The sequence below is a fragment of the Mycobacterium sp. ITM-2016-00316 genome, from assembly GCF_002968335.2.
Lineage (GTDB): Bacteria > Actinomycetota > Actinomycetes > Mycobacteriales > Mycobacteriaceae > Mycobacterium.
In genome coordinates this window covers 1,194,012-1,250,610 of the sequence record NZ_CP134398.1, presented here as the reverse complement: position 1 = coordinate 1,250,610, position 56,599 = coordinate 1,194,012, and the positions used below count along the sequence as shown (strand labels likewise).

The following is a 56,599-nucleotide window of genomic DNA, read 5'->3' as shown; positions in this document are numbered from 1 at the left end:
GACGTCCTGGAAGCCAAGCTGCCCGACATCACCGAGTTCGCCCGGACATACCTGGGCGTGGACCCCGTCACCGAGCTGGTGCCGGTCTACCCGACCTGCCACTACGTGATGGGTGGTATCCCGACCAACGTCAACGGTCAGGTGCTGCGCGACAACAACAACATCATCCCGGGCCTGTACGCCGCCGGTGAGTGTGCGTGCGTGTCCGTGCACGGCTCCAACCGGCTGGGCACCAACTCGCTACTGGACATCAACGTCTTCGGCCGCCGCGCCGGGATCGCCGCCGCGGAGTACGCGCTGAACCACAACCACGTCGACCTTCCGGAGAACCCGGCCGGCATGGTGGTCGAGTGGGTCGGCGACATCCTCTCCGAGCACGGCAACGAGCGCGTCGCCGACATCCGTACCTCGCTGCAGCAGTCGATGGACAACAACGCCGCGGTGTTCCGCACCGAGGAGACCCTCAAGCAGGCGCTCACCGACATCCACGCCCTCAAGGAGCGGTACGCACGGATCACCGTGCAGGACAAGGGCAAGCGGTACAACAGTGATCTGCTGGAGGCCATCGAGCTCGGCTTCCTGCTGGAGCTGGCCGAGGTCACCGTGGTCGGCGCACTGAACCGCAAGGAATCCCGCGGCGGGCACGCCCGCGAGGACTACCCCAACCGCGACGACACCAACTACATGCGCCACACCATGGCCTACAAGGATGGACCGGATCTGATCTCGGACATCCGGCTGGACTACAAGCCGGTGGTGCAGACCCGCTACGAGCCGATGGAACGGAAGTACTGACATGACGTCTTCGGTCATCGACAAGCCAGAGACCGGCGGTCCGGACCTTCCTCCGGTGCCCGACGGCGCGGTCATGGTCACCCTCAAGATCGCCCGGTTCAACCCGGACAGCCCCGACGACGCCGGTTACCAGAGCTACCGGGTGCCGTGTCTGCCCTCGGATCGTCTGCTCAACCTGCTGCACTACGCGAAGTGGTACCTGGACGGCACCCTGACGTTCCGCCGGTCCTGCGCGCACGGGGTGTGTGGGTCTGACGCCATGCGTATCAACGGGGTGAACCGGCTGGCGTGCAAGGTGCTGATGCGTGACCTGCTGCCCAAGAAGGCCTCCAAGCAGCTGACCATCACCATCGAGCCGATCCGCGGGCTGCCCGTGGAAAAGGACCTCGTGGTGAACATGGAGCCGTTCTTCGACGCGTACCGCGCGGTGAAGCCGTTCCTGATCGCCAGCGGCAACGCCCCCACCAAGGAGCGCATCCAGAGCGCCACCGACCGGGCCCGCTACGACGACACCACAAAGTGCATCCTGTGCGCCTGCTGCACCACCAGCTGCCCGGTGTACTGGAGCGAGGGGTCCTACTTCGGCCCGGCCGCGATCGTCAACGCGCACCGGTTCATCTTCGATTCGCGCGACGAGGGCGCCGCCGAGCGCCTGGACATCCTCAACGAGGTCGACGGTGTGTGGCGCTGCCGCACCACCTTCAACTGCACCGAGGCTTGCCCGCGTGGCATCCAGGTGACCCAGGCGATCCAAGAGGTCAAGCGCGCCCTGATGTTCGCGCGCTAGTTATTCCTTCTGCCGAACGTGAACTAGATCGCGAGTTTTCGTAGATTTCTCGCGATCTTGTTCACGTCGGGCAGGGGATGCGGTGCGCCTGCCGCGTCGAGTTCTGCCCGAACCCGCTGGATGACCGTTGGCTGTCGGTACCTCAACAGGTCGGCGCCGACCCGGACAATCCGCCAGCCCAGTTCCCGATAGATCGCGTCCTGTTCGATATCGAGGGTGCGCTGTCGAGGATCGGTCCAGTGCTGGAAGCCGTCATACTGCACCCCGACCTTCCACCGCGGCCAGCCCATATCGAGCCGCCCGACGATGCACTCCTCGTCGAAGACCCTGATCTGGGTGTGCGACGGCCGCATATCCGCCTTGGTCAGCACCAGGCAAAGCCGTGTCTCCTGCGGCGATTCGGCGCCGTACTCGGCCAGGTCCAGCACATGACGCAACTGCACCAGTCCCCGCAGTCCGCGATGACCAGCGGCAAGCTCCCGCACATCGGCAATCTTCAGATCCGTTGCCTCCAGCAGCGCGTCGACCCGTATCACCGCTCGTACAATTCCGCGCCGGCGTCCGAGGTCGAATGCGGTCCGCGCCGGCGTAGTTGTCCGGATCCCGTCGACAGTGCAGATTTCGGCGTCGAGCAGCGAGTCACTGTGCAGCAGAATTCCCGGGGCCTTGTGTCGACTGGCTTGGTTGATCTCGGCGGGCAGTGCCGGGTCGATCCATTTCGCCCCGTGCAACGCGGCGGCCGAAAGTCCGGCCACGACACCACGCCCGCCTGACCACAGCCATGCGGCTTTCGCTTTGTCGGTCGGGGTCAGCACGGCCCCCCGCAGGACGTAGACATCGCGGTGCAGCATGTCGTAGCGGGTGGTCAGTTGATAACGGGTCACAGTGCCGGCGGCCAGCGCCGCGCTTCCCAACAAAAGCATGTGAACTTGGACGCAGCCCAGCGGCGTCGGGTTCCATCCGCGTCGAACGTGAAGTCGATAGCGAGATCTCGGCGAAAGCGCGAGATCTACTTCACGTTCGGTGCATCCTGAGCGTCCGGAGCGTTTTCGGGATCGGGATCAAGGTTGAGTTCGAGTTGATCGGGCTGGTTCTCCCCGGTCCGCTCGGCGACCTGCTCGTCGTAGTACCGGATGATGACCGCCAGCGCCGCGGCCACCGGGACCGCCAGGAAAGCCCCGATGACGCCGAAGGTCGACGCGCCCAGCGTCACGGCCAGCAGCACGATCACCGCGTGCAGCTTCATCGACTTGGACTGCAGCCAGGGCTGCAGCACGTTGCCCTCCAGCTGCTGCACAGCGACGATGATGCCCAGCACGATCAGCGCCACGATGGGACCGTTGGCCACCAGCGCGATCAACACGGCCAGGCCGCCCGCGACGAACGCACCGACGATCGGTACGAAGCCACCGATGAAGGTGACGATGGCCAGCGCGTAGGCCAGCGGCACCCCGAGGATCACCAGACCGATCCCGATCAGCACGGCGTCGACGAAACTGACCAGCGCCTGGGTCCGGATGAACCCGCCGAGCGTCGACCAGATGCGTTGCAGCACCTCGGCAAGGTGTGGCGCGGAGGGATGCCCGACCGAGCGCCGCAGCCACGGGATGAACTGCGGCCCGTCCTTGAGCAGAAAAAACACCACGACGACGGTCGTGAAGACCGTCACCAGTGCCGACGTCGCCGCGCCCACCCCGGTGAACACTCCCGAGGCGATCTGGGAGCTGCTGAGTTCAGCTGGTCGTTGATCCCGGTGACCGCCGAATCGAGTTGCGCCTGGCTGATGTTCAGCGGCGGCCCGCCGAGCCAGTCGCGCACCTGCACCACGCCGGCACTCGCCTGCTCGGCCAGTTCGGTGGACTGCTCCACGATGGCGGGCGCCACCGCGGCGATCAGGCCGCCGATCACGGCCAGCGCCACCAGCAGCATGCTCAAGGCCGCCGCGGCCGGCGGAACACCCTTGGCCCGCATCCACCGCACGGGTGGCCACAGCACCGTGCACAGCACCACCGCCAGCGCGACGGGCAGGATGATCACCCACATCTCGCCGACGACCCAGGCGAGAATCCACAGCAGCGCCGACACCGCGACGATCTGCACGGACACCACGGCCGCCGATCGAAGATGCGTCCCGAATACCGAGCCCCGGCTCGGCAATATGTCCTTCACGCTTCTTCTCTACCCCCCGACGGCCGGTTCAGACGACTTCTGATGTCACAATCTCGCATGCTGCCTCGTCTGACCCATATGACGACGAGAATCGCTGCACTGAGCCCCCAACAAGCCGGCCCACTGACCCGGATGATGTACCGCTACGCCAAGCGGCGGTTCGGTGAGGTACCCGAGCCGTTCGCGGTCGCGGCACACCACCCACGCCTGCTGATCGCCAACGGTGTGCACGAGGCGCTGCTGCAGGCCGGGTCGAAGACACTACCGACCAACGTCCGCGAGCTCGCGGTGTTCTGGACCGCGCGCACGGTGGGCTGCTCCTGGTGCGTGGACTTCGGTTCGATGTTGCAGCGCCTGGAAGGCCTGGACGTCGACCGGCTGAAATCCATCGACGACTACGCGACATCGCCGTCGTTCAATGATGACGAGCGCGCCGCGATCGCCTACGCCGACGCCATGACCACCGACCCGCACACCGTGACCGACGAGCAGGTGGCCGATCTGCGGCGGCGATTCGGCGCAGACGGTGTCATCGAGCTGACCTATCAGATCGGCGTGGAGAACATGCGGGCCCGGATGTATGCGGCGCTGGGTATCACCGAACAGGGCTTCAGCTCGGGTGACGCCTGTCGGGTGCCCTGGGCTCCCGCTGAGCGCTCGCGCGAGGATCGGTGAGCCGAAGCGGAGACGCGGTGAACTTGTCCGGGTTCGCGATATCCCATAGCGCACAGACCTTTCCGTCCCGGATCGTCATCGCGGTGATTCGCGGCATCAGTTCGGGGTATCCGTCGACGGCGGCCGCACCCGGCGTGTAGGCACCGAGTTGGCCGTTGATCAGGGCCAGCTGATTGCCCGCGAGCCAGTTCGGCCCGTACCGCTCGGCCAGACCGAACAGGAACCGTGCCACCTTGTCCGGTCCGTGGATGACACGCGCCGCCGTCGGGGCCCGGCGGTTGGAGTCCCCGGTGAAGGTCACCTCCGGGTGCAGCAACCGGACGACGGCCTCCATGTTCCCCGCGGCCAGTGCGGCCATCAGCAGGCCGGCCGTCTCGTCGTGGGTGTCATCAGAGGCCGATGGTGCGGCGTGCTGCACGGCACGGCGCGCCCGCGAGGCCAGCTGACGGGCGGCAGCGGCGCTGACGGCGAGCACGTCGGCGATGTCGGCGAACGGGACGCCGAAGCCGTCGTGCAGCACGAAGGCTACCCGCTGATCCGGGGTGAGGCGCTCCAGCACCACCATCGCCGCGAACCGGGCGTCCTCGTCAGCGACGACGGCGGCCAGCGGATCGTCACGGTCGACACCGGTCACGACCGGCTCGGGCAGCCATTGCCCGACATAGGTCTCGCGCCGGTGGCTGGCCGAACGCAGCCGGTCCAGACCCAGTCGGCTCACCACCGTGGTCAGCCAGGCCCGTAGATCGGCGATATCATCGCCGGAACCGCGCCACCGTAGCCAGGCGTCCTGCACGATGTCCTCGGCATCGGCGTACGTCCCGGTGAGCCGGTAGCCGACGGCGAGCAGATGCGGTCGCAGCTCCTCGAATTCCGCGGCCCGGGCGCGTGCGGTCATACGCCGAGTTTAGGACCACCGCAAACACCGCCCAAAGAAGCGAATCCGTCGTCGTGTTACCTCAAAGAAAACCTTTTCGTCGTATCTACACGCGACAACAACGGAAACCGTATATTCCTGCGAATGGCAATCGCGGAACAGCCGGCACCCATGACCACCGACAAGGGTCTGCAAGCCGGCGCGCTCGGTCTGGTCGGCAATGTGGTGATCGGACTCGCCGCGGTGGCTCCCGCGTACAGCCTGGCCGCCACGTTGGGGTACGTGGTCCTCAACGTCGGAGACAAGGCACCGGCGATGTTCGTGCTGGCCTTCATCCCGATGCTGCTGGTCGCCTTCGCGTACAAGGAGTTGTCGCAGGACACCCCGGACTGCGGGACGACATTCACCTGGGGCACGAAGGCTTTCGGCCCGTGGGTGGGCTGGATCGGCGGCTGGGGTCTGGCGGTGTCGGCGATCATCGTGCTGGCCAACGTCGCCGAGGTGGCGGCCATCTACCTGTTCAAGTTCCTCGGCCAGGACGCGCTCGCGGAGAATCTGTTCGCCAAGGTGGCGCTCGGTTCGTTCTTCATCATCTCCATGACGCTGGTGAGCGCGCGCGGCGTCGTGGTGTCGGAGCGCATGCAGAACGTCCTGATCACCATCCAATTCGGCGTGTTGATCATCGCCAGCATCTGGGCGTTGATCCGGGTGTTCAGCGGCACCGCGGGCGCCCAGGCCGTCAGCCCGCAACTGTCCTGGCTCTGGCCGTCCGGTCTCGACGTGTCCTCCATTGCGGCGGCGATCATCCTCTGCATCTTCATCTACTGGGGCTGGGACGCCTGCCTGGCGGTCGGCGAGGAGACCAAGAATCCCGGCAAGACCCCCGGTATCGCCGCGGTCATCACCACCTTGATCCTGGTCTGCACCTACGTGCTGGTGGCCTACGCGGTGCAGTCGTTCTCCGGCTTCGGAGTCGTCGGAATCGGTCTCAACAACCCCAACAACACCGATGACGTGCTGACCGTGCTCGGGGGGCCGGTGGGCGGCTCCATCCTGGCGTCGCTGCTGCTGCTCACCGTGTCGGTGTCGGCGCTGTCGTCCACCCAGACCACCATCCTGCCGACCGCGCGCGGCACCCTGTCGATGGCGGTGTACGAGGCGCTGCCCAAGCGCTTCGCCAGCGTCCACCCCAAGTACATGACACCCGCCTTCGGCACCATCGTGATGGGCTGCATGGCTCTGTTCTTCTACCTCGTGCTGACGTTCCTGTCCGAGAACGCGCTGGCCGACTCGGTGGCCTCACTCGGCCTGGCGGTGGCCTTCTACTACGGCATCACCGCGTTCGCCTGCGTCTGGTATTTCCGCAGGACGCTGTTCACCTCGGCCCGAAACCTGTTCTTCCGCGGCATCTTCCCGCTGGTGGGTGGTTCTGCGATGGCGGTGGCCTTCGGGATCAGCGCGAAGGACATGGTCGCGCCGGACTACGGTTACACCGCCTTTGGGCCCATCGGCGGTGTGTTCGTGCTCGGCGTCGGCATGCTGGTCCTCGGCGTTCCGCTGATGCTGGCGTGCTTCGCCTTCGGCACCAAACGCTTCTTCCGCGGCGAGACACTCAATGCCGGCACCGAAGTCAAAGTCCCCGATGTGTACTGACAAGAAAGAACAGGCAGCACAATGCATCTGACTGTCGGATATCTCGCGACACCGACCGGCGACGACGGTGTCGCACTGGCGGCCGCGCTGGCCCGCACCTTCGGGGCAGACGTGGACGTCGTGCTGGTGGTGCGTGAAGAGTTCCCGGACGGCCATCCCGGACGGGGTCAGTACCAGGAGTTCCTGCTCGAGCGCGGACAGGAGTGGATCGCCAAGGCGGTGTCTCACCTGACCGGTGTGGCGAATTCGGTCAACGCCAACGTCCTGGTGGGTGAGTCGTTCGCCGAGACATTGCTGCAGTTCGCCGAGGAACACGAATCGGACCTCATCGTGGTCGGCGGCGCGCGCGACGGCTTCTTCGGCGGGCATGTCATCGGGCCGGTGTCGAGCGCGCTCCTGCACAGTTCGACGATCCCCGTCGCGCTGGCGCCGCGTGGCTACTCCGACGATGCGCCCGACCGCATCGAAGCCATCACCGCCGCGGTGCCCAGCAGGGCCGGTGACGACAATCCGCTGCCCTTTGCCATCACCTTGGCCAGTGCGGCCAACCTTTCGATCCGGATGGTGTCCCTGGTATCGGCCGAGAACTTGGCCGAGGCCGCCGATCTCAAGGAACTGCGGCAGATTCAGATCGATGCCGCGCAGGAGAACCTGGCTGTGGCCGCCCGTGCACTCCCCGAGTCTCCGGATATCGAATCACTGGTGGCCGAGGGCATGACGCTGGAGTCCGCGCTCAAGAAGCTCAACTGGGACGACACCGACGTGCTGGTGGTCGGCTCCAGCAGGTTCGCCGCACCCAAGCGGATATTCCTGGGCTCCACCGCATCACGGATTCTGGCCGGCACCGATGCGCCGGTGATCGTCATCCCGCGCGCGGAATAGCGACAGTTCGGCCGTTCCCACCCCCGCCGAACAGACGGCCTCCATAATTGACGCTGTCGTAATCTCGGTGGTGCAGGCCCGCGCCTGCCTTCGAACAGGGGCACACGATGTCGTCATCAGGCACGTACTCGACATTCATCGGCCGGGTGGGCATGTTGGCAGTCGCCCTCGGGGTCGGCAGCGCGATCGCGGCACCGCAGGTCGCCTGGGCCGACCAAGGGGTGTCGAGCGATGCCACATCGGCATCGCCGCACTCGACGACGGGTCCACCAGACACCGACTCCGCCGCCGACACTGCGGATCACCACCCGAAGCCCGAGCCCGCTCTCGACGACGGCGGCAGGCCCGCCGATGACGCCGAATCGCTGACAGCGGCCCCCGATGAGCTCGCGGACGAGGACACCCCCGAACCGACGCCGACCGGGCTCAGGAAGGTCGACCTCGGCAGTCCCACCGCGCGGTCGGCGCGGACCGCGAACGGCATTGCGCTGACGATCACCCGCGCTGGGCGGCCCGAAAGTCGCGAAGCAGCAGATAAGCCGGTCGTAGCGCAGCGGCCCATCGTCATCACGCCCGCCGCCGAGCCGACCGCGGTCCAGACATCGGCCGTTTCGGTGACGCCGACTCAGGGTCCCGCTGCGTCAGGGATTCGCGGCGTCGTGCTGAACGTGTTGGCCGCCATCGGATTCAGCCCGGAGCCGGGCAGGACCGACAACCGCGTCCTTTCGGAGGCCGTCTGGGGCGCCTACCGTCGCGTCGAATCGGCCTCCGCCGGCACAGCTCCCGGCGATTCCGCCGCCCCGGCGGCCGCTGCGTCGGCAACGATGGCCGCCACCGCACTGCCCTCGGTCACCGCCGCGATCACCAATCGCAGTCCGGCGGCAACTCGGCCGTCGTCACTGATCCGGACGGTCGTCCTCGGTGTGCTGGGCATCTTCGGGTTCAACCCGAATCGCACCAACAATCCGGTGCTGCAGGGCATCTGGAACACCTACCGTAGAGCCGAGTCGTACATCTCCAACATCCCTCCCGACATCACGGCGGTGCACGTACTGGGCACCAGCATCGCCGACGACGGCCGGGTCGCCGTGCGACTCGGTTTCGACGTCAGCGATTACGACGGCGATCCGTTCACTGTCTTCGAGTCGGGCATCCCCGACTTCGAACAGAACCCGGACGGCACCTTCACCTACTTTGCAGACGCCGGATTCAGCGGGACGGGGCGAGCTTGGGTGACCGCCGTGGACAGCGGGGATCACTTCCACAATTTCGCACTGTGGGACTACTCCGGAGGGCACTACCGAACCGCGGCGATCACCCTGACATTCGCCGCTGCGCAGCCCGCCGTCGTCTAGCGCTTCGTGCCGATTCCGATGCTTCAGCTCCGCTAGCGGTTCGTGCCGATTCCGATGCTTCAGCTCCGCTAGCGCTTCGTGCCGATTCCGATGCTTCAGCTCCGCTAGCGCTTCGTGAAGATGGTCCGGTGCCAATCCTTTTCGGCCACACCGGTGATATCGCTCATCACGTGCTTGATGGTGAGGTACTCCTCGAAGGAGTAGTCGCTCATGTCCTTGCCGAATCCGGACGCCCCGACACCGCCGTGCGGCATCTCGGAGATGATCGGGATGTGGTCGTTGATCCACACGCAACCGGCGTTGATCTCGCGCGACGCCCGCTGCGCGCGGTAGACATCGCGGGTCCACGCCGAGGCGGCCAGTCCGTAGACGGTGTCATTGGCTTGGCGAAGCGCGTCGTCATCGTCGGTGAACGCGCGCACCGTGAGCACCGGACCGAACACCTCGTCGCGGTAGATCTCGGAATCCTCTGCCACATCGGCGATCAGCGTTGGCCGGTAGAACGCACCCGGCAGGTCCGGGCTGACGCCACCGGTCACGATGCGACCGCCCTGTCCGGGAGCGCGGGACACCATGGCCGCCACCTTCTCCCGGTGCGCGAACGAGATCAGGGGCCCGAGATCGGTATCCGGATCGTTCGGGTCGCCCACGACGATCTTGCCCATCACCTCGCCGACCCCAGCGACGAAATCGTCGTACAGATCCCGCGACACGATCGCCCGGGTCGCCGCCGTGCAGTCCTGACCGGAGTTGATCAACGCACCCGCGACGGCACCCTGGATGGCCGCGTCGAGATCGGCGTCATCGAAGACCACGAAGGGCGCCTTGCCGCCGAGTTCGAGCTGGGTGCGGTGACCGTGCACGGCGGCCGCGGCCATCACCTTGCGTCCCACCCCGGTCGATCCGGTGAACGTGACCACGTCGACATCGCGATGCCCGGCAAGCGCGGTACCGACATCGGTGCCCGAGCCGGTCACCACGTTGAGCACGCCGTCGGGCAGCCCGGCCGCCGTGGCCACCCTCGCCAGGGTCAGCGTGGTCAGTGGGGTGATCTCGGCCGGTTTGATGACGACGGCGCAGCCGGCGGCCAGCGCCGGGATGACCTTCCACACCGCCATCTGCAGCGGATAGTTCCACGGCGTGATGGTCGCGACGACACCGACGGCTTCGCGCCGGATGCTCGAGGTGTGATCGGCCGAGTATTCGGCGGTGGCCTTGCCCTCCAGATGCCGTGCCGCACCGGCGAAGAACGACACGTTGTCGATGCTGCCGGGCACGTCGAACTCGGTGGCCAGGCGCACCGGCTTACCGCACTGGGCCACTTCCTCGGCGATGAAGGTGGCCGCCTCTGCGTCCATCAGCTCGGCGAGCTTGAACAGCACGGCGGCGCGGTCGGCCGGCGTCGCGGCGGCCCATCCGGGCTGAGCGGCGCGTGCCGCGGCCACGGCGGCGTCGACATCGGCGGGGGTCGCCAGCGCGTAGGTCGCGGCCACCGCACCGGTCGCGGGGTTGATGATCTCGAAGGGCGCACCACTGGTTCGCGCCGCTGCTCCGTTGATCCAGCTGCCGGGGATTTGCGTTGCACTCACAGAGCTCTAGCCTACGCATTACCGCAATATGCGGCACATCGAACGGCTGATTTCATGGAATTAGTTGCTTGTAACGACGGATTCCGTGCACAATCGTGACATGTCGAACCCGGATTCCCAGCCCGGCGCGTCCGCCGTGTCACTGCGAATCAACCATTCTCGCCCCGGCGCCGCGTTCCAGCTGGACGAGCTCTCGAAGGCCATCATCGAGAAGCTGCAGCAGGACGGTCGACGTTCCTACGCCGGGATCGGCAAGGCCGTCGGCCTCTCCGAGGCCGCGGTGCGCCAACGGGTCCAGCGGATGGTCGATGCCGGTGTCATGCAGATCGTGGCCGTCACCGACCCCATGCAACTCGGTTTCGCCCGTCAGGCCATGATCGGCATCCGGTGCACCGGTGACACCACCAAGGTCGCCGAGAAGCTGGCCGCACTGGAGTCCGTCGACTACGTGGTGCTCACCGCCGGAACGTTCGACGCGATCGTCGAGGTCGTCTGCGAGGACGACGGCGACCTGCTCGACCTGCTCAACACCAAGATCCGCGCCGTCCCAGGAGTGATAGCCACCGAAACGTTGGTTTACCTGAAACTAGTCAAACAGCAATACAACTGGGGCACGAGATGACAATTACCGAAGTAAGCACAAGCGCGACAAGCGATCTGGCAGCCAAGGCCAACCGGCATCTGTGGGGGCATTTCGCCCGCCACGGTGAAGGCATCACCCCGCCGATCATCACCCGCGGCGAGGGCACCCGGATCTTCGACGACAAGGGCAACAGCTACATCGACGGCCTGAGTGGGCTGTTCGTGGTCCAGGTCGGGCACGGCCGTGAGGAACTCGCCGCCGCTGCCGCCAAACAGGCCGAGCAGCTGGCGTTCTTCCCACTGTGGTCCTACGCCACCCCGTCGGCCATCGAACTGGCCGAGCGGGTGGCCAATTACGCGCCGGGAGACCTGAACCGGGTCTTCTTCACCACCGGTGGCGGCGAGGCGGTGGAGAGTGCCTGGAAGCTGGCCAAGCAGTTCTTCAAGCTGACCGGCAAACCGGGCAAATACAAGGTGATCTCGCGGTCCATCGCCTATCACGGCACCCCGCAGGGAGCGCTGGCGATCACCGGCATCCCGGCGTTCAAGGCGCCCTTCGATCCGCCGACCCCCGGCGGTTTCCGGGTGCCCAACACCAACTTCTACCGCGCTCCCGAGCAGTTCAGCAGCGACCCCAAGGCATGGGGCCGCTACTGCGCCGACCGCATCGCCGAGGCCATCGAGTTCGAGGGCCCCGACACCGTCGCCGCGGTCTTCCTGGAGCCCGTGCAGAACGCCGGCGGCTGCTTCCCGCCGCCGCCCGGATACTTCGAGCGGGTCCGCGAGATCTGCGATGAGTACGACGTACTGCTCGTCTCCGACGAGGTGATCTGCGCCTACGGCCGGATCGGCTCGATGTTCGCCTGTGACGATTTCGGATACGTTCCCGACATCATCACCAGCGCAAAGGGTTTGACGTCGGGCTACTCCCCTCTCGGCGCGATGATCGCCAGCGACCGGCTCTTCGAACCGTTCAACGACGGACAGACCGTGTTCGGGCACGGCTACACCTTCGGTGGGCACCCGGTGTCCTCCGCCGTCGCGCTGGCCAACCTCGACATCTTCGAACGCGAGGGCATCAACGCCCACGTCAAGGAGAACGCCCCCGCCTTCCGCGCCACCCTGGAGAAGCTCTACGACCTGCCGATCGTCGGCGACGTCCGCGGTGAGGGCTTCTTCTACGGCATCGAACTGGTCAAGGACAAGGCGACCAAGGAGACCTTCGACGACGACGAATCCGAGCGGCTGCTGCGCGGATACCTCACGCCGGCACTGTGGGAGGCCGGGCTGTACTGCCGCGCCGACGACCGTGGCGACCCGGTGGTGCAGCTGGCTCCCCCGCTGATCAGTGGGCAGGCCGAATTCGACGCGATCTACGACATCCTGCACAACGTGCTGTCGGAGGCCTCTCGCCGGATGTGATCCGGTTCGCCACATAAACCACACAAGTCACATCAGCCACAGCGTGGCGGCCCAGAAATCTGGCGTGAATCTCCTAGTCTGCACAGACGATGGCTTCCAAAGTTTCGCTGCGCCGAGTGGCTTGTGCGGTCACCGCGACCTTGATGCTGACCGGCTCCGCGCTGGTCGGAGCGCCGCTGGCCGGCGCAGACCCGGGCCCGGATCCCTGCCCGTACAAGGTGACCACACCGCCCGCGGTCGACGACTCGGAGGTGCCCAAGGCCGGTCCGCCCCCACAGCCGCTACCGGTGCCCGCCACCCCGCTCGGTGGTGACGCACTCGGCGGTTGCGGGCTGATCACCGCGCCCGACACCCCACCGGTGCCCGGTGACGTGTCGGCCGAGGCGTGGCTGGTCGCCGACCTGGACACCGGCGACATCATCGCCGCCAAGGATCCACACGGACGGCACCGCCCCGCCAGCGTGATCAAGGTGCTCACCGCGATGGCGTCGATCCAGGAACTGCCGATCAACCGTGTGGTCACCGGCAGCGAGGCCGACGAGAACGCCGAGGGCAGCAGCGTCGGCGTGAAGAACGGTGAGCGCTACACCGTCAGCGACCTGCTGCACGGCCTGCTGATGGTCTCCGGCAACGACGCCGCGCACGCGCTGGCCGCCCAGCTCGGCGGGATGGACACCGCGCTGCAGAAGATCAACAACCTGGCCCGCCGGCTCGGCGCCCGCGACACCCGTGCGGCGACACCGTCGGGCCTGGACGGCCCGGGGATGAGCACCTCGGCCTACGACATCGGCCTGTTCTACCGGTACGCCTGGCAGAACGACACTTTCGCGAAGATCGTGGCCACCCAGAAGTATCAGTGGCCGACCTACGAGCTGGAGAACGACGTCAAGCTGCTGTCGAACTACCCGGGCGCACTCGGCGGCAAGACCGGCTATACCGACGACGCCGGGCAGACGTTCGTCGGTGCCGCCGAGCGGGACGGCCGACGGCTGGTGGCGGTCCTGCTCAAGGGCACCCGGGTGCCGATCGCCCCGTGGGAGCAGGCGGCCCGCCTGCTCGACTACGGCTTCGCGACGGCGCCGGGCACCAAGATCGGTTCCCTGATCGAACCCGATCCCTCGTTGAGCACTCCGGAGCCGGAGAAGGCACCCGACCCCACGGCGGTGGCCGCGACCGCACTGCCGAGTGCCGACGCGCTGCCGGTGCGGGTCGGTGTCGGGTTCGTCGGCGTCATTATCGTCTTCGCGCTCATCATGGCGGCGCGTTCGATGAACCGTCAGCGCGCCTGAGAACCCCAGCGCCCCAACAACGCTGCTGCGCCCGCACCGAGCTGGACGACGAGGTCACCGGCGTCGGCGTGACCACGCAGCTGCCCCACGCCTTGGCCGGCGTTGACCGGCGACCCGCGCAGCACCCGCTCCGGAATGCCGGCCGGCCAACGGTATCCGGCCGCGATGTCGTGCTCGGAGGTCAGCTCGGTCTGCGATCCGGCCAGCAGTTCGGCGCGGGCATCGTCGGAGGTCAGCGCCTCGGTACACGCGGCGAACGCGGTCCCGATCCAGGCCCCGGCGGCTCCGGCTGCCAGCACTGCGGCCACCCCGCGTGGCGAGGCGATCCCACCGGCGGCCAGCACCGGCACGTCGACAGTGTCGAGCACCGCGGTCAGCAGCGGCAGGGTGCCCATCACGGGTTTGCCGTGCCCGCCACCCTCGCCGCCGCGGCCCACCAGCACGTCCACCCCGGACTCCACCGCACGGACGGCGTCCTCGACCGTGGCGACCTGCGTCGCGGTGATCACCCCAGCGGCATGCGCGTCCTGCACCCAGGCCGGGCCATTTCCCGTCGCTGTGCTCGCCCCGGTGTCGTCGCCGAAGCTGACGCTCAGCAGCGCAGGCCGGGCGGACAGGGCCACCTCCAGCAGGTCTGGCTGCTCGCTGAGCACCCAGTGCACCAGTCCGATACCGAACGGACCGGCGTATCCATCCAGCGCGGCGAGTTCGCGACGCAACACCTCCGGGGTCGCCGCGCTGCCCATGCCGATCATGCCCAGCCCGCCGGCCCGCGACACCGCGGCGGCCAGCCGTCCACCGGCCGCACCTCCCATCGGCGCGTTCACCACCGGGTAGGTGAGACCCATTGCGGCAGACCATGTGGTGAGCAATGACACCACCGGGACGCTACCGGAGTTTGCTACCGTGGAAATGTCACCATGTGACACCGGACGAGGCGGCACCGTACCCGGCCAGCGACAAGACGGAGCCACGGAGGGTGTGCCATGGCTTGGCTGATTCTGGTGATCTCGGGTGTGCTGGAGGCCGTGTGGGCCACCGCACTCGGTAGGTCCGCGGGCTTCACCAAAATGGGCCCATCGGTGGTTTTCGGTGTGGCGCTGGTGTTTTCGATGGCCGGCCTGGCCTTCGCCATGCGCTCGCTGCCCATCGGCACCAGCTACGCGATCTGGGTGGGTATCGGCGCCGCGCTCACCGTGGGCTACGCGATGTTCACCGGCTCCGAGGGCGCCTCAGTCATCAAGGTGGCGCTGATCCTCGGCATCGTCGGCTGCGTCGTCGGCCTCAAACTGATCGGACACTAGCGACGTGAGCGCAGCAGTCGGGACAGTCCGAGCGCGCCGATCGCGCCCACCGCGAAACTTGCGACGGCACCGGACATCCCGACCCCCTCCCGCACTTCGATCCGCGGACTGATCCGGACCGGGCCGGGCGGCTCGATCGGCACCGCCTCCAGATTCTCCGGGGCGGTCGCCGCCCAGGCCGTGGCGAACAGGATCAGTCGCGCGGTGATGTAGGCGAACACCATCAGGCCCAGCACCGGACCGAAGGTGGCGCCGGCCGGCCCGGTCACCACCGAGCGCAGATAGATCGAGGCCACCTGCTTGAACACCTCGAATGCCACGGCCGCGATCAGGCCGGCCCGCAGCGAACTTCGGAAGCTCACCGACTCGCGCGGCAACCGCGCAATGATCCAGGTGAACAACAACCACGAGATCCCCAGCGAGAACACCCAGGACACCACCTGCAGTCCGACGCTGAGACCCGGGACATCCTGCAGCCCGAACCAGCTCAGCACCGTCGTCATCGGTGACTCTTTGCTCAGTGCGGTCAGGCCGATGGTCAGCGCCAACGCCACGAAGGCCGAGACGAGTGCCAGCAGATCCGACAGCTTGGTCGCCACGAATCCGCCGGGCTCGTGCCGCTGCTCCCACATCTGGCTCAGCGCTTCACGCAGGTTGGCCATCCAGCCGAGGCCGGCCCACGCCGCGGTGAACAGCCCGATGACACCGACCGTGCCGCGCGAGTCGATCGCCGAATCCATCAACTCCACCAGTTGCGACCCGAGATCGCCCGAGACGCTGGACCTGATGCGCTCCTCGACCTCCGTCATCAGATCGGGCTGGTTGGCCAGCACGAACCCGCCGATGGAGAACCCGACCATGAGCAGCGGGAACAACGCGAAGATGGTGAAGTACGTGATGCCGGCGGCGTAGAAGTCGCCCTTGCAGTCGTTGTACCGGTCCTGCGCCACCATGATGCGGTTGAACCAGGCGAAACGGTTGCGCAACCGGTCCATCACACCCGGTTTGTCCGGCTCGGACGGGGCTGTCGGTACCGCTTCGCGGTCGGCCATCGGTGCTCCCTTTCCGGGCTGTCAACGTGTCGGCGACAAGAATCCCATTCGGTCATATACCCGCTGCAACGTCGCTGAAGCGACCCGGTCGGCGCGCGCGGCCCCGGTGGCCAGCACCGCCTGCAGTTCGGCCGGGTCATCGAGCAGTTCGTCGACGCGTGCCTTGATCGGCGTGACGAATTCGACCACGGCATCCGCGGTTTCGGTCTTCAGATCGCCGTACCCGCGTCCGGCGTAGCCGGCCACCAGCGTGTCGATATCGGTGCCGGTCACCGCGGACTGAATGGTGAGCAGGTTGGACACCCCGGGCTTGGCCTCGCGGTCGAATCGGATCTCCCGCTCGCTGTCGGTCACCGCCGACCGGATCTTCTTGGCGGTCTTCTTCGGATCGTCGAGCAGGCTGATCAGGCCGGCGTCGGTGGCTGCGGACTTGCTCATCTTGGCCGTCGGGTCCTGCAGGTCATAGATCTTGGCGGTGGCCTTGGGGATGATCGCCTCGGGAATGACGAAGGTGCCCGGGAGGCGGACGTTGATGCGTTCGGCGATATCGCGGGCCAGTTCCAGGTGCTGGCGCTGGTCCTCCCCGACCGGCACCAGCGCGGTGTCGTAGAGCAGCACATCGGCCGCCATCAGCACCGGATAGGTGAACAACCCGACCGTGGTCGCCTCGGCCCCCTGCTTCTGTGACTTGTCCTTGAACTGCGTCATCCGCGAGGCTTGCCCGAAACCGGTGAAACACCCCAGCACCCAAGCCAGTTGGGTGTGGGCGGGTACGTGGCTCTGGACGAACACCGTCGCCTTCGCCGGGTCGACGCCCAGTGCGAGATACTGTGCAGCGGTCACCAGGGTGCGCTTGCGCAGCACCTCGGGATCCTGCGGGACGGTGATGGCGTGCAGGTCCACGACACAGAAGTACGCGTCGTAGTCGCTCTGCAGGCTGACCCACTGGTTGACCGCACCGAGGGCGTTACCGAGGTGCAGGGAATCCGAGGTGGGCTGTGCGCCGGAGAACACGACCTGGCGACCGGCGCTGCTGGAGTCACTCATGATGACTCGATTTTGTCATGCGCGCATTTCACACCGCGCCCGCTATGGTTTACGCATTCGTCAATTAATCGGAGGCGTCGTGCGCCGCTTTGCCCCAGCCCTGCTGACCCTTATCGTTGTCGCCATGCCCAGCTTCGGAACTGCCACTGCCGCAGCGGAATCCGATGGGCGCGCGATCGTCATCGTGTCCGGCGGCGACGCCACGAGTCCGTTCACCACCCCGTCGGCGGCCTGCGCGTCGGGTTTGGCGGCCGGCAACACCGATACCGCGCTGCGCCAGTACCTGCTCGACCAGGGCCACAGCGTCTACACCTCACCCGCGATGGCCGGCCGCGGCCCGGTCGTGGACCAAGACGGGTTCGGCGCCTTCGGTGACTGCCCGATCACGCTGCCCGAGAACATGACCGTCAACTCCACCGGCAGTATCGATACCGCCGGTGAGCACCTGGCCCGCTTCTTCGACCACCTGCACACCGCATACGGTGTCGACGAAATCGACATCGTCGGCCATTCGATGGGCGGGCTGTACTCGCGCGCGGCGATCAGGGTGCTGCAGGGCCTCGGCTCCCCGATCCGGATCCGGTCGCTGACCACCATCGGCACCCCGTGGCAGGGGTCGTATCTCTCCGACTATGCCAACGGCATCATCCCGAGATCGGACTGCCTCGGTGACGCCTTCTGCGAGGCGGCGATGGACGGAATGAAGGCAGAGGTCGAGCGGCTGATGGCCGGTTCAGGGCGCGAGGTCAACCAGGCCTATCTGATGGGTCCCGACGGCTGGAACGAATACCAGGCCGGGGTGCTCGACCAGATCCCGGTCACCCTGATCGGCGGCAACCGCTTCACCGCGCCGACGGGCTCCGCAACGCCGAATCCGGCCGTGTGGCCCAACGACGGCCTCGTCGCGACCTCCAGCGCGCTGGCGACCGACATCAGCGACCGGGTGCTACCGCACCGCCGGACAGTCACCTTCGACGACACCCACAGCATCTTCGTCTCCGACGCCAACGGGCTGCCCTGGGAGACCGGGTTGACCTGGGATCCCCGGGCGCTGGAGGCGGTGAACGCCGCCATCAAGGACTCCTGAGGTCAACCGTCTCCCGCGCGGGTCCACAGGTCGAGCACCCGGAGGAAGATGCGGCGCTCGTCGGCGCTCAGGACTCCCAGCCACCGTTCCTCGCCACGTTGGATCTCCGACTGGGCGGCATCCTTGACCTTCTGCCCCTTCGCGGTGATCGCCAGCAGGCGAACCCGCCGGTCCTCGGGATCGACCTGACGCTCGATATGGCCGCGGTCCTGCAGGTCATCGAGGGTGCGGATGATGCGCGTCTTGTCCGCGCCGATCGCCTCGGCCAGGGCGGCCTGGGAGCGTACCGGCCCGCCGTCCAATGCGCACAGCACGACGTAGCCCCACATGGTGAGGTCGTGCGCCTCCAGCACGGGCAGCTCGGCGGCGGCCATGTCGCGCAGCAACGGGGCGAGCATGGCCGCGAGATCGGGACGACGCGGCACCGCCACATGCTAAGCGTTGCTCAATCATATGCTTTCGCTTATCGTACGCGTATGCGTATCACTTCTGCCGGTATCGCGGCCTCCCACCGAACCGCCGTCCTGCACTCCGTTGCCGTCGTCGAGGCCGTCACCGCATCCGACCTGGATCGGCCGACACCGTGCGCGGGGTGGACGGTGGCCGACCTGCTCGCGCACATGACCGTTCAGCACCGCGGGTTCGCCGCGTCGGTACGGGGCCGCGGCGCCGACGCCCGAATCTGGGATCCCGAGACGGTCAGCGCGCAGGTGCGGGTCGACCCGGCGGGCAGTTACGCTGCCGCCGCCCGCGATGTGCTCGACGCCTTCAGCGCGGACGGAATCGATGACGCCGTCTGCGCCCTGCCCGAATTCGGTCCGGACGCAACAGTTCCCGGCGCGATCGCGATGGCCATGCATTTCGTGGACTATGTCGTGCACAGCTGGGACGTCGCCGCCGCCCTGGGCCTGCCGTTCCAGCTGCCCGACGCGGTGGTCGCCGCGGCGCTGCCGATCGTGCTGGGCATCCCTGATGACAGGTCCCGAGAGGCCGCGAACTCACCGTTCGGGCACGCCGTCGAGGACGCCGGCACAACGGATCTCGGCCGGCTACTGGCGCACCTGGGCAGGCGGCCGGACTGGTCGGCTCAGGAGAACTCGACCGTCACCGGGGCGTGATCGGACCACCGCAGCGCGTACAACTCGGCCCGCTCCACCCGCGCCGACACCGCGCGGGCGGCGAGCCCCGGGCTGGCCAGGTGGTAGTCGATCCGCCAGCCCGCGTCATTGTCGAAAGCCTTACCGCGCCATGACCACCAACTGTATGGTCCCGCAACGTCGGGATGCAGCCGGCGCACCACGTCCACCCAGCCGGTCGACATCAGATCGGTCAGCCACTGCCGCTCTGCGGGCAGGAAGCCCGCCTTCTTGACATTGGCCTTCCACGCCTTGATGTCGCTCTCGGTGTGCGCGATGTTCCAGTCACCACAGAGCACCGCATCATCGCCCTGCGCGAGCAGCGCGGCCATCCGGGTCTCGACCGCGGACATGAAACGTTCCTTCTCCCGCTGGCGCTCGGTCTCGGCTTCGCCGGTGGGCAGGTACACGCTGGCCACCGTGGCCCCTGCGGTGTCGACCTCGATATAGCGGCCGTGCTCGGCGAACTCCTCGGAGCCCGGGCCGATGCGCACCGCGTCGAAGGGTGTGCGCGACAGTACGGCAACACCGTTGCGGCCCTTGACGTGCGGCTCGGCCGCGGCGAGATGCCAGCCGTCGGCCAGCGCCGGCGCCAGCGCGTCGGCCAGCTGCCCGTCATCGGCGCGGGTCTCCTGCAGGCAGACGACGTCGGCGGCGCTTTCCTTCAGCCACGGCAGCAGGCCGAGGTTCTCCGTGGATCGCTGTTTGACCGCTGCGCGGATGCCGTTGACGTTGACGGTGGTGACGATCACGGTGGACGACCCTAGTGGACAGCCCCGACAACAGCACATATCCCCCGGTCGCTGCGCTCTCCCCCGCAAACGGTAGGTGCCCCCAGCCCGCCGAGCCTTGCGGTACCGGCGGTACCGCCATACTGTCGGTCGCTATGACCCAACGCGCACCCATTCATCGCGGAGCGGGTGAACCGATCCTCATGCTGCACCCGTTCCTGTGCTCGCAGAACGTCTGGCGCACGGTGGCCGACCAGCTCGCCGACACCGACCGCTTCGAGGTGCTGGCACCCACCATGGTCGGTCACAACGGGGGTTCCCGCGCGGGCACATGGCTACTGGACACCGCCGCACTGGTCGACGATGTCGAACGTCGGATGGACCAGATCGGCTGGGAGACAGCACATATCGTCGGCAACTCACTGGGCGGCTGGGTGGCCTTCGAACTGGAGCGGCGCGGCCGGGCACGCACCCTGACCGCCATCGCACCGGCCGGCGGGTGGAGTCAACACTCCCCCACCAAGTACGAGACGGTGCTGAAATTCCTGGCCGGCGGCCCGGCCCTGATCGCCGCCCGCCTGCTCGGGCCGCGCATCCTGGATCTGCCGTTCGGTACCCGGATCGCCACCCTGCCCGTCAGCGGGCCCGCCGACGGACCCAGCCGCGCGGATCTGGTCGCCCTCGTCGAAGATGCGACGCACTGCACGGCCTACATCCAGTTGCTCATCAAGACGTTGCGCCTGCCGGGCCTGCTGGAACTTGCCCAGGTAGGCGTGCCGACACACCTGGTGCTGTGCGAGAAGGACCGGGTGTTCCCGAGCCCGCGCGGAACGAAGTACTTCATCGAGAACCTGCCGACCGACGCGACGGTGACCCGCCTGCCCGGCCTGGGCCACATCCCGATGCTGGAGGCGCCCGGCCAGATCACCGAACTGATCGCCGATTTCGCCGATCAGCACACCGAGCGCGAGCGCGAGGCGCCGCCGGCGGGCTGACGCCGATACCGGCGCGGGCGAAAATGGTCAGCTCTTGGCGGACTCCAGCGCGGCGTTGAACGTCTTGGACGGCCGCATGACCGCGGCGAGCTTCTCGGGGTCCGGGTAGTAGTAGCCACCGATATCGGCGTGCCCGCCCTGAACCTCGTTGAGCTCGGCGATGATGGCGTCCTCCTTCTCGGCCAGCGCCTTGGCCAGCGGCGCGAAGTGCTCGGCGAGTCCCTTGTCCTCGGTCTGCTCGGCCAGCGCCTGCGCCCAGTACATGGACAGGTAGAACTGGCTGCCCCGGTTGTCCAGTTCGCCGGCCTTGCGCGACGGATTCTTGTTCTCGTTCAACAGCTTTCCGACCGCGGTGTCCAGCGTCTCACCGAGCAGCTTGGCCTTGGCATTGTCGGTCTTGCTGCCGAGATCCTCCAGGCTGGCGCCGATGGCGAGGAACTCACCCAGCGAATCCCAGCGCAGGTGGTTCTCCTCGACCAGCTGGCTGACGTGCTTGGGCGCCGAGCCGCCGGCTCCGGTCTCATACAGTCCGCCACCGGCCATCAGCGGCACGACCGAGAGCATCTTCGCGCTGGTGCCCAGCTCCAGGATCGGGAACAGGTCGGTGAGGTAGTCGCGCAGGATGTTGCCGGTCGCGGCGATGGTGTCCTGCCCGCGGATCACCCGCTCCAGCGTGTACCGCATGGCCCACACCTGCGGCAGGATCGTGATGTCCAGGCCCTCGGTGTCCTCGTCCTTGAGGTACTCCTTGACCTTCTTGCGCAGCTCGTTCTCGTGCGGGCGCTCGTCGTCGAGCCAGAACACCGTCGTCATGCCGGACTGCCGGGCGCGGTTGACCGCAAGCTTCACCCAGTCGCGGATCGCAGCGTCCTTGACGATCGGCATACGCCAGATATCGCCTTCTTCGACCTCCTGGCTCAGCAGCACCTCACCGGAATCGATGTCGACGATCTTGGCGACACCGGCCTCGGCGATCTCAAAGGTCTTGTCGTGGCTGCCGTATTCCTCGGCCTTCTGCGCCATCAGTCCGACGTTCGGCACGGTACCCATGGTGGTGGGATCGAACTGGCCGTGCGTCTTGCAGAAGTTGATCATCTCCTGATACATCCGCGAGAAGGTCGACTCCGGGTTCACCGCCTTGGTGTCCTTGGTGCGTCCGTCGGCGCCGTACATCTTGCCGCCGAGGCGGATCATCGCGGGCATCGACGCATCAACGATGACGTCGGACGGCGAATGGAAGTTGGAGATGCCCTTCGCCGAATCGACCATCGCCAGTTCGGGGCGATGCTCGTGACAGGCGTGCAGGTCGTTGATGATCTCTTCACGCTGCGAGGCCGGCAGCGACTCGATCTTGCCGTAGAGATCCGAAAGACCGTTGTTGACGTTCACGCCCAGCTCGTCGAACAGCTTCTCGTGCTTGGCGAACGCGTCCTTGTAGAACACCTTCACCGCGTGGCCGAACACGATGGGGTGGCTGACTTTCATCATGGTCGCCTTGACGTGCAGCGAGAACATCACGCCCGTCTTGTAGGCGTCCTCGATCTGCTCCTCGTAGAACTCGATGAGCGCCTTCTTGCTCATGTACATGCTGTCGATCACATCGCCGGCGTCGAGCTTCACCTCGGGCTTGAGCACGGTTTCGCCCGCCGAGGTCTCCAGCACCATCTTGACCTTGCGGTCCTTGTCCACCGTCAGCGACTTCTCGCCGTGGTAGAAGTCGCCGTCCTTCATGGTCGCCACGTGGGTGCGCGACGCCTGCGACCACGTGCCCATGCTGTGCGGATGCTTGCGGGCGTACTCCTTGACGGCCTTGGGGGCGCGGCGGTCGGAGTTGCCCTCGCGCAGCACCGGGTTGACCGCGCTGCCGAGGATCTTGGAGTACCGCTCCTTGATCTGCTTTTCTTCGTCGGTCTTCGGGTCACCGGGGAAGTCGGGGAGGTCGTACCCCTTTTCCTTGAGTTCCTTGATGGCGGCCAGCAACTGGGGCACCGAGGCACTGATGTTGGGCAGCTTGATGATGTTGGCGGCCGGATCCTGGGTCAGCGCACCGAGCTCGGCGAGGTTGTCCGGCACCTTCTGCTCATCGGTCAGGCGGTCACTGAACTCGGCGAGGATGCGCGCCGCCACGGAGATGTCGCTGGTCTTGATGTCGATCCCGGCGGCGTCGGCGAAGGTCCGGATGATCGGCAGGAAGGCATAGGTCGCCAGCAGCGGCGCCTCGTCGGTCAACGTGTAGATGATGGTCGGATGCTCGGCGCTCATGTGTACTCCCGGCGTCACTGTCGTGTCAGATGCAGCGAAAGTCGTTTCTGCCGTGATTCATTGAGCAGAGGCGCTCTCGCACCAGCGGGCCGCCCGCGGCCGTTCTGTCGATGGTCCCGGGCTGCCCTCACCGGCAACACTACAAGGGCCGACGAACCGGCGAGGGGTCAGCTTTGACTACTGGCCAGTAGCTATTTTGTGGCCGCGCGACACCTCCGACAACCAGGTGGCATCGGGTCAACGTCGTGAGTTAGGCTTCATATCGGTCATGAGTGCCAGCATCTAGCCCCGGCTTGCTGGCCGGCAACCCTCCAACCGCGGTGGGGTGCTCCGGGTGAAGACCAGGTTGAGCAGTCGAATGGCGACTGCCGGCAAGCGCGGGTCCGCACCGACGGGCCCCCAGACACAGATGGAGGTTCGTTCCCGTGAGCACGCCACAAGATCCCACCACCTGGTCTTTCGAGACCAAGCAGGTACATGCCGGCCAGACCCCCGACACGGCGACCAACGCCCGGGCCCTGCCGATCTACCAGACCACGTCCTACACGTTCCGCGACACCGACCACGCGGCCGCGCTGTTCGGACTGGCCGAGCCCGGCAACATCTACACCCGGATCATGAATCCGACCACCGATGTCATCGAGCAGCGGGTGGCGGCCCTCGAAGGCGGTGTCGCGGCGCTGTTCCTGTCCTCCGGGCAGGCCGCCGAGACGTTCGCGATCCTGAACCTGGCCGGCGCCGGGGATCACATCGTGTCGAGCCCGCGGCTCTACGGCGGCACGTACAACCTGTTCCACTACACGCTGCCCAAGCTCGGTATCGAGGTCAGCTTCGTGGAGAATCCCGATGACCTGGAGTCCTGGCGCACCGCGATCCGGCCCAACACCAAGGCATTCTTCGCCGAGACCATCTCCAACCCCCAGATCGACATCCTCGACATCCCCGGCGTCTCGGGCGTGGCCCACGAGCAGGGCATACCGCTGATCGTCGACAACACCATCGCCACCCCGTACCTGATCCAGCCGATCGCCCACGGTGCCGACATCGTGGTGCACTCCGCGACCAAGTACCTCGGCGGTCACGGCACCGCGATCGCGGGCGTCATCGTCGACAGCGGCACCTTCGACTGGACCCAGGGCCGTCACCCCGGTTTCACCGAGCCGGACCCCAGCTATCACGGGGTGGTGTTCTCCGAGCTCGGCCCGCCCGCGTATGCGCTCAAGGCGCGTGTGCAGCTGCTGCGCGATCTGGGATCGGCGCTGGCACCGTTCAATGCCTTCCTCATCGCCCAGGGCCTGGAGACGTTGTCGTTGCGCATCGAACGGCATGTCGCCAACGCCCAGCGGGTGGCCGAATACCTGTCCGGGCGCGAGGACGTCATCTCGGTGAACTACGCCGGCCTGCCCACCTCACCCTGGTATGAGCTGGGCCGCACAATTGCCCCCAAGGGCACCGGCGCGGTGCTGGCCTTCGAACTGGCCGGGGGCATCGAAGCCGGGAAGGCCTTCGTCAACGCGCTGACCCTGCACAGCCATGTCGCCAATATCGGCGATGTGCGGTCGCTGGTCATCCACCCGGCCTCCACCACCCATCAGCAGCTGACCGCTGAGGAGCAGCTCACCACCGGCGTCACGCCCGGGCTGGTGCGCCTCGCGGTGGGCATCGAGGGGATCGACGACATCCTGGCCGACCTGGACCGGGGGTTCGCCGCGGCCCAGGCCTTCTCCGGTGCCGGCCAGAGTGTCGCGTCGGTGTGAGGCGGCCCGATGACCATCTTCGACATACTGAGCGACGTGCCGACTCTGCCCGCAGAAGGTGAGCTCGGGGTCGTCCACATCGGCGCCCTGACGCTGGAAAGCGGTGTGGTCCTCGACGATGTATCGATCGCGGTGCAACGCTGGGGCGAGCTGAACCGCGAACGCGACAACGTCGTCATGGTGCTGCACGCACTCACCGGCGATTCGCACATCACCGGCCCGGCGGGCCCCGACCATCCGACACCGGGCTGGTGGGACGGCGTGGCCGGGCCCGGCGCGACGATCGACACCGACCGCTGGTGCGCCATCGCCACCAATGCGCTCGGCGGTTGCCGCGGTTCCACCGGGCCCAGCTCTATCGCTCCCGACGGAAAGCCCTGGGGCTCAAGGTTCCCGGCGATCACCATCCGCGACCAGGTCAATGCCGATCTCGCCGCGCTGGCCGCGCTAGGGATCACCGAGGTGGCCGCGGTGATCGGCGGCTCGATGGGTGGTGCACGGGCACTGGAGTGGATCGTCGGGCACCCGGACACCGTGCGCGCCGGACTGGTCCTGGCGGTCGGCGCTCGCGCCACCGCCGATCAGATCGGCACCCAGAGCACCCAGGTTGCCGCGATCAAGGCCGACCCGGACTGGAACGGCGGCGACTACTACGACACCGGCCGCGGCCCGGCCGCGGGTCTGGAGATCGCGCGACGCGTCGCGCACCTCACCTACCGCGGCGAGGCCGAGCTGGACTCCCGGTTCGGCAATGACGCCCAGGGCGACGAGGACCCCACCAACGGTGGGCGCTACGCCGTGCAGAGCTACCTGGAACATCAGGGCGGCAAGCTGGTGTCCCGGTTCGACGCCGGCACCTACGTCGCGCTCACCGACGCACTGAGCAGCCACGATGTCGGCCGCGACCGCGGTGGCGTGGAGGCCGCGCTGGCCGGCTGCCCGGTGCCGGTGCTCGTCGCGGGCATCACCTCCGACCGGCTGTACCCGCTGCGCCAGCAGCAGGAACTGGCCGACCTGCTGCCCGGATGCGCCGAACTGAAGGTTGTCGATTCGATCTACGGCCACGACGGGTTCCTGGTGGAGACCGAGGCGGTGGCTCCGCTGATCCGGCAGACCCTGGAAATCGCGTCCCGGTGAGCCCGTCGAACAAGCAGGGATCCCTGTCGTTCGGCGAGGAGGCCGCCGCCTACGAACGCGGGAGGCCGTCCTACCCGCCGGAGGCCATCGACTGGCTGTTGCCGACCGGCGCGCAACGGGTGCTGGACCTCGGCGCGGGGACCGGCAAGCTGACCGTGCGGCTCGTCGAGCGCGGCCTGGACGTGATGGCCGTGGACCCGATTCCCGAGATGCTGGAAGTCCTCAGCCACTCTCTGCCGCAGACCCCGGCGCTGCTGGGTACGGCCGAAGAGATTCCGTTGCCGGACAACAGCGTTGATTCCGTGCTGGTGGCCCAGGCCTGGCACTGGTTCGACCCGAAACGCGCCGCACAGGAGATCGCCCGGGTGCTACGCCCCGGTGGCCGACTCGGGCTGGTGTGGAACACCCGCGACGAACGGATGGGCTGGGTCAAGGATCTCGGCGCCATCATCGGGCACGAGCACGATCCGCTCAGCGACGAGGTGACGCTGAGTACGCCGTTCACCGATGTGGAACGCAATCGGGTGGAGTGGACCAGCTACCTGACCCCGCAGGCGCTCATCGATCTGGTGGCGTCCCGCAGCTACTGCATCACCTCGCCCACCGAGGTGCGCACCCGCACCCTGGAGAAGGTCCGCGAACTGCTGGCCACCCATCCGGCGCTGGCCAACAGCACCGGTTTGGCGCTGCCCTACATCACGGTCGGAATCCGGGCGACGCTGCCATGATCTGGCGTCATTGACACCGACGCCGGAATATTCGTTTCCCCGAATGGGTAGTAGACGGTGAACGACGAGAGGCCCGCGATGTCCAAGCGTGACCGAGACCGTCTCATGGCAGCCGGAGGCAACGCCCCCGTGGTGCAGATCGCCGCCATGGTGATCGGGGCGGTGTTCCTGGTGTTCGGGGTCGCGGGCTTCATCCCGGGTATCACCAGTGACTTCGACGAACTGAGCTGGGCCGGTCACCACTCCGGCGCGCTGCTGCTCGGAGTGTTCGCGGTGTCGATCCTGCACAACGTCGTGCACCTGGCGTTCGGGATCGCCGGCCTGATTCTCGCCCGGACCGCGGCGTCGGCCAAGGCGTATCTGCTCTGGGGCGGCGCCGCATACGCGGTGCTGTGGGTCTACGGGCTGGCGATCGATCACCACGGCCCGCTGAACGTCGTGCCGGTCAATGCTGCCGACAACTGGCTGCACCTCGGTTTGGCGGTCGCCATGATCGGCTCAGGTGTGACGCTGGGGCGCTTGGCGATTCAGCCCGAACAATCCTGAGTCAGGACGTCCCCAGCGGGTCGATGGTCCAGGCAATGTAGAGCATCGTCGCGCTGACGGTCGCGGTGGTCACAAAATCGATGGTGCGGGAACGGATCACCAGCAGACCGGCGCGGTCGTCGGAGAGCGCCAGCCGCAGAGCTGCCGCCACCCCGACGGCGATCCCGATGACGAGCGCGCCGCGGCGCCAGTACCCGGCGATCACCAGCCCCAGTGCGGCCAGGAGTATCAGGCCGACCAGCAGGATCGGCCACTGGCCGGCAAAGACCTTGCGGGCGAACTCCTTTGCGGTCACTAGGCGCGCTCCGCGCGCTCCACCACGTTGGTCAGCAGGAATGCCCGCGTCAACGGGCCCACCCCGCCGGGGTTGGGCGACACGTGACCGGCGACATCCCAGACGTCGGGCGCCACGTCACCGGTGAGCTTGCCCTCGACCCGGCTGACGCCCACATCCACCACGGCGGCGCCGGGTTTCACCATGTCGGCGGTGACCATATAGGGCACCCCGACCGCGGCGATGATGATGTCCGCCTGCCGGGTCAGCTCGGCAAGATCACGGGTTCCGGTGTGGCACAACGTCACCGTGGCGTTCTCCGAGCGACGGGTGAGCAGCAGGCCGAGCGGGCGGCCGACCGTGACTCCGCGGCCGATCACCACCACGTGCGCACCGGCGATCGGCACGTCGAAACGACGCAGCAGGTGCACGATGCCGCGCGGCGTGCAGGGCAGCGGCGCTTCTTTGCCCAGGACCAGCCGACCCAGGTTGGTGGGGTGCAGCCCGTCGGCGTCCTTGTCCGGGTCGATGCGCTCCAGGGCCGCGTTCTCGTCGAGGTGCTTGGGCAGCGGCAGCTGCACGATGTAGCCCGTGCATTCGGGGTTGGCGTTGAGTTCGTCGATCGTCTCGTCCAGGGCGGCCTGGCTGATATCGGCGGGCAGGTCACGACGGATCGAGTTGATGCCCACCTTCGCGCAGTCGGCGTGCTTGCCGCGCACGTAGGCCTGCGACCCCGGGTCGTCTCCGACCAGGATGGTGCCCAGTCCCGGGGTGCGGCCGGCGGCCGTCAGGGTGGCCACCCGCCCCTTGAGATCGTCGAGAATTTCGTCGCGGGTGGACTTACCGTCCAAAGTCGTCGCTGCCACGTAGGTCATTGTGGCAGGCTCGCCCGGTATGAACATCCAGCCCGGAGTGTTCACTGACGTGTTCGGCGAAGCCAAACTCGGTCCGGTGACGCTGCGCAACCGCATCATCAAGGCCGCCACCTTCGAGGCGTCCACGCCGAATGCGCTGGTCACCGATGATCTGATCAAGTACCACCGACTCCCGGCGGCAGGCGGTGTGGGCATGACAACGGTCGCCTACTGTGCCGTCACCCCGGGCGGGCGCACCGACGGCTGGCAGCTGTGGATGCGGCCGGAGGCGCTGCCCGGGCTGCGCCGGCTCACCGAGGCCGTGCACACCGAGGGCGCAGCGATCAGCGCCCAGATCGGCCACGCCGGCCCGGTCGCCAACGCCAAGACCAACAAGGCCCCGGCCCTGGCCCCGGTGCGGTTCTTCAATCCGCTCTCCATGCGGTTCGCCCGCAAGGCCACCGCCGAGGACATCCGCGCGGTCACCGCCGCGCACGCCAACGCCGCACGGCTGGCCATCGACGCCGGATTCGACGCGGTGGAGATCCACCTCGGGCACAACTATCTGGCAAGTTCGTTCCTCAGCCCGATGCTCAACCGGCGCACCGATGAGTTCGGCGGCTCGCTGGAGAATCGTGCCAAGGTCGCGCGCGGGCTGGTGCGGGCGGTGCGCGACGCCGTCGACACGCACGGGGCCAAGAAGATCGCGGTCACCGCCAAGCTGACGATGACCGACGGGGTGCGCGGCGGCATCCCGATCGACGAATCCCTGCAGACCGCCAGGTGGCTGCAAGATGACGGCGGGCTCGACGCCATCGAGCTGACGGCGGGCAGTTCCCTGGTCAACCCGATGTACCTGTTCCACGGTGACGCGCCGCTCAAGGAGTTCGCCGGTGCGTTCAAACCCCCGATCAGCTGGGGCATGCGGATGACCGGCAAGAAGTTCCTGCGCGAATACCCGTACCGGGAGGCCTACCTGCTGCGGCACGCCCGCCAGTTCCGGGCCGAGCTGTCGCTGCCACTGATCCTGCTGGGCGGTATCACCAACCGCGAAACCATGGATCTGGCGATGGCCGAGGGATTCGAGTTCGTCGCGATGGGTCGTGCGCTGCTGGCCGAACCCGACCTGATCAACCGCATCAAGGCCGACGGGGACGCCCACACGGTCAAAGCGCTGTGCACGCACTGCAACAAATGCATGCCGACGATCTACAGCCACACCCATTGCGTGGTCACCGGCGCTCCGGACACGCTCACCGTCTGACGATCCTGCGCCGAGAACGCCTCAGATCGGCAACAACGCCCTTGCAGCCCGGCACACCGCTGAGCCCAACCGATACAGTTGTTCCCGATGAGCCGCCCCGGAACGCCCGCGCTGACCGTTCGATACGAGGGGTCCGCACGCACCTTCTCCGCAGGCAACGACGTCGTCGTCGGCCGCGATCTGCGTGCCGATGTCCGTATCGCCCACCCGCTGATCTCCCGCGCGCACCTGGTGCTGCGCTTCGATCAGGGCCGGTGGATCGCCATCGACAACGGCAGCCTCAACGGCATGTACCTCAACGGCCAGCGGGTGCCGACCCTCGACATCGTCGACGGCCAGCTCCTCAACATCGGTAACCCGGACGGCCCGCAACTGGCCTTCGAGGTCGGGCGCCATCAGGGCTCGGTGGGCAGTCCCCCGCCGACCGCCGCGGTCCCGACACCCACCGGACCCAGGCCCAGCGCCTCCTGGCCGACCCAGGCACCGATCCCGCCCGCCCCGCCCGCGTGGCCGACCGGCGGCGCACCGGCGCAGAACCCGCCGCGCTATCCGTCCGGACCGCAGCCGTACCAGCCGACGGGCCAGCAGCCGTATCAGCCCAGCGCGCCGCAGTCATACGCCCCGCCGCCGGCCGCGCGTCCCCAGCCCGCCTACATCCCGCCGGCCGACCCGTCGCAGACCGCCATGGGTCCGACCGCCGTGCCGCGCCCGTCGGAGAACAATCTCGCGACGAGCATGCTCAAGATCCTGCGTCCGGGGAAGGCACCCGAGGTGCCCCCGGGCGGGATCAAGATCGGTCGCGCCACCGACAACGACATCGTCATCCCCGACGTCCTGGCCTCACGGCACCACGCCACCCTGGTTTCCGGGCCCGGCGGCACCGAGATCCTGGACAACCGCAGCATCAACGGCACCTTCGTCAACGGTGCCCGCGTCGACGACGCGCTGCTGCGCGAGGGCGATGTGGTCACCATCGGCAACGTCGACCTGGTGTTCACCGGTGGGACGCTGGTCCGCGGCTCGGAGACCCAGGCCGCCACCCGCACCGGTGGCCTGGAGGTCCGCGGCCTGACGTGGACCATCGAGGGCAACAAGACGCTGCTGAACAACATCTCGATCGACGCGCGGCCGGGCACGCTGACCGCGATCATCGGCCCGTCGGGCGCCGGTAAGTCGACGTTCGCCAAACAGGTCGCCGGTCTGACGCATCCGACCGACGGCCGGGTGTCCTTCGAGGGCCACGACATTCACGCCGAGTACGCCTCGCTGCGCTCCCGGATCGGCATGGTCCCCCAGGACGATGTGGTGCACGGCCAGCTGACCGTCAAGCAGGCGCTGATGTACGCCGCCGAGCTGCGGCTGCCGCCGGACACCACCAACGAGGACCGCGAGCGGGTGGTCCTGCAGGTCCTCGAGGAACTCAAGATGACCCAACACCTGGAGACCCGGGTGGACAAGCTCTCCGGCGGTCAGCGCAAGCGGGCCTCGGTGGCCCTCGAAGCTGCTGACCGGCCCGTCGCTGCTGATCCTGGACGAGCCGACCTCGGGCCTGGACCCGGCGCTGGACCGCCAGGTGATGACGATGCTGCGCCAGCTCGCCGACGCCGGCCGCGTGGTGCTGGTGGTGACGCACTCGCTGACCTACCTCGACGTCTGCGATCAGGTGCTGCTGCTGGCGCCGGGCGGCAAGACCGCGTTCTACGGACCGCCGAGCCAGATTGGCCCGGAACTGGGCACCACCAACTGGGCCGATATCTTCTCCTCGGTCGCCGGTGACCCCGACGCCTCGCATCAGCGCTACCTGTCCCGCAGCGGCCCGCCGCCGCAGGCCGAGGCCTCCTCACAGCCCGCCGATCTCGGCAAGCCCGCGAAAACCAGTGTGCGGCGGCAGTTCTCCACCATCGCGCGCCGCCAGATGCGGTTGATCATCTCCGATCGCGGCTACTTCGCGTTCCTGGCGGTGCTGCCGTTCATCATGGGTGTGCTGTCGCTGTCGGTTCCCGGCACCGTCGGCTTCGGCATCCCGGACCCGATGGGCGACGCCCCCAACGAACCCGGCCAGATGCTGGTGCTGCTCAACGTCGGTGCCATCTTCATGGGCACCGCGCTGACGGTCCGCGACCTGATCGGTGAGCGCGCCATCTTCCGCCGCGAGCAGGCCGTCGGGTTGTCGACGACGGCGTACCTGATGGCAAAGGTGTGCATCTACGCGGTGTTCGCCATCATCCAGTCCTCGATCGTCACCGCCATCGCGGTTGCCGGCAAGGGCGGCCCGACCCAGGGGGCGGTGTCCTTCCTGCCGCCGACGGCCGAGCTGTTCCTGGTGATGGCGGCGACGACGGTGACCGCGGCCATGGTCGGCCTGGCGCTCTCGGCGCTGGCCAAGTCCAGTGAGCAGATCATGCCGCTGCTGGTGGTGGCCGTGATGAGCCAGCTGGTGTTCTCCGGCGGCATGATCCCGGTGACCGACCGTCTGGTGCTCGATCAGCTGTCCTGGTTCACCCCGGCGCGCTGGGGTTACGCGGCGTCGGCCTCGACGGTGGACATCACCAAGCTGGTGCCCGGACCGCTGACGCCCAAGGACTCGCACTGGGAGCACACCGCATCGGCATGGTGGTTCGACATGGGCATGCTGGCGCTGCTGAGCGTGGGCTACCTGACCTTCGTGCGCTTCAAGATTCGCCTCAAGGCCGGCTGACCACTGCGATTTGTGGAGTTTTTGTCGGAGTCATTCCGACGGCGACTCCACAAATCGCTGGGGTTACTCGCCGTGGACGTTCAGCCCGTGGGCCGCGGCGTAGGCCAGCGCCTGCTCGATGTTGATGCGCGCGCCCCGTACTTTGGCCGTCGTCCAGAAGGTCGGGTCGGTGCGCGCGCCACGCAGATCTGCCTCGTCGAACTTGGCGTCCTGCACCCGCGCGCCGCTCAGGTCCGCGCGCTGCAGCACCGCCTTGCGCAGGTCCGCGCCGACCAGGTTCGCCTCACGCAACCGGCAGTCCGACAGATCGACGGTGCGTAGGTCACACCCACCGAGCACGCTGAGCGACAGGTCGACCTCGACAAACCGAAGCGGCCGCAGCCGGGTCTCGGTGAACACCGACCCCAGCAGGCTGCACTGCCGGAACGTGCTGTGCTGCAGTGCGGCCCGGCGGAAGGTGCAGTTGCGGAAGGCAGACCCGAGATGCTCGGATTCGGTCAGATCGACACCGCTGAAATCGCATTCGTCGAACACCACCCGCTCGGTGCGCAGCCGGCTCAGGTCGTCATCGCGGAAGTCGTGTCCGGTGAACTCACGGTCCACCCAGACCTGGTCTTCGCTCACACCGCGGCCAGGGCGTACTCGGCGACCGCGATCAGCGCCGCGCGTGCGGAATTCCGGTCGCGGGCATCGACGGTGACGATCGGGATGTCCTCGCGCAGCGCCAGCGCCTGCCGCACGGCGGCCTCCGGATGTCGTGGCGCCCCCTCGAACTCGTTGATCGCGATGAGGAAGGGAAGTTTGCGGGCCTCGAAGAAGTCGACGGCGGCGAAACTGTCCTGCAGGCGCCGGATGTCGACGAGTATGACGGCGCCGATCGCGCCGCGGATCAGGTCGTCCCACATGAACCAGAAGCGGCGCTGACCGGGAGTGCCGAACAGGTAGAGCACCAGATCCTCGGCCAGGGTGATGCGTCCGAAGTCCATCGCCACCGTGGTGGTGTTCTTGTGCGGGGTGGCATCCAGCCCGTCGACACCGGCCGATGCGGTGGTCACCAGCGCCTCGGTGCGCAGCGGCATGATTTCCGAGACCGCGCCGACGAATGTGGTCTTGCCGGAGCCGAACCCACCGGAGATGACGATCTTCGTCGCCCCTGGCCGCTCAGAGTGCCCAGCCGACGCCGAAGGCGTCTCAAAGCGTCCAGCCGACGCCGAAGACTGCTCAAAGCGTCCAGCCGACGCCGAAGGCGTCTCAAAGCGCCCGAAGGCCACGCAGAGTCCTCCCGATCAGTTCACGACGTTCGTCGGCGGAGGCCGTATCGCCCAGCGTCGTGTGTACCCGAAGATACCCCTCGGAAACGAGGTCACCGATCAGCACACGCGCCACACCGAGCGGTAGGGACAACCGCGCCGCGATCTCCGCGACCGACGGACCGCCCCTGCCCAGGAGCAGGATGCGGGCCCGCACATCGCCACCCGGCCACCCGGTTGCCGGCGCGGTGTCCAGCGTCCTGATCGGTGCCTCCAGCGGCAGGTGCACACCGGGATCGGTGCGTCCGGCGGTCAGCCGGTAGGGCCGCACCATGCTCGGCACATCCACCGGGTCGGCGGATTCCCAGGCATCTGGCGGCGGCTCCATCGCAGCCTCAGGTGCGTTGGCGGCTACGCCGTGCGGACTGGACGACGTTGCCCACCCGCTCCACCAGAATGGCCATCTCATAGCCGATCTGGCCGATATCGCAGGACCGGGTCGCCAAGGTGGCGAGGTTGGACCCGTCACCCACGCGCATCAACAACAGATAGCCGTTCTCCATCTCGACCACGGACTGCATGACGTGGCCACCCTCGAACAGCTGCGCCGCTCCCGTCGACAGGCTGGCCAGCCCCGAGGCGACTGCGGCAAGTTGATCGGCGCGTTCAGTCGGCATGTGCTCACTGGCGGCCATCAGCAGGCCGTCGGCCGAGACCAGCACCGCGTGCGAGACTCCGGAAACCTCGCGGGCGAACTTGGCGACCAGCCAGTCCAGTGCTTCGCGGGTGTCACTCATGGGATCCTCCGGTGTCGCGGGTGTGCGACCGACCGGCATGCACCCCACCGAAGTGGCTGCTGAGGCTGGCTCGTACGGCGGCGGGATCCGGCCGCGGGCCGGGGTCGGCAGGCTCCGATGGTACCGGGGCGACGTCGTCACCCGCCCCGGGCACGAGCCGTTCCCCGGGCCGGCGGACCGGCAGGCCTTCGGCGGTGTGTTCGGTGACCGGCGCATCCTCGGCAGAGGCCGCCGCCGACCAGCCGTGATCCCACACCGATTTCCAGTCCAGGTCGGTGCTGGCACCCAGATCGGTCGGGTCGACCAGCCACTCCGACAACATCTTCTGGTAGATGGCGTCATCGGAGGATCCCGAGGCCGGCTCGGCCTGCCGCTGGGGACGCGCGGCAAAGTACGCGGAGGTGTCCGCCGGCGCGGGGGTCCGGCTCGGCAACTCAGGTGGCGTCTGCACCGGTGTCGGCTCGGTGGGCCAATGCTCCGGTTCCGCCTCGGCCGGCTCGACACGGAACCCGCTGGCACCCGGATTGCGTTGCGGCAAGCCGGATACCGGGGCCTGCTCACGGAACTCGACAACCGGCTCCACATAGGAGGGTTCGGGCCGCACCGGCGCGAACTGCTGCACCTCGGCCACCGGGGCCGGCTGGAAACCGGTGAAGACCGGCGTCGGCAGCACGCCGGCGAGTAGCTCCTCGGGCACGTACACTCCGGCCGTGATGCCCGAATTCACCTCTCCGGCAACAGTACTGCGCAACCGCACCACCAGTCCGTGTTGGGCGGCCAGTCGGCCGACGACGAACAGGCCCATGTGCCGTGCCGTGTACGGGGTGACCTCGCCGCCGGACTGCAGACGGGTGTTGGCCACCCGCAGATCAGGTTCGGCCATGCCCAGGCCCGAGTCGGCGACCTCGATGACGAGCGCGCCGTTGCCGGCTCGCACCGCCGACACCCGCACCTGCGCGGCCGGCGGCGAATAGCGCAGCGCATTGTCCATCAGCTCGGCAAGCACGTGCACCAGGTCGGCGGCCACCGCGCCGCTGATATCGCAGTCGGCGACGACATCGGTGACCACCCGGGTGTACTCCTCGACCTCGGAGGCCGCGGCGTTGACCACCGCGGCGACCGGTACCGGCTCAGCGTGCTCGCGGGTGACCTTGGTTCCGGCGAGCACCAGCAGGTTGGCGCCATTGCGGCGCATCCGGGCGGCCAGGTGGTCCAGCCGGAACAGACTGTCCAGGCGTTGCGGGTCTTCCTCATCACGTTCGAGCTGGTCGATGAGCGTCAGCTGCTGATCCACCAACGATCGGCTGCGCCGCGACAGGGTCTCGAACATATCGCTGACCTGTACCTGCAACCGGGCTTGCTCGCCGGCCAACAGGACGGCCTGCTCGTGCAGTTCGTCGACCGCGTGCGCGACCTGCCCGACTTCCTCGGTGGTGTGCACCGGGATCGGACGGATCGGGCCCGGGTCTCCCCCGGTGCGTACCTGTTCGAGTTCACGGACGAGTTCGGTGTGGGCGACCTTGAGCGCACTGTCCCGCAGCCGGCGCAGCGGCCGGACCAGTGACCGCGCGACCAGCGCCACGATCAGCAGCGCGATCAGGATCGCCGCGAGGACGATCACCGCGTCCCGGATGGCGGTGCTGCGTTGCGCATCGGCCTGCGCACCCACGGTCGTGGTCACCGACGTCGTGGCCTCGGAGATGACGGCGTCGGCGATGTCGTTGGTGGCCGCGATGGACTCGCTGAGCTCCGGATTGTTCACCAGAACCGCTGTCGGGTTGGCCATGATCGCCATCCGGCGGATGAACTGCTCCTGTAGTGCCTTGGCCTCGTCCGAGCCCACGCCGAGAATCTGGCTCATGCCGAACAGGGTGGACGGTTCGGTACCGGCGACGGTGTTCATCGAGGTGCGCAGCTCGGGTTCGGGTACTTCGCCGCCGAGATTGACCAGCAGCTGCTGCATCATCATCTGCCCGCGGGCACCGACTGCCCGGGACAGCCCGAGCGTCTCGCTGCGGATCTGCGCGTCATCGACGCGCACCGATCCGTTGATGGCGTCCTCGGCGGTCAGCAGGATGGGCGCGTAGGTGGTGACCCTGTCGCGCAGGCCGATCGAGTTGGAGCCCACCTTGTTCACCAGGTCCTGGCCGCCCTGGAGAATCGCGGTGACACCGCTGTCCACGTCGGGCAGCACGTCGGTGTCGTCGAGTTGGCGTTGCAGTGCCTGGCGGGCGGCGTCGAACTCGCTCAAGGCGCCCTGGGCGTCGCCGCCGGCGCTGCCGGCCAGGACGGCGGCATCGAGCGCGGCCATGTATTCGACGACCGCGGGCACCATGTCGGCGCGGTCGGCGGCCAGCCGCAGATCGGCGGCGTCGGTGAAACCGGAGTAGATGCGCAGCCCACCGAATGTCGCGGCCAGGGCCAGCGGAACCAGCACGATGGCAAACACTTTCCAGCCGACGGGCCAGTTGCTCAACGCCCAGCGCGACGGCCTTTTCACGGCTTGCGCTGCCGCACTGTCGAATTCGTCGCGCGCAGACGTAACCGGCGGCGCGGCATGGGCCGTCATCGGAATCCGCACAACGTTGGTGTTCATATACTTCCCGCTTTTGCCCACCATCGGGGCCGGCGTGGCACGCCTGGCAATTTGTCGAGTATGGCAGTCGCCGACAGCGGTTTCCATACCTCGATCTCGAACGGACACAGTTCGTGACCGTTACGTTGCGCAGTCGTGGTGATGCGGGCAAACAGGTCTGACGTGCGCGTCACTTCGCCGGCGTGGAATGTCTACGCGGGCCGCAGGATCGCGACCAGGAAGTCGGAGCCCTCGGTGAACGGCCGCACATCCCAGGTGGACAACAGCAGGTCGGGCACCAGCCCGGCGTCGGCCGCGTCGTCGAGGAACTCGGTGTGCTCGTACTCGCGTCCGGCGCCGAACCCGATCACCGCGCGGCCACCGGTGCCGAGATGGGCGCGCAGCCTGCTCAGCACCTGGGTGCGGGTGCTCGGCGCGAGGAAGGTCATCACATTGCCCGCCGACACGATGAGGTCGAACGGCTCGGCGACTCCGCGGGCGGGCAGGTCCAGTTCGGCGAGGTCACCGACCAGCCAGCGCGGGCCCGGGTGGTCCTGTTCGGCGGCGGCGATGAGCGCCGGGTCCACGTCGACGCCGACGACGTCATGTCCGGCAGCGGCCAGGTAGCCGCCCACCCGGCCCGGACCGCAGCCCGCGTCGAGAATGCGGGCACCACGTTCGGCCATCGCGTCGATGAAGCGAGCCTCGCCCACCAGATCTTTGCCCGCGCGCTCCATCGCCCGGAAGCGATCGATGTACCACTGCGAATGGCCCGGGTCGGCCGCGACTTTCTGCATCCAGATGCTCTGTTCGACCATGAGCCCATTATCCCGGGGCAAGATGACCTGGTGTTCAAGGTGCTGTTCTTCTCCCCGCGCATCGCGCCCAATACCGGCAACGCGATCCGGATGGTGGCCGCGACCGGGTGCGAGCTGCACCTCGTCGAGCCGCTCGGCTTCGACCTGTCCGAGCCCAAGCTGCGCCGGGCCGGCCTGGATTACCACGACCTGGCATCGGTGACGGTGCACCCGGATCTGCCCGCGGCGTGGGCGGCGATCGGGCCGACGCGGGTGTACGCCTTCACTGCGCACGCCGACACGTCGTTTGCCGAGGTCGCGTACCAACCCGGCGATGTGCTGATGTTCGGCCCGGAACCGACCGGCCTGGACGAGCACACGCTGGCCGATCCGCATATCACCGCGCAGGTGCGGATCCCCATGCTGGCCGGCCGCCGGTCGCTGAATCTGTCCAACGCCGCGGCGGTCGCCGCCTATGAGGCGTGGCGCCAGCAGGGGTTCACCGGCGCGGTGTGATCGGCAGGTCTACCAGGTGTCCCAGTGCGCGAAGTTCTCGGCGGGCAATCGTCCGGCCTTCTTGAAATCGGTGCCCTTGGTGTAGGCGATCGGGAACAGCCCGCCCTGGGCGTACTGATCGAACGGGATGCCGAGCACCTCGGCGGCCTGCTTTTCACCGTCACCGAGCAGGTGCAGCGTCGTCCACGCCGAGCCCAGCCCGCGGGACCGCAGCGCCAGCATGAAACTCCACACCGCAGGCAGCAGTGAGCCCCAGTAGGACGCGCTCATCCCGGCCGGTGCGCCGTCGGGGCGGCCCTCCAGGCACGGGATCATCAGCACCGGGGCCTTCTCGAAGTTCTCGTTGAGGTACTTCGCGGAATCGGTGACCCGGACGATCTGCTCGTCGCGAATGTCGCCGCGCTCCGGCTTGGGCAGATCGAGATACGGATTGGCGTTCGTCCGGTAGATGTCGGCCAGCGCCTTTTTCTTGACCGGATCCTCGACGAAAACCCATTGCCAGCCTTGAGCATTGGAGCCGGTGGGAGCCTGCAGCGCCAGATCGAGACATTCCAGGAGTACTTCGCGCGACACCGGTTTGTCGAAATCGAGCCGCTTGCGCACCGAACGCGTGGTGGTCAGAACTTCATCCGCGGTCAGGTTGAGTGTCATACCGCGAGACTACATTCGCGTGCATGACTGCAGACCTGACACCGGAAATCATCGAGCGTCTGAGATCCGACGATTACGGATGGCTGACCACCGTCGCGAAGTCCGGGCAACCGGTGCCCAAACTGGTGTGGTTCTTCTTCGACGGCACCGACATCGTGGTGTACACCGAGCCCGCCGCGGCCAAGGTGCGCCATATCCGCAACCATCCGCACGTGAGCCTGAACCTGGACTCCGACGGTAACGGTGGCGGAATCATCGTGATCGGAGGTCCGGCGCGGGTGGACGCCGAGGGCGTCGATCTGCGCACGGACACGCCGTACTGGGCGAAGTACCAGGCGGCCTCCGATCAGTTCGGGCTGACCGACACGATGGGCAACTTCAGCACCCGGCTGCGGATCACCATCGAGAAGGTGTGGACGACGCCCACCGAGTGAGCGTCACTGGAAGTCCCGCGACCGCGAGCGCACCTTCAGATCCATGGGGCTCATCCTGTCCGCGGCCACCGTCACCGCACCGGTGGCGTTCTGCACGATGCCCCGGATGACCAGCGCCGACGCCGTCTGCGCCAGCTTGCGATGACGCGCCCACACCCCGCGGGAGCACATCACGTTCACCATGCCGGTCTCGTCCTCGAGGTTCATGAACGTCACGCCCTGGGCCGTCGCGGGCCGCTGGCGGTGCGTCACCGCGCCTGCCACCAGCACGCGGGTGCCGTCGGGTACGGACAGCAGCTGATCGGCAGGCACGATCCCCATCTCGTCGAGCGTCTCGCGCAGGAACTGGGTGGGATAGCTGTCCGGGGACACACCGGTGGCCCACACGTCGGCGGCGGCCAGTTCCAGCGCGCTCATCCCGGGCAGCGGTGGGATATGCGAGGACGACCCCACCCCCGGCAACCGGTCCGGCCGTTCGGCGGCGGCCGCCCCCGCCGCCCACAGCCCTTCGCGGCGGGTGATCCCGAAACACCCGAGCGCACCCGCGGTGGCCAGCGCCTCGGTCTGCGAGACCGAAAGTTGCACTCTGGCCGTCAGATCCAGCAGCGTCGCGAACGGTCCGTTGGCCGTCCGCTCATCGACGATCCGCTGCGCCAGTTCATCGCCGATGTGACGGACGCTGCCTATCCCCATCCGCACGTCCAGGCCGTGGTTCTCACAGGTGGCGTGCGCCAGCCCGGCGTTGACGTCCGGGCCGTGCACCAGCACGCCGTGCCGGCGCGCATCGGCGACCAGCGACTGCGGTGAGTAGAAGCCCATCGGCTGGGCCCGCAGCAGCGCCGCGCAGAACACCGCCGGGTGGTGCAGCTTGAACCAGGACGAGTAGAACACCAGCGACGCAAAGCTCAGCGAATGGCTTTCCGGGAAACCGAAATTGGCGAACGCCTCCAGCTTCTCGTAGATCCGCTCGGCCACCGCCCCGGTGATGCCGTGACGGTCCCGCATCCCGTCGTAGAACCGGTCGCGGAGCCGCCGCATCTTCTCGGTGGACCGTTTCGAGCCCATCGCCCGGCGCAGCTGGTCGGCCTCGGCCGGGCTGAAACCGGCGCAGTCCACCGCCAGCTGCATCAGCTGCTCCTGGAACAACGGCACACCGAGGGTCTTGCGCAACGCCGGCTCCATCGACGGGTGGTCGTAGACGACCTTCTCTTCGCCGTTGCGCCGCTTGATATACGGGTGCACCGATCCGCCCTGGATCGGGCCGGGTCGGATCAACGCGACCTCGACCACCAGGTCGTAGAACATCCGCGGCTTGAGCCGGGGCAGGGTGGCCATCTGCGCGCGGGATTCGACCTGGAACACCCCGACCGAGTCGGCACGCTGCAGCATCTCGTAGACCGCGGGTTCGGACAGGTCCAGCCGGGACAGATCCACCTCGAGGCCCTTGTGTTCGCGCGCCAGGTCGATGGCATAGTGCAGGGCCGACAGCATGCCGAGGCCGAGTAGATCGAACTTGACCAAACCGATTGCCGCACAGTCATCTTTGTCCCACTGCAACACACTGCGGTTCTCCATGCGGGCCCATTCCACCGGGCAGACGTCGGCGATCGGGCGATCACAGATCACCATGCCCCCGGAGTGGATACCCATGTGCCGGGGCAGGTTGGAGATCTGGGTGGCCAGGTCGACCACCTGTTCCGGGATGTCCTCGACATCGGGTGAGTCGGCCAGGCCGTTCCACCGGCTGATCTGCTTGCTCCAGGCGTCCTGCTGCCCCTGCGAGAAACCCAGCGCGCGGGCCATGTCCCGGACCGCGCTGCGCCCCCGATAAGTGATGACGTTGGCGACCTGGGCGGCGTAGTCCCGACCGTACTTGTCATAGACGTACTGGATGACGTTCTCGCGCAGGTCCGATTCGATGTCGATGTCGATATCGGGTGGGCCGTCGCGCGCCGGTGACAGGAAGCGTTCGAACAGCAACTCGTTGGCGATCGGATCGACGTTGGTGACCTTGAGCGCGTAGCAGACCGCCGAATTGGCCGCCGAGCCCCGGCCCTGGCACAGGATGTCGCGCTCCCGGCAGAACCGGGTGATGTCGTGCACCACCAGGAAGTAACCCGGGAAGTCCAGCTTGTCGATGATGGCCAGTTCATGTTCGATCTGCGCGTACGCCTTGGGCGCCCGGTCCGGTGGGCCGTACCGATCCCGGGCGCCGTCGCGCACCAGTTTGCGTAGCCAGCTCGATTCGGTGTGCCCGTCCGGCACGTCGAACGGCGGGAGTTGCGGGGCGATCAGCGCCAGCCCGAACGCACACTGTTCACCCAGGTCTACTGCCGCCGTGACGATCTCGGGGCCGAACAGCCGAGCCATCTCCTCCCCCGACCGTAGATGCGCTCCGCCCAGCGGCGCCAGGTACCCGGCCGCGTCGTCCATCGAATTGCGGGCCCGGATGGCCGCCATCGCCATGGCCAGCCGCCCCCGCGACGGCGCCGCGAAGTGGGCACCCGTGGTGGCGACCACGTTCAGGCCGAACCGTGGCGCCAACGCGGCCAGCGCGGCATTACGTTCGTCATCGAGCGGGTGTCCGTGATGGGTGAGTTCGATGCTGACCCGGCCGGCACCGAACCTGTCCACCAGATCGGCCAGCGCCCGCTCGGCGGCCTCCGGTCCGCCTTCTGTAAATGCTTGTTGGACATGACCTTTCCGGCAGCCGGTGAGGATGTGCCAATGCCCGCCGGCGGCCTCGGTCAGCGTGTCGAAGTCATACCGTGGCTTACCCTTCTCGCCACCGGCCAGGTGTGCCGCCGAGATCTGGCGCGACAGCCGCCGGTAACCCTCCGGTCCGCGGGCCAGCACCAGCAGATGCGGTCCGGGTGGGTCGGGCCGCTCGGTACGCGGCACATTACTCAGCGACAGTTCGGCACCGAACACGGTGGACATGTCGAGTTCGCGGGCGGCTTCGGCGAACCGCACCACTCCGTAGAGACCGTCGTGATCGGTCAACGCGATGGCCCGTAGATCCAGCCGGGCCGCCTCCTCCACCAGTTCCTCCGGGGTGCTGGCCCCGTCGAGGAAGCTGTAGGCCGAGTGCGCGTGCAGTTCGGCGTAGGGCACCGATGATCCGGAACGTTGCACCCCCTCGGCCTGGTAGGCGCCGCGCTTGCGGGACCAGGCGGGACTGTCCCCACCGTCGCCGGGCGGCTCCAGCGGCAGGCCCGACCGGCGTGGCTTACCGCGCGGCCTGCTGTTGAGCACCCGCTCCATCTCGGTCCAGCTCGGTGGCCCGTTGTGCCAACCCATCGGCCAATCATATCGAACGTGTGTTCGATAGGTCCAGTGGCAACTGCCGATCCCCCGCATTGAGGCCCATTGGCCCTAGAGCACGCCATCGGTCCGGTCGCACACTTGACGTTGCTCGCGCCCTTGCGCAGAGGTCAGTCAGCAGCCAAGTCTGCTTACGGAGGGAAACCGACCATGACCGACACACCGGAGATCAGGAATGAGTCGACCGCCGCGGGGCCTGCGGTGGCCACGACGCCTCGACGCGACTACGCCGAGCATCGGCCCAATCGGCTCTACCAGACGTTGGCGTGGGTCGGCATCGTCAGCGGCGTCTTGTTTGTTGTCACAGTGATTTTCGTCGCCGGATTCTTCGCCGGTAGCGGATCCGGTGGCTACCACGGTGGGACCCGCGGCTACCACAGTGGCCAGATGGGACCGAACGGACCGAGGGAGGGATGCCCGATGATGGGGCCAGGCGGCATGATGGGGCCGAACGGCATGATGGGGCCCGGGAACATGCCACCGGGACGGCCGGCGCCGACCATGATGCCCACGCTTCCACAGCGCCCGTCATAAGAGTGCGGAGGACCCGAGGTCCGTCGGGGCTGCGGACGGTCGACGTCAGACGAATGTACTCCGGAAAGTTCGTCCGGTTACTTGTCGGACTCCTCTTCTAGAATCGTGGTATGCCGCCGCCGACAACACCTTTCGCCGCACACGCACCTCGGGTGTCGCGGTTGGAGGTGCTGTTCGAGGAGATGGCGGAGTTGACCGGGCAGCGCAATGCGATCGATGGCCGGTTGGTGGAGATCGTCGCCGAGATCGACGGCAGAGGCACCGATGACGGGAACTCGCTGTGGGGTGCGACCGGATGCCGATCGATCGAAGCGCTGGTCGCCTGGAAGGCCGGTATCTCTCCTCGCAACGCCGAAACTATGGTCGCCGTCGCCCATCGCATTGATGAACTCGAACACTGCGTCGCAGGGTTGCAGGAAGGTCGGGTGTCACTCGATCAGATCGGGGTGATCGCTGAAGGCGGTGGCCAGGGCTGCGATGAGCATTATGCCGAGTTGGTGAAGGTCGCCACCGTCGTCCAGTTGCGCACCGCGGTCAAACAGGAACCCCGGCCTGAGCCCGAGTCCAAGCCCGAACCCAAGCGCAAGATCACCAAGATCGAGAACGACGATTCCACCACGTGGCGGATCACCCTGCCCAAGGTGGAGGCCGCGAAATTCGAGGCCGCCCACCAGTCCCACCGCGACAAGCTGGTCGCGGACTGGAAAAGCGACCACGACACCGCAGACAGCATTGATCCCGAGGACGGCTGGGCCCGTGACGGCGACGCCGAGAGCGTGGTTTCTGAGCAGGCGCCCCCGTTCCCGGACGCGGTCGATGGGTTCATGAGTTTGATCGAGGCCGGCTGGGACAGCGACGTGCAGCGCCGCCCGCACGGCCAGCACACCACCGTGGTCATGCACCTCGATATCGAGAAACGAGTCGCCGCCCTGCATCTGGGACAAGCGCTGTCCGACGAGGACCGCCACTACCTACTCTGCGATGCCACCTGTGAGGTGTGGTTCGAACGCAGTGGCCACCCGATCGGTGTCGGTCGGGCCACCCGCACGATCAACCGCCGGCTACGGCGGGCCTTGGAGCATCGCGACCAGACGTGTGTGGTGCCCGGCTGCGGAGCCACCCGCGGCTTGCACGCCCATCACCTGGTGCACTGGGAGAACGGCGGGCCCACCGAACTATCAAACCTGGTGCTCGTCTGCCCGTTCCACCACCGACAACACCACAACGGCGGCATCACCCTCACCGGGCCCGCCGAGAACCTGAAAGTCACCGACGAAGCGGGCGACGTGTTGACCGACGCGTCGCTAGCCAGACCACCCACCGCACCACCACCCGATGTGGAGCCCTGCCCCGGACCAAAGGGCGAACGCGCCCAATGGTGGTGGTACACACCCTTCACGCCACCACCGACACATACCAACTAGCTCTTGGCTATTCCTTCAGCGCCGGCGTCTCCCGCCGCAGCGTCTGGCCGGTGAAAAAGTCCGGCCGCTGCGCGCGCATCACCAGCATCAGCACCGCGCCCAGCGCGAGGATCCCGAACCCGATGAAGAACACCAGGCCGATACCGCCGATCTCGGCACCGCTGCCGTTCTCCGGGTTCATGCTCTCGACGATCGAGATGACGAAGACGGCCGCCAGTATCAGTCCGCCCACGAGCGGAAAGAGGAATTTGAACACGATGTTGTGGACATTGGCGAACAGCTCCCGGCGGAAGAACCAGACGCAGGCGAACGCCGTGATGCCGTAGTACCAGCAGATCATGATGCCCAGGGCGGCAATGGTGTCCCACAGCGCGTTGTCGGACAGCAGCGTCACCACGGTATAGAACCCACCGGTGACCACGCCGGCGACCACGGTGGAATAGACCGGCGTCAGGAAGCGCGGGCTCACCTCGGCGAAGCGGGTGGGAAACGCCTTGTAGGCCCCCATCGCGAGCATGGCCCTCGCCGCGGGCAGGAAGGTGGTCTGCAGGCTGGCCACCGACGAAGCGAACACCGCCAGATACAGCAGCGGCCCGAACCAGTGCCCCAGCACCGGGTCGGCCAGCGCCCCGAACACGTTCTCCGAGTTGTCCGGATTGCCCAGCCCCAGGCCCTCTTCGCCGACGCCGGCGTACATCATCACCGCGACAGCGATCAACAGATAGGTGATCAGAATCGATGTCACACAGAGCAACCCGGCCCGGCCCGGCACCTTGGTCGGGTCCTTGGACTCCTCACCCAGGGTCAGACAGGTGTCCCAGCCCCAGAACGCGAAGATGGAACCGGTCAGGCCGATGGCGAACACCGCCATCGTCAGCCCGGTGAACGGGTTGAACCAGTCGAGGTCGAAGCTCAGCCCGGCCGGCGCATCCCCGCGCCCCACATGGACGAACGCCGTGATGGCGAATGCCATCAGCACCACCAGCTGGAAACCCACCAGCACGTACTGCACCCGCTCGCTGGTGGTGATGCCCCTACTGGCGATCAACGTGGCCAGCGCGATGAATACCAGTGTGGTGATGATGTTGACGAGTTTGTTGCCCGCCAGATCAGCGATGCCCGGTTGGTTGACGACCCGGGCGATGAGCAGATAGAAGAACTCGACGGCGATGGCGGCCAGGTTGGACAGCACGATGATCGAGGCGACCACCATGCCCCAGCCGCACATCCAGCCCACATATGGTCCGAATGCCTTGGTGGACCACGTGAACGACGCCCCGCAGTCCGGGGTGCGGGAGTTGAGTTCTCGATAGGCGTAGGCGGTGAGGAACATCGGGATGAACCCGGCGATGAAGATCGCCGGCATCTTCAACCCGACCGCCGCGACGATCACGCCGATACTGGCGGTCAGCGTGTAGCCCGGTGCCACGCAGGAGATCCCGAGCATGGCGCCCGACAGTGTGCCGACCTTGCCTTCGGCCAGGCCCTTGGAGACAGTGCCGGCATCCTGCGCAGTCATGCTGTCTCCTCGTCGGTGGTTCTGGGTACCACGATCATCGGAACGTCGAGCACGCGCAGCATCTTGGCCGCCGTGGATCCGAGGAACAGCCGGCGCGGTGCGGCGAGCCTGCTGGATCCGACCATGATCACATCGCCGTCATGCCAGGGCAGTCTGCTCACCGCGTCCTCCACCGAGGCACCCTCGGCGACGGTGGCCGTGACCGAAAACCCCTCGGGCAGTGACTCTTTTGTTTCCTCCAGGGCGCGCCGTGCATGATTCATCGCCCGTTCCCGCAGCGCATCGGCGTCACCACGCAGAGAGCCGAACATCGGATCGAGAGCCACCAGCGACACCAGACGCAAGGGGACGTCGGAGGCCTTACAGGCGCGCACCGCCACGTTCAGCAGCGTGCCCGCGCCGGCGCGCTCGCCGATTGCACACGTCACCTCACGCACCCGCTCCACCGCCGACAACCGAGTTCCTTTCGGCGCCACCGCCACCGGGACATGCGCGGAGTGCAGCAACTCATTGACCACCGAACCCAGTGAGTAACTGCCGGCCAGTCCGCCGCCCGACCCGCCCACGACGACGGCCCGGGCGCCGAGGCGTTTGACCTCGTTGATGAGTCCGTCGGCGGTGGAGTCGCTGACGCTGACATGCGAGTGCGCCACCACGTCATCGGGCACCCCGGCCAGCGCCTCGTTCAGCCATTCGCCGGCCTGCGCGGCGAGCAGTTCGTCATAGCCCCCGGTGGGAACCATCGCCGGTACCCCGCGGTCCGGGGGCAGCACCATGCACACGTCGAGCTCGGCGCCCAGACTCCGGGCGAGCCGGACGCCAAGCGCCACAGCGTCCGCTCCACCCGGGGTGGCGAGATATCCGACAGCCAGTCTCATCGGGCCATCCTGTCAACGCGCGGCGGTGCGCACTGGCGATTGGCCCTACGAAATCAGTTGTATTCGGCCGTCCCGTCATCGAGCACGACGCGGGCATCGGACCCGTCCGGCTGGGCGGCCTCGGTGCGGAACACCGCGCGACCCGATTCGGTGCGCCAGATCGAGGTGGTCAGTGTCTCGCCGGGGAAGACCGGCGAACTGAACCGCGACGCCACCGCGGTGACCTTGGTGGCATCGCCGCCGCCGAGTTCGGCGACCAGTGCCCGGCCGGCCACCCCATAGGTGCACAGGCCGTGCAGGATCGGTTTGGGGAAGCCGGCCAGGGTCTGGGCGAACCAGGGATCGCTGTGCAGGGGATTGCGGTCGCCGGAGAGCCGGTACAGCAGCGCCTGATCGGCGCGGGTCGGCAGGGCCACCTGGGCATCGGGGGCCCGGTCGGGGAACTCGGGTGCCGCCGGCCGCTGGCCGGGCTGTCCGCCGAATCCACCCTCTCCGCGGATCACCACGGTGGTCAGGGTTTCCACCAGCACCTCACCGCTGTCCGGGTCGGCGCCCACCCCCTTGAGCATCACCACCGCGTTCTTGCCCTCACCCTTGTCCTGGATGTCGGCGACCTCGGAGTGCACGGTGAGCGCGCCCGCCGGCGGCAGCGGCTTGAACAAGCGGATCGCCTGCGACCCGTGCAGCAGCAGGCTGAAATTGAAGGAACCGATCTGCAGCGCCGCCGCGAACGGCGAACAGGCGATCACGGCGAAGGTGGGCAACACCTGCTGCTCGATGTCGTGACTGTTCTCGGTGGTGAAGGCCAGGTCGTCGGTGCCGGCGCCGACCCCGAGCGCGTAGAGCAATGTCTCGCGGTCGGTCCAGCTGAAGGTTTGGGACTCGGTTTTGGCACCGACGGCGTTCGGGTCGATCGGCATGGGTGGGTATCCCTTCGTGACGGACTACGGGGTGTGACCGGGACCATAGTTGACCTTTGCCTGTTCGAGGACGACCATGACCGCATGCATTATGTCGTTACCGGCGGTACTGGGTTTATCGGCAGTCGCGTGGTGGCCCGGCTACTGGCCCGCGACCCGGACGCGCAGGTGCACGTGCTGGTGCGGCGCTCATCGCTGGAACGCTTCGAGCGACTCGTCGACACGTGGGGCCCGCGCGCGAAACCCCTGGTCGGTGACCTCACCGCCGAGGATCTCGGACTCAGCGATGACGCCATCGCCGAGCTCGGCACCATCGACCACGTGGTGCACAGCGCCGCCATCTACGACATGACCGCCGCCGAGGACCTCCAGCGCGCCGCCAACGTCGAGGGCACCCGCGCCGTCATCGGCCTGACCCGGCGCGTGGGCGCGACGCTGCACCATCTGTCCTCGATCGCGGTGGCCGGAGACTTCCACGGCGAGTACACCGAGGACGATTTCGACGTCGCGCAGAACCTGCCGACCCCGTATCACCGCACCAAGTTCGAGGCCGAACAACTGGTGCGCTCCGACGCCGGGCCGCGTATGAGGATCTACCGACCGGCCGTCGTCGTCGGCGATTCGCGGACCGGTGAGATGGACAAGATCGACGGGCCCTATTACTTCTTCGGCATCCTGTCCAAGCTGGCGGTGCTGCCCAGCATCACGCCGATGGCGCTGCCCGACGCCGGCCGCACCAATATCGTGCCGGTCGATTTCGTGGTCGACGCGTTGGTCCACCTGATGCACATCGACGGTGCCGACGGACAAACCTTCCATCTGACGGCGCCGAAAGCGATTGGCCTGCGCAGCATTTACCGCGGTGTCGCGAAGGAGGCCGGGCTTCCGGCCCTGCGCTTCGCGTTGCCCGGCGCGGCCGCCGCGCCAATACTGAAGGCCACCGGCCGGGCCCGGGTGCTGCGCAACATGGCCGCCACCCAGCTGGGTATGCCCGCCGAGATCCTCGACGTCCTCGACCTGGCGCCGACGTTCACCTCCGACCGGACCACTGCGGCGCTGGCCGGAACCGGGATCGAGGTGCCCGAATTCGGTTCCTACGCAGGAAAATTATGGCGGTACTGGGCCGAGCATCTGGACCCCGACCGGGCCCGCCGCGACGATCCCTCCGGCGCGCTGGTGGGCAGGCACATCATCATCACCGGCGCCTCCAGCGGTATCGGTCGCGCCTCGGCGATCGCGGCCGCCCAACGCGGAGCCACGGTGTTCGCGTTGGCCCGCAACGCCGACGCCCTCGATGATCTGATTGCCGAGATCCGCGCCGAGGGTGGCGATGCGCACGCATTCACCTGTGACGTCACCGATTCCGGTTCTGTCGACCACACGGTGAAGGACATCCTGGGACGCTTCGGTCACGTCGACTATCTGGTCAACAACGCCGGCCGGTCCATTCGCCGGTCGGTGTCGGCCTCCACTGACCGGCTGCACGACTACGAACGGGTAATGGCCGTCAACTACTTCGGCGCGGTGCGGATGGTGCTCGCCCTGCTGCCGCACTGGCGCGAGCGCCGGTTCGGTCACGTGGTGAACGTGTCGAGTGCCGGTGTGCAGGCCAACAGCCCCAAGTACAGCGCGTACCTACCCACCAAGGCGGCGCTGGACGCCTTCTCCGAGGTGGTCGGCACCGAGACACTGTCGGATCACATCACCTTCACCAATATCCACATGCCGCTGGTGAGCACCCCGATGATCGCGCCGTCGCGGCGGCTGAATCCGGTGCCCCCGATCACCGCCGAGCATGCCGCGGCGATGGTGGTGCGCGGGCTGATCGAGAAGCCCGCGCGGATCGACACCCCGCTGGGCACGCTGGCCGACCTGGGTACCTACTTCACGCCCCGGCTGTCGCGACGGGTACTGCACCAGCTCTACCTGGGCTACCCGGACTCCCCCGCCGCCCGCGGGCAGTCCGGCGACGAGCCCACCCCGCAGCGCCGGCCCAGGAAGCCGTCCCGCGCGGCGCGACCCGTGCGAGTCCCCCGACCGGTCAAGCGCGCGGTGCGGGCCATTCCGGGTGTGCACTGGTAGCGGCCCCCACCTATCGTGGGAGCGTGACCGGGCCTGAAACCGATGCGCCGCTACCGGTGTTCGCCGACGTCGACACCGGAGTAGACGATGCGATGGCGCTGGCCTATCTGTTCGCCAGCCCGGAGGCACAGGTCGTGGGCATCGCGTCGACGGCGGGCAATGTGCCCGTCGCGCAGGTGTCGGTCAACAATCTCGGGCTGCTCGAACTGTTCGGGATCCACGACGTTCCCGTCTCCGAAGGCGCCCCGGTGCCGCTGAGCATTCCGCTGCGCACCGCCGAGGACACCCACGGTCCCGAAGGGCTCGGCTACGCGCGACTGCCGGAGACCGACCGATCACTCACCCCGTACGACGCCGCCCACGCCTGGGTCGTCGCGGCCCGCGAATACCCCGGCGAACTCCTCGGATTGGTCACCGGCCCGCTGACCAACCTCGCGCTGGCGCTGCGTTTGGAGCCCGCACTGCCCCGGCTGCTGCGCCGGCTGGTGATCATGGGCGGCGCCTTCGACTACCGCGGTAACACCACCCCCGTCTCGGAGTGGAACATCAGCGTCGACCCGGAGGCCGCCGCCGAAGTGTTCGCGGTATGGGGCGCGGCGTGGGGCCTGAGCACGCCCACACATCTACCGATTGTGTTGGGCCTCAACCTCACCGAGAACGTGGCGATGACGCCGTCCATCCTGGGCCGGCTGGCCGCCGCCGCCGGTTCGCCATCGGCGCAACTCAGTGTGCTCGACGATAGGGGTACCCGGTCGACGGCGGCCAATCCGCTGATCCGGGTGCTCGAAGATGCGATGCGCTTCTACTTCGAGTTCCACTTCGACCAGGGCGAGGGCTACCTGGCGCACCTGCACGATCCGCTGGCCGCCGCGGTCGCGCTGGACCCCGACCTGGTGCGCTACCAGTCCGCGACCGTCGACGTGGAACTGACCGGCACCCTGACCCGCGGGATGACGGTGGCCGACTGGCGTGGTCACTGGGGGCGGGAGCACAACGCGCACATCGGCGTCGAGGTGGACCCCGCCGCGTTCTTCGAGCGTTTCGTCGAGCGGGTCGGCCCGTTCGCCCGGCACCTGGGTTGAACCTCGGGTCGCTGCGCTCCAGCCCGCCGAGTCATTCATAGATGCCCTCCACATGCCACTGCCGTTGGCGGTAGCACAGCAACATCGCCACACCGACGCCGGCATCATTCTGTCCACCGCGACCGGACACCACCACCTGGGCTCGCGCGGTCCGGCCCACCGGTGTGCGCTCGGGATCCCACCAGCGTTCGTCGACCGGCCACGGCCCGGTCCACCAGCTGATGTCTCTCCCGTCGCTTCGCTCGCCCCTGATGTCTCTCCCGCGGCCCGGGGACTCCAGCCGCACCGGATCCGAGGAGAACAACCCCCGACTCGTCACCCGTACCGGTTTACCTTCTGCATCAAGCACTTCCACCGGATCATCGAGCAACACCGCCGGCGAGGGCTCGGGGAGCTGGCCCGGCCAGGGCTGAGTCGGGTCGGCCCGCGGAACCGGCTCGTCGCCCAACGGGGTGAAGGTGATGCGTTCGGCCGGCCCACGGCCACCGCTGAGCACCGGCACCTGTACGGCTTCGAGACCCAGCAGACCCTGCACCCGCACCAGCGCCCGCCGGGCACGTAACCGGTCGTCGTCACCGGATGACCCCCACAGCGGGAGCTGCAGCGCCCCGGCCGAGACCACCTCCACCGGATGCAACCGCAGCATGGTGATCGCCGCGGTGGGTACCGTCCCCCCGGTTGCCCGCCGAGCCAGCCAGCCGTCCAGTTGCCACCGCACCCGATCCGCGGTGGCATCCTCGGTCAGCGGTTCCGCGCAACGCCAAACACGGTTCAGCTCTTCACCATTGGCGGTGACGGCCTGGATGGCCAGCCGGGTGCAGCCCACCCCGGCGCCTTCCAGGCTGCGGTGCAGTTCGCCGGCCAGCGATCGGCCGGCGAAGGCCGCCGCGTCCACCCGGTCGATGGGTGGATCGCAGTTCATCACCGCATCGAGCTCCGCGGGAAGATCACGCCCCGACGGTCCGCGGTCGGGCTCCCCGCAGGCGAATCGGTGGGCGAGAAGAGCGTCCGCGCCGAACCGGGAGGCCACATCGGTACGCGACAACTCGGCGAACTGACCGATGGTGCGGATTCCCATCCGCCACAGCAGGTCTGCCAGGTCATCCCGGCCCGCCCCGGAGAGGCTGGGTTCGGTGGCCAACTGCCGGATCGACAGCCCGGACAGGAATGCCGCGTCCCGGCCCGGCTCGACGATGCGCCCCGCCCTGGCCGCGAACACCGCGGTGGACAACTGATCGGCGATACCGGTCTGACATTCCGCGCCCGCCGCGGCCACCGCGTCGACCAGCCGTTCGGCGGCCTCCTGTTCTGATCCGAAATAGCGGGATGCGCCCCGGACCGACAGCACCAGCAGACCGGGTCGCAGCACCTCGGCCCGGGGAACCACCTCGTCGACCGCCGCCGTCACGGCCTCGAAGTGACGGGCATCGCGCGCCGGGTCGGCGGTGACGACGTGCAGCTGAGGGCACCGGGACTGCGCCTCACGGCGGCGCAGCCCGCGCCGCACCCCGACCGCCCGGGCCGCGGCCGAACAGGCGATGACCCGGTTGGCCAGGGTGACCGCCACCGGGTCGGTGGCGGCGAGCCCGGCCGCGGCGGCGGCGGCCACCGCAGGCCAATCCATGCACCAGAGCGCAAGAACCCGCGGCACCGTCAGCCACCGACCGCGAGGCGCGGTTGCCCGGGAATCCTGCTCCTGGTCCGGGTGTCCAACCGCACCCGCCCGATCCGTCCCCGGCCGGGAATCGCGGCACCACCGGAACCGACCATCTCGTAGCCGCAGACCCTGGCATCCAGCCGAGCCGAGGCACCGTGCCAATCACCCCCGGTGACCAGCAGTGTGCACTCCTTCTGCCGGGCGCGCGCGGTCACCGCCCGCGCTCTGCTCATCGGCACCGATCGCCCTGCCAGCGCCAGCACCACCAGATCCAGACCGTCCAGCAGGACCGCGGCCACCTCCACCGGATCGCTGCCGGGATAAGGAATCACCGCGACCCTGCTCAGGTCGGCGCCCATCTCCACAGCCGCCAACAGACCGACATCGGGCTGCCCGACGATGGCCGCATGCCCGCCCGCCGCAGTGGCCGCGGCCACCATCCGCAGTGCCAGCGATCTGGCCCCGGACAGCACCGCCACCGTCCCCCTGGGCAGCAGCTGAGGTAGCGGCCCGGGTACCGGTGGCCCCGGCAACGCATCGTCAGACGGCCCGATCGGCGGATCCGGGACTTTCAGCAAAGTTTCCGGGACAGAATTCAGGTCATCGCCGGCGGCCCTCCGCGCACCCTGGATTCCCATCCTCCCGGAGACTTCGGCTATCCTGTGACGCAACTGTTCTACCTGTTCAGCACGCTCTTTTCGGTGCTGCTCCAGGTCCATCGCCACCGTCACAGCAGCACCTCCAGCATCATCCGAAACGGGTGTTGTTCGAACACATGTTCGATACCTCGAGTAAACACTCGTCGGGTGTGACAGTCAAGCGGTGGAATAGACGCCCAGATCAGCGTCACAGAACGGTCATCGACAACGCCCGAGTAAGGGAATGCACTGATACAGGCCCTGCGTTACAGTTTCTGACACCAGATCCCGGCCCTCGAACGGGACTGCTGCACCCGGTTTTCGCGGACCATCGCGCCGACCACGATTCACCACACCGAGAACAAGTAAAGGACCGAACATGGCATCAAATCGTCTGGCTCGTCGTCGGATTTCGGCAGCGGTTGGCGGTGCCGCCATCATCGCGATGATCGGCTTCACCGCGGCGTGCAGCAGTGACAGCGACAAGCCCGAAGAGTCGCCCACCACGACGACGACCACCACCGAGGTCTCGGTGACCCCCACCGAGAAGTCGCTGAACCCCGGCGGCGGAGTGTTCACTCCCCCGGTGACGGCCCCGCAGCCGACCTTCGACCCGTCGCAGAACGACTGAGCGAGAACTCTGAACGGGGCGGGTCCGGATTTTTCGGACCCGCCCTCAGTTCTTCTGGAACCATGAGAACGGTGCTCGCTCGCTCACTGACCGCCCTGCTGCTCATCGGAGCCCTGGTGGTCGCTGTCGATCTGTACGTCGGCAGGGAACGCTCCGATGCCTTGCGCATCGAGGGCCCCTACGCGTCCCTGCTGGACGCGTCCATCGACCTCGGACCGGCACGCGAAGACAGCATCGAGCTCACCGCCACCCTCACCGACGAATCCCAGCCCACCGCGCTGATGGACTGGGCCCGCGACCAATCCCTGTCGGTACAGTGGCGCCCCGGCGATGACTGGGTGATCGTCGAGGGACCCCCCGCCGCCGTCGAGCAGGCTTTCGACGTCTCTGTGCGCGACTACCGCGGCAGGCGAGGACAACTCTTCTACGCCTCACCACACCAGCCCGCGGTCCCCGAACACCTGCGCGACGAAGTGTCCGAGATCGGCCGAATCCTCAGCTACACACCACATCACATGTCGCGGCCCGATCACATCCCCCTCGATGTGCCCGATCAGGGGCTGGCGCCCCAAGCGCTGCTGAACACCTACAACGCCGACGACCTGAACAGGGGCGGTTTCACCGGCCGAGGCATCACCATCGTGATCTTCGCTTTCGACGGATTCCACCAATCCGACCTGGACACCTACACCAGCACGTTCGGTCTGCCGCAGTTCACCCCCGAGGTCGTCGGCGGATCGCCCGGCGAGCCACGCGGCGAACTGTCGATGGATCTTCAAGTGGCACACGCCATTGCGCCCGATGCCCGCAAGGTCGTGGTGAATGCCCGCCCCACCGTCGAAGGTGGCGGCGGATACCGCAAGATCGGCGAGATGCTCGAGGAGACCGATCGCCAGTTCCCCGGTGCGGTATGGAGTTTCTCGATCGGCTGGGGCTGCGACAAACTGATCACCGCCGCCGACCTGGCCCCCGTCCGGTCCGCGCTGCGCACCGCCCAGTCCCGCGGCACCACCGCCTACAACGCCAGCGGCGACCTCGCCGGGATGGAATGCCGTGGTGGACAAGACTGGTCGTCGCCCCCGAGTGAACAGGATGTCGGCCTCGACTCGATCGCCTCGTTGCCCGAGATGACCAGCGTCGGCGGCACCACCCTGTCCACCGATGCCGACGGCAGGTGGGTATCCGAGCAGACCTGGTTCGACGTTCCGCTCTCCCAGGGCACCGGCGGCGGCGTATCGGCGCTGTTCGACATGCCGCCCTGGCAGCGCGACGCCGCGGACGCGGTCGCCCCCGATCGCCACAACGGCAAGCGCATGACACCGGATATCGCCGCGGTCGCCGACCCGTTCACCGGTGTGAAGATCGTGATCAACGGTCAGACCGTCGTCGGTGGCGGCACCTCACAGTCGGCCCCCATCTGGGCCGGCCTCACCGCGGTGATGAACCAGTGGCTGCTGGAGAACAACGGCTCCCTCATCGGTGACATCAACCCGTTGCTGTACCGCATCGCCCAGGGTGCTCCACGGCCCGCCTTCCGCGATGTGACCCTGGGCGGCAACGCCGTCGACAATGCCGGTCCCGGCTATGACCTGGTCACCGGACTGGGCACGCCCGATATCGACAACCTCGTGCGCAACCTGCAGATCGCGCAGCGGGTGGGTGCCTGATGAGCGCTCCAGGCATGGTCGAGTGCCAGGTCTGCCAGATCGATGTTCCCGCCGGCGTGTACTGCGGGCTCTGCGGCGTTCCACTGGCCGACCACAAACGCGGTGACGGCCCGCACTGGCTGCGCGCCCGCGCGTTCAGCGCCGCGCCCGGACAGCGCCTGCTCACACCGTCGCTGACCAGTTCGCTGTTCCCCCACCTGGCACCGCGGTCACGCAAGGTGTTCCTGATGGGTCTGGTGCTGCTGGCGGTGGCGCTGACCGTCGGCACCGTGCTGCGCA

The 56,599-nt window shown here is 67.5% G+C and carries 50 protein-coding genes, 3 pseudogenes and 2 riboswitches (2 of these 55 only partly in view); of the genes and pseudogenes, 28 read left to right on the top strand and 25 right to left on the bottom strand.

Going from position 1 to position 56,599, the window contains the following annotated elements:
- On the top strand, positions 1 to 795 hold the 3' portion of the coding sequence (sdhA, locus tag C6A86_RS06005) for a succinate dehydrogenase flavoprotein subunit (RefSeq protein WP_168141530.1). 960 nt of this gene lie to the left of the window's left edge; the window shows 795 of its 1,755 coding nt (coding positions 961–1,755); its start codon lies beyond the left edge, outside the window; its stop codon occupies positions 793 to 795.
- Position 796: 1 nt separating this feature from the next.
- The gene (locus C6A86_RS06000; RefSeq protein WP_105362753.1) at positions 797 to 1,582 is read left to right on the top strand and encodes a succinate dehydrogenase iron-sulfur subunit; all 786 of its coding nucleotides are present in this window, start codon (positions 797 to 799) and stop codon (positions 1,580 to 1,582) included.
- Between the two features lie 23 nt (positions 1,583 to 1,605).
- Here C6A86_RS06000 and C6A86_RS05995 read toward each other — a convergent pair whose 3' ends face one another.
- Together C6A86_RS05995 and C6A86_RS05990 are read right to left on the bottom strand one after the other, a co-directional pair.
- Positions 1,606 to 2,505, bottom strand: coding sequence for a hypothetical protein (locus C6A86_RS05995; RefSeq protein WP_105362752.1), 900 nt, complete (start codon positions 2,503 to 2,505; stop codon positions 1,606 to 1,608).
- 86 nt (positions 2,506 to 2,591) lie between these two features.
- Positions 2,592 to 3,751, bottom strand: a pseudogene (locus tag C6A86_RS05990) (AI-2E family transporter).
- A 63-nt stretch (positions 3,752 to 3,814) separates the two neighbouring features.
- Here C6A86_RS05990 and C6A86_RS05985 point away from each other — a divergent pair.
- Positions 3,815 to 4,426 (top strand): annotated as a pseudogene (locus C6A86_RS05985) (carboxymuconolactone decarboxylase family protein); the annotation flags it as partial.
- Here C6A86_RS05985 and C6A86_RS05980 read toward each other — a convergent pair.
- Positions 4,362 to 5,321 carry a sigma-70 family RNA polymerase sigma factor gene (locus C6A86_RS05980; RefSeq protein WP_105362749.1) on the bottom strand — a complete coding sequence of 320 codons (960 nt, stop codon included), beginning with the start codon at positions 5,319 to 5,321 and terminating at the stop codon, positions 4,362 to 4,364. The pseudogene C6A86_RS05985 and the gene C6A86_RS05980 overlap by 65 nt on opposite strands.
- A gap of 123 nt (positions 5,322 to 5,444) precedes the next feature.
- Between C6A86_RS05980 and C6A86_RS05975 the strand changes: the two genes are divergently transcribed.
- From C6A86_RS05975 to C6A86_RS05965, 3 genes are all read left to right on the top strand, one after another.
- A complete protein-coding gene (locus C6A86_RS05975) occupies positions 5,445 to 6,953 on the top strand; it encodes an APC family permease (RefSeq protein ID WP_105362748.1) in 1,509 nt (502 codons plus the stop codon).
- A 21-nt stretch (positions 6,954 to 6,974) separates the two neighbouring features.
- The gene (locus C6A86_RS05970) at positions 6,975 to 7,835 is read left to right on the top strand and encodes a universal stress protein (RefSeq protein ID WP_105362747.1); all 861 of its coding nucleotides are present in this window, start codon (positions 6,975 to 6,977) and stop codon (positions 7,833 to 7,835) included.
- 107 nt (positions 7,836 to 7,942) lie between these two features.
- A complete protein-coding gene (locus C6A86_RS05965) occupies positions 7,943 to 9,190 on the top strand; it encodes a hypothetical protein (RefSeq protein WP_105362746.1) in 1,248 nt (415 codons plus the stop codon).
- 104 nt (positions 9,191 to 9,294) lie between these two features.
- Here C6A86_RS05965 and C6A86_RS05960 read toward each other — a convergent pair whose 3' ends face one another.
- The gene (locus tag C6A86_RS05960; RefSeq protein WP_105362745.1) at positions 9,295 to 10,779 is read right to left on the bottom strand and encodes a gamma-aminobutyraldehyde dehydrogenase; all 1,485 of its coding nucleotides are present in this window, start codon (positions 10,777 to 10,779) and stop codon (positions 9,295 to 9,297) included.
- 100 nt (positions 10,780 to 10,879) lie between these two features.
- On the opposite strand from C6A86_RS05960, the gene C6A86_RS05955 reads away from it, so the two are divergent.
- The 3 genes from C6A86_RS05955 (at position 10,880) to C6A86_RS05945 (ending at position 14,072) form a co-directional block, all read left to right on the top strand.
- On the top strand, positions 10,880 to 11,401 hold the full coding sequence (locus C6A86_RS05955; protein ID WP_057166871.1) for an Lrp/AsnC family transcriptional regulator: 522 nt from the start codon (positions 10,880 to 10,882) through the stop codon (positions 11,399 to 11,401).
- The gene (locus tag C6A86_RS05950) at positions 11,398 to 12,783 is read left to right on the top strand and encodes an aspartate aminotransferase family protein (protein ID WP_105362744.1); all 1,386 of its coding nucleotides are present in this window, start codon (positions 11,398 to 11,400) and stop codon (positions 12,781 to 12,783) included. Before C6A86_RS05955 ends, C6A86_RS05950 begins: the two co-directional genes overlap by 4 nt.
- Positions 12,784 to 12,872: 89 nt before the next feature.
- Positions 12,873 to 14,072, top strand: a complete 1,200-nt coding sequence (locus tag C6A86_RS05945) for a D-alanyl-D-alanine carboxypeptidase family protein (RefSeq protein ID WP_304466006.1) — start codon at positions 12,873 to 12,875, stop codon at positions 14,070 to 14,072.
- Here C6A86_RS05945 and C6A86_RS05940 read toward each other — a convergent pair.
- Entirely contained in the window at positions 14,060 to 14,950 is an 891-nt protein-coding gene (locus tag C6A86_RS05940; RefSeq protein ID WP_396834806.1) for a nitronate monooxygenase, read from the bottom strand. The two genes, C6A86_RS05945 and C6A86_RS05940, sit on opposite strands and share 13 nt — an antisense overlap.
- A gap of 31 nt (positions 14,951 to 14,981) precedes the next feature.
- Positions 14,982 to 15,046, top strand: a riboswitch (guanidine-III (ykkC-III) riboswitch).
- A 12-nt stretch (positions 15,047 to 15,058) separates the two neighbouring features.
- Between C6A86_RS05940 and C6A86_RS05935 the strand changes: the two genes are divergently transcribed.
- Positions 15,059 to 15,376 (top strand): multidrug efflux SMR transporter, encoded by a 318-nt coding sequence (locus C6A86_RS05935; RefSeq protein WP_105362742.1) that lies wholly within the window; start codon positions 15,059 to 15,061, stop codon positions 15,374 to 15,376.
- On the opposite strand, the gene yhjD is transcribed toward C6A86_RS05935, so the two are convergent.
- Positions 15,373 to 16,428 carry an inner membrane protein YhjD gene (gene yhjD / locus C6A86_RS05930; RefSeq protein WP_311101056.1) on the bottom strand — a complete coding sequence of 352 codons (1,056 nt, stop codon included), beginning with the start codon at positions 16,426 to 16,428 and terminating at the stop codon, positions 15,373 to 15,375. The genes C6A86_RS05935 and yhjD overlap by 4 nt on opposite strands.
- 21 nt (positions 16,429 to 16,449) lie before the next feature.
- On the bottom strand, positions 16,450 to 17,475 hold the full coding sequence (gene trpS, locus C6A86_RS05925) for a tryptophan--tRNA ligase (RefSeq protein WP_105361577.1): 1,026 nt from the start codon (positions 17,473 to 17,475) through the stop codon (positions 16,450 to 16,452).
- A 124-nt stretch (positions 17,476 to 17,599) separates the two neighbouring features.
- On the opposite strand from trpS, the gene C6A86_RS05920 reads away from it, so the two are divergent.
- Complete coding sequence (locus C6A86_RS05920) at positions 17,600 to 18,562, top strand: triacylglycerol lipase (protein WP_105361578.1); 963 nt, start codon at positions 17,600 to 17,602, stop codon at positions 18,560 to 18,562.
- Between the two features lie 2 nt (positions 18,563 to 18,564).
- Here C6A86_RS05920 and C6A86_RS05915 read toward each other — a convergent pair whose 3' ends face one another.
- On the bottom strand, positions 18,565 to 18,960 hold the full coding sequence (locus tag C6A86_RS05915) for a MarR family winged helix-turn-helix transcriptional regulator (protein WP_105361582.1): 396 nt from the start codon (positions 18,958 to 18,960) through the stop codon (positions 18,565 to 18,567).
- A gap of 78 nt (positions 18,961 to 19,038) precedes the next feature.
- Here C6A86_RS05915 and C6A86_RS05910 point away from each other — a divergent pair, with 78 nt between their 5' ends.
- Positions 19,039 to 19,680, top strand: a complete 642-nt coding sequence (locus tag C6A86_RS05910) for a TIGR03086 family metal-binding protein (protein WP_105361579.1) — start codon at positions 19,039 to 19,041, stop codon at positions 19,678 to 19,680.
- On the opposite strand, the gene C6A86_RS05905 is transcribed toward C6A86_RS05910, so the two are convergent.
- Positions 19,650 to 20,450 carry an exodeoxyribonuclease III gene (locus tag C6A86_RS05905; protein ID WP_105361580.1) on the bottom strand — a complete coding sequence of 267 codons (801 nt, stop codon included), beginning with the start codon at positions 20,448 to 20,450 and terminating at the stop codon, positions 19,650 to 19,652. The two genes, C6A86_RS05910 and C6A86_RS05905, sit on opposite strands and share 31 nt — an antisense overlap.
- A 134-nt stretch (positions 20,451 to 20,584) precedes the next feature.
- On the opposite strand from C6A86_RS05905, the gene C6A86_RS05900 reads away from it, so the two are divergent.
- Positions 20,585 to 21,424 (top strand): alpha/beta fold hydrolase, encoded by an 840-nt coding sequence (locus C6A86_RS05900; protein ID WP_105361581.1) that lies wholly within the window; start codon positions 20,585 to 20,587, stop codon positions 21,422 to 21,424.
- A gap of 27 nt (positions 21,425 to 21,451) precedes the next feature.
- Here the strand turns inward: C6A86_RS05900 and C6A86_RS05895 are convergent, their stop codons facing one another.
- Positions 21,452 to 23,686 carry an NADP-dependent isocitrate dehydrogenase gene (locus C6A86_RS05895; protein WP_311101055.1) on the bottom strand — a complete coding sequence of 745 codons (2,235 nt, stop codon included), beginning with the start codon at positions 23,684 to 23,686 and terminating at the stop codon, positions 21,452 to 21,454.
- A gap of 264 nt (positions 23,687 to 23,950) precedes the next feature.
- Positions 23,951 to 24,070, top strand: a riboswitch (SAM riboswitch).
- Positions 24,071 to 24,111: 41 nt separating this feature from the next.
- Here C6A86_RS05895 and C6A86_RS05890 point away from each other — a divergent pair.
- The 4 genes from C6A86_RS05890 to C6A86_RS05875 all read left to right on the top strand — a co-directional run bounded on the left by C6A86_RS05890 (position 24,112) and on the right by C6A86_RS05875 (position 27,854).
- A complete protein-coding gene (locus C6A86_RS05890) occupies positions 24,112 to 25,443 on the top strand; it encodes a bifunctional o-acetylhomoserine/o-acetylserine sulfhydrylase (protein ID WP_105361695.1) in 1,332 nt (443 codons plus the stop codon).
- A 9-nt stretch (positions 25,444 to 25,452) separates the two neighbouring features.
- Positions 25,453 to 26,580, top strand: a complete 1,128-nt coding sequence (locus C6A86_RS05885) for a homoserine O-acetyltransferase (RefSeq protein ID WP_105361696.1) — start codon at positions 25,453 to 25,455, stop codon at positions 26,578 to 26,580.
- Positions 26,577 to 27,308 (top strand): class I SAM-dependent methyltransferase, encoded by a 732-nt coding sequence (locus tag C6A86_RS05880; protein WP_199196052.1) that lies wholly within the window; start codon positions 26,577 to 26,579, stop codon positions 27,306 to 27,308. The genes C6A86_RS05885 and C6A86_RS05880 overlap by 4 nt, the downstream gene beginning before the upstream one ends.
- Positions 27,309 to 27,413: 105 nt before the next feature.
- Positions 27,414 to 27,854, top strand: a complete 441-nt coding sequence (locus C6A86_RS05875; protein ID WP_105361700.1) for a DUF4383 domain-containing protein — start codon at positions 27,414 to 27,416, stop codon at positions 27,852 to 27,854.
- 1 nt (position 27,855) lies between these two features.
- Here C6A86_RS05875 and C6A86_RS05870 read toward each other — a convergent pair whose 3' ends face one another.
- Both C6A86_RS05870 and C6A86_RS05865 read right to left on the bottom strand, forming a co-directional pair.
- A complete protein-coding gene (locus tag C6A86_RS05870) occupies positions 27,856 to 28,149 on the bottom strand; it encodes a DUF3017 domain-containing protein (protein ID WP_105361697.1) in 294 nt (97 codons plus the stop codon).
- On the bottom strand, positions 28,149 to 28,994 hold the full coding sequence (locus C6A86_RS05865; protein WP_311101211.1) for a bifunctional methylenetetrahydrofolate dehydrogenase/methenyltetrahydrofolate cyclohydrolase: 846 nt from the start codon (positions 28,992 to 28,994) through the stop codon (positions 28,149 to 28,151). The genes C6A86_RS05870 and C6A86_RS05865 overlap by 1 nt, the downstream gene beginning before the upstream one ends.
- 28 nt (positions 28,995 to 29,022) lie before the next feature.
- On the opposite strand from C6A86_RS05865, the gene C6A86_RS05860 reads away from it, so the two are divergent.
- Together C6A86_RS05860 and C6A86_RS05855 are read left to right on the top strand one after the other, a co-directional pair.
- A complete protein-coding gene (locus tag C6A86_RS05860) occupies positions 29,023 to 30,246 on the top strand; it encodes an NADH:flavin oxidoreductase (RefSeq protein ID WP_105361409.1) in 1,224 nt (407 codons plus the stop codon).
- A gap of 87 nt (positions 30,247 to 30,333) precedes the next feature.
- Positions 30,334 to 32,944: pseudogene (locus tag C6A86_RS05855) on the top strand (FHA domain-containing protein).
- Between the two features lie 63 nt (positions 32,945 to 33,007).
- On the opposite strand, the gene C6A86_RS05850 reads toward C6A86_RS05855, so the two are convergent.
- From C6A86_RS05850 to C6A86_RS05825, 6 genes are all read right to left on the bottom strand, one after another.
- Positions 33,008 to 33,568 carry a pentapeptide repeat-containing protein gene (locus tag C6A86_RS05850; RefSeq protein WP_105363936.1) on the bottom strand — a complete coding sequence of 187 codons (561 nt, stop codon included), beginning with the start codon at positions 33,566 to 33,568 and terminating at the stop codon, positions 33,008 to 33,010.
- Positions 33,565 to 34,086 carry an ATP/GTP-binding protein gene (locus C6A86_RS05845; RefSeq protein ID WP_105363952.1) on the bottom strand — a complete coding sequence of 174 codons (522 nt, stop codon included), beginning with the start codon at positions 34,084 to 34,086 and terminating at the stop codon, positions 33,565 to 33,567. The genes C6A86_RS05850 and C6A86_RS05845 overlap by 4 nt, the downstream gene beginning before the upstream one ends.
- A 109-nt stretch (positions 34,087 to 34,195) precedes the next feature.
- Positions 34,196 to 34,582 carry a DUF742 domain-containing protein gene (locus C6A86_RS05840; protein WP_105363937.1) on the bottom strand — a complete coding sequence of 129 codons (387 nt, stop codon included), beginning with the start codon at positions 34,580 to 34,582 and terminating at the stop codon, positions 34,196 to 34,198.
- Positions 34,583 to 34,589: 7 nt separating this feature from the next.
- On the bottom strand, positions 34,590 to 34,991 hold the full coding sequence (locus tag C6A86_RS05835) for a serine protease inhibitor (RefSeq protein WP_105363938.1): 402 nt from the start codon (positions 34,989 to 34,991) through the stop codon (positions 34,590 to 34,592).
- Positions 34,984 to 37,560 (bottom strand): ATP-binding protein, encoded by a 2,577-nt coding sequence (locus C6A86_RS05830; protein ID WP_105363953.1) that lies wholly within the window; start codon positions 37,558 to 37,560, stop codon positions 34,984 to 34,986. Before C6A86_RS05830 ends, C6A86_RS05835 begins: the two co-directional genes overlap by 8 nt.
- A gap of 218 nt (positions 37,561 to 37,778) precedes the next feature.
- Positions 37,779 to 38,384: a bifunctional 2-polyprenyl-6-hydroxyphenol methylase/3-demethylubiquinol 3-O-methyltransferase UbiG gene (locus C6A86_RS05825; protein ID WP_105363939.1), complete on the bottom strand. Its 606-nt coding sequence runs from the start codon at positions 38,382 to 38,384 to the stop codon at positions 37,779 to 37,781.
- Positions 38,385 to 38,414: 30 nt separating this feature from the next.
- Between C6A86_RS05825 and C6A86_RS05820 the strand changes: the two genes are divergently transcribed.
- Positions 38,415 to 38,879: a tRNA (cytidine(34)-2'-O)-methyltransferase gene (locus C6A86_RS05820; RefSeq protein WP_105363954.1), complete on the top strand. Its 465-nt coding sequence runs from the start codon at positions 38,415 to 38,417 to the stop codon at positions 38,877 to 38,879.
- 9 nt (positions 38,880 to 38,888) lie between these two features.
- Here the strand turns inward: C6A86_RS05820 and C6A86_RS05815 are convergent, their stop codons facing one another.
- Complete coding sequence (locus tag C6A86_RS05815; RefSeq protein ID WP_105363940.1) at positions 38,889 to 39,530, bottom strand: nitroreductase family protein; 642 nt, start codon at positions 39,528 to 39,530, stop codon at positions 38,889 to 38,891.
- Between the two features lie 23 nt (positions 39,531 to 39,553).
- Between C6A86_RS05815 and C6A86_RS05810 the strand changes: the two genes are divergently transcribed.
- Positions 39,554 to 39,964 (top strand): TIGR03667 family PPOX class F420-dependent oxidoreductase, encoded by a 411-nt coding sequence (locus tag C6A86_RS05810; RefSeq protein ID WP_105363941.1) that lies wholly within the window; start codon positions 39,554 to 39,556, stop codon positions 39,962 to 39,964.
- Between the two features lie 3 nt (positions 39,965 to 39,967).
- Here C6A86_RS05810 and C6A86_RS05805 read toward each other — a convergent pair whose 3' ends face one another.
- Positions 39,968 to 43,264, bottom strand: coding sequence for an error-prone DNA polymerase (locus C6A86_RS05805; protein WP_105363942.1), 3,297 nt, complete (start codon positions 43,262 to 43,264; stop codon positions 39,968 to 39,970).
- Between the two features lie 174 nt (positions 43,265 to 43,438).
- Between C6A86_RS05805 and C6A86_RS05800 the strand changes: the two genes are divergently transcribed.
- Both C6A86_RS05800 and C6A86_RS05795 read left to right on the top strand, forming a co-directional pair.
- Positions 43,439 to 43,822 (top strand): hypothetical protein, encoded by a 384-nt coding sequence (locus tag C6A86_RS05800; protein WP_199196243.1) that lies wholly within the window; start codon positions 43,439 to 43,441, stop codon positions 43,820 to 43,822.
- Positions 43,823 to 43,932: 110 nt separating this feature from the next.
- A complete protein-coding gene (locus C6A86_RS05795; RefSeq protein WP_105363943.1) occupies positions 43,933 to 45,246 on the top strand; it encodes an HNH endonuclease signature motif containing protein in 1,314 nt (437 codons plus the stop codon).
- 7 nt (positions 45,247 to 45,253) lie between these two features.
- Here the strand turns inward: C6A86_RS05795 and C6A86_RS05790 are convergent, their stop codons facing one another.
- The 3 genes from C6A86_RS05790 to C6A86_RS05780 are packed head-to-tail and all read right to left on the bottom strand — an operon-like array spanning position 45,254 to position 48,563.
- On the bottom strand, positions 45,254 to 46,765 hold the full coding sequence (locus tag C6A86_RS05790) for an APC family permease (RefSeq protein ID WP_105363944.1): 1,512 nt from the start codon (positions 46,763 to 46,765) through the stop codon (positions 45,254 to 45,256).
- Positions 46,762 to 47,643, bottom strand: a complete 882-nt coding sequence (locus tag C6A86_RS05785; RefSeq protein WP_105363945.1) for a universal stress protein — start codon at positions 47,641 to 47,643, stop codon at positions 46,762 to 46,764. Before C6A86_RS05785 ends, C6A86_RS05790 begins: the two co-directional genes overlap by 4 nt.
- A 53-nt stretch (positions 47,644 to 47,696) precedes the next feature.
- Positions 47,697 to 48,563 (bottom strand): MaoC/PaaZ C-terminal domain-containing protein, encoded by an 867-nt coding sequence (locus C6A86_RS05780; RefSeq protein ID WP_105363946.1) that lies wholly within the window; start codon positions 48,561 to 48,563, stop codon positions 47,697 to 47,699.
- Positions 48,564 to 48,647: 84 nt separating this feature from the next.
- Here C6A86_RS05780 and C6A86_RS05775 point away from each other — a divergent pair, with 84 nt between their 5' ends.
- Positions 48,648 to 50,645 carry an SDR family oxidoreductase gene (locus C6A86_RS05775; RefSeq protein WP_105363947.1) on the top strand — a complete coding sequence of 666 codons (1,998 nt, stop codon included), beginning with the start codon at positions 48,648 to 48,650 and terminating at the stop codon, positions 50,643 to 50,645.
- A 92-nt stretch (positions 50,646 to 50,737) separates the two neighbouring features.
- Positions 50,738 to 51,727, top strand: coding sequence for a nucleoside hydrolase (locus C6A86_RS05770; protein ID WP_233213051.1), 990 nt, complete (start codon positions 50,738 to 50,740; stop codon positions 51,725 to 51,727).
- Positions 51,728 to 51,758: 31 nt separating this feature from the next.
- Here the strand turns inward: C6A86_RS05770 and C6A86_RS05765 are convergent, their stop codons facing one another.
- Together C6A86_RS05765 and C6A86_RS05760 are read right to left on the bottom strand one after the other, a co-directional pair.
- Positions 51,759 to 53,351, bottom strand: coding sequence for a DNA polymerase Y family protein (locus tag C6A86_RS05765; RefSeq protein ID WP_105363949.1), 1,593 nt, complete (start codon positions 53,349 to 53,351; stop codon positions 51,759 to 51,761).
- 29 nt (positions 53,352 to 53,380) lie between these two features.
- Complete coding sequence (locus C6A86_RS05760; protein WP_396834794.1) at positions 53,381 to 54,115, bottom strand: hypothetical protein; 735 nt, start codon at positions 54,113 to 54,115, stop codon at positions 53,381 to 53,383.
- Positions 54,116 to 54,401: 286 nt separating this feature from the next.
- Between C6A86_RS05760 and C6A86_RS05755 the strand changes: the two genes are divergently transcribed.
- From C6A86_RS05755 to C6A86_RS05745, 3 genes are all read left to right on the top strand, one after another.
- A complete protein-coding gene (locus C6A86_RS05755; RefSeq protein ID WP_105363950.1) occupies positions 54,402 to 54,653 on the top strand; it encodes a hypothetical protein in 252 nt (83 codons plus the stop codon).
- A gap of 62 nt (positions 54,654 to 54,715) precedes the next feature.
- Positions 54,716 to 56,320, top strand: a complete 1,605-nt coding sequence (locus tag C6A86_RS05750; protein WP_105363951.1) for a protease pro-enzyme activation domain-containing protein — start codon at positions 54,716 to 54,718, stop codon at positions 56,318 to 56,320.
- On the top strand, positions 56,320 to 56,599 hold the 5' portion of the coding sequence (locus C6A86_RS05745) for a zinc ribbon domain-containing protein (protein WP_311101054.1). The gene runs 1,640 nt beyond the window's last position; the window shows 280 of its 1,920 coding nt (coding positions 1–280); it begins with the start codon at positions 56,320 to 56,322; its stop codon lies beyond the right edge, outside the window. Before C6A86_RS05750 ends, C6A86_RS05745 begins: the two co-directional genes overlap by 1 nt.

Excerpts from the sequence above, each read along its gene's own strand:
- C6A86_RS06000 (WP_105362753.1), top strand. The coding sequence starts at position 797 with ATGACGTCTTCGGTCATCGACAAGCCAGAGACCGGCGGTCCGGACCTT.
- C6A86_RS05995 (WP_105362752.1), bottom strand. The coding sequence starts at position 2,505 with ATGCTTTTGTTGGGAAGCGCGGCGCTGGCCGCCGGCACTGTGACCCGT.
- C6A86_RS05980 (WP_105362749.1), bottom strand. The coding sequence starts at position 5,321 with ATGACCGCACGCGCCCGGGCCGCGGAATTCGAGGAGCTGCGACCGCAT.
- C6A86_RS05975 (WP_105362748.1), top strand. The coding sequence starts at position 5,445 with ATGGCAATCGCGGAACAGCCGGCACCCATGACCACCGACAAGGGTCTG.
- C6A86_RS05970 (WP_105362747.1), top strand. The coding sequence starts at position 6,975 with ATGCATCTGACTGTCGGATATCTCGCGACACCGACCGGCGACGACGGT.
- C6A86_RS05965 (WP_105362746.1), top strand. The coding sequence starts at position 7,943 with ATGTCGTCATCAGGCACGTACTCGACATTCATCGGCCGGGTGGGCATG.
- C6A86_RS05955 (WP_057166871.1), top strand. The coding sequence starts at position 10,880 with ATGTCGAACCCGGATTCCCAGCCCGGCGCGTCCGCCGTGTCACTGCGA.
- C6A86_RS05950 (WP_105362744.1), top strand. The coding sequence starts at position 11,398 with ATGACAATTACCGAAGTAAGCACAAGCGCGACAAGCGATCTGGCAGCC.
- C6A86_RS05945 (WP_304466006.1), top strand. The coding sequence starts at position 12,873 with ATGGCTTCCAAAGTTTCGCTGCGCCGAGTGGCTTGTGCGGTCACCGCG.
- C6A86_RS05935 (WP_105362742.1), top strand. The coding sequence starts at position 15,059 with ATGGCTTGGCTGATTCTGGTGATCTCGGGTGTGCTGGAGGCCGTGTGG.
- yhjD (WP_311101056.1), bottom strand. The coding sequence starts at position 16,428 with ATGGCCGACCGCGAAGCGGTACCGACAGCCCCGTCCGAGCCGGACAAA.
- trpS (WP_105361577.1), bottom strand. The coding sequence starts at position 17,475 with ATGAGTGACTCCAGCAGCGCCGGTCGCCAGGTCGTGTTCTCCGGCGCA.
- C6A86_RS05920 (WP_105361578.1), top strand. The coding sequence starts at position 17,600 with ATGCCCAGCTTCGGAACTGCCACTGCCGCAGCGGAATCCGATGGGCGC.
- C6A86_RS05915 (WP_105361582.1), bottom strand. The coding sequence starts at position 18,960 with ATGCTCGCCCCGTTGCTGCGCGACATGGCCGCCGCCGAGCTGCCCGTG.
- C6A86_RS05910 (WP_105361579.1), top strand. The coding sequence starts at position 19,039 with ATGCGTATCACTTCTGCCGGTATCGCGGCCTCCCACCGAACCGCCGTC.
- C6A86_RS05900 (WP_105361581.1), top strand. The coding sequence starts at position 20,585 with ATGACCCAACGCGCACCCATTCATCGCGGAGCGGGTGAACCGATCCTC.
- C6A86_RS05895 (WP_311101055.1), bottom strand. The coding sequence starts at position 23,686 with ATGAGCGCCGAGCATCCGACCATCATCTACACGTTGACCGACGAGGCG.
- C6A86_RS05885 (WP_105361696.1), top strand. The coding sequence starts at position 25,453 with ATGACCATCTTCGACATACTGAGCGACGTGCCGACTCTGCCCGCAGAA.
- C6A86_RS05875 (WP_105361700.1), top strand. The coding sequence starts at position 27,414 with ATGGCAGCCGGAGGCAACGCCCCCGTGGTGCAGATCGCCGCCATGGTG.
- C6A86_RS05860 (WP_105361409.1), top strand. The coding sequence starts at position 29,023 with ATGAACATCCAGCCCGGAGTGTTCACTGACGTGTTCGGCGAAGCCAAA.
- C6A86_RS05840 (WP_105363937.1), bottom strand. The coding sequence starts at position 34,582 with ATGGAGCCGCCGCCAGATGCCTGGGAATCCGCCGACCCGGTGGATGTG.
- C6A86_RS05835 (WP_105363938.1), bottom strand. The coding sequence starts at position 34,991 with ATGAGTGACACCCGCGAAGCACTGGACTGGCTGGTCGCCAAGTTCGCC.
- C6A86_RS05830 (WP_105363953.1), bottom strand. The coding sequence starts at position 37,560 with ATGACGGCCCATGCCGCGCCGCCGGTTACGTCTGCGCGCGACGAATTC.
- C6A86_RS05825 (WP_105363939.1), bottom strand. The coding sequence starts at position 38,384 with ATGGTCGAACAGAGCATCTGGATGCAGAAAGTCGCGGCCGACCCGGGC.
- C6A86_RS05815 (WP_105363940.1), bottom strand. The coding sequence starts at position 39,530 with ATGACACTCAACCTGACCGCGGATGAAGTTCTGACCACCACGCGTTCG.
- C6A86_RS05810 (WP_105363941.1), top strand. The coding sequence starts at position 39,554 with ATGACTGCAGACCTGACACCGGAAATCATCGAGCGTCTGAGATCCGAC.
- C6A86_RS05805 (WP_105363942.1), bottom strand. The coding sequence starts at position 43,264 with ATGGGTTGGCACAACGGGCCACCGAGCTGGACCGAGATGGAGCGGGTG.
- C6A86_RS05800 (WP_199196243.1), top strand. The coding sequence starts at position 43,439 with ATGACCGACACACCGGAGATCAGGAATGAGTCGACCGCCGCGGGGCCT.
- C6A86_RS05795 (WP_105363943.1), top strand. The coding sequence starts at position 43,933 with ATGCCGCCGCCGACAACACCTTTCGCCGCACACGCACCTCGGGTGTCG.
- C6A86_RS05790 (WP_105363944.1), bottom strand. The coding sequence starts at position 46,765 with ATGACTGCGCAGGATGCCGGCACTGTCTCCAAGGGCCTGGCCGAAGGC.
- C6A86_RS05785 (WP_105363945.1), bottom strand. The coding sequence starts at position 47,643 with ATGAGACTGGCTGTCGGATATCTCGCCACCCCGGGTGGAGCGGACGCT.
- C6A86_RS05780 (WP_105363946.1), bottom strand. The coding sequence starts at position 48,563 with ATGCCGATCGACCCGAACGCCGTCGGTGCCAAAACCGAGTCCCAAACC.
- C6A86_RS05775 (WP_105363947.1), top strand. The coding sequence starts at position 48,648 with ATGCATTATGTCGTTACCGGCGGTACTGGGTTTATCGGCAGTCGCGTG.
- C6A86_RS05770 (WP_233213051.1), top strand. The coding sequence starts at position 50,738 with ATGGCGCTGGCCTATCTGTTCGCCAGCCCGGAGGCACAGGTCGTGGGC.
- C6A86_RS05765 (WP_105363949.1), bottom strand. The coding sequence starts at position 53,351 with ATGGATTGGCCTGCGGTGGCCGCCGCCGCCGCGGCCGGGCTCGCCGCC.
- C6A86_RS05755 (WP_105363950.1), top strand. The coding sequence starts at position 54,402 with ATGGCATCAAATCGTCTGGCTCGTCGTCGGATTTCGGCAGCGGTTGGC.
- C6A86_RS05750 (WP_105363951.1), top strand. The coding sequence starts at position 54,716 with ATGAGAACGGTGCTCGCTCGCTCACTGACCGCCCTGCTGCTCATCGGA.